General features: G+C 63.3%; 54 protein-coding genes (2 of these 54 only partly in view). 24 read left to right on the forward strand and 30 right to left on the reverse strand.

Going from position 1 to position 55363, the window contains the following annotated elements:
• Positions 1–615 carry the end of a fumarylacetoacetase gene (gene fahA / locus PVV54_RS03935; protein WP_274908690.1) on the forward strand. 678 nt of this gene lie to the left of the window's left edge, so the window shows 615 of its 1293 coding nt (coding positions 679–1293); the start codon falls outside the window, past its left edge; it ends in the stop codon at positions 613–615.
• A 10-nt stretch (positions 616–625) separates the two neighbouring features.
• Complete coding sequence (gene maiA / locus PVV54_RS03940; protein WP_274908691.1) at positions 626–1258, forward strand: maleylacetoacetate isomerase; 633 nt, start codon at positions 626–628, stop codon at positions 1256–1258.
• On the opposite strand, the gene PVV54_RS03945 is transcribed toward maiA, so the two are convergent.
• Positions 1252–2058, reverse strand: a complete 807-nt coding sequence (locus PVV54_RS03945) for a SirB1 family protein (protein ID WP_274908692.1) — start codon at positions 2056–2058, stop codon at positions 1252–1254. The two genes, maiA and PVV54_RS03945, sit on opposite strands and share 7 nt — an antisense overlap.
• A 124-nt stretch (positions 2059–2182) precedes the next feature.
• On the opposite strand from PVV54_RS03945, the gene PVV54_RS03950 reads away from it, so the two are divergent.
• A complete protein-coding gene (locus tag PVV54_RS03950; RefSeq protein WP_274908693.1) occupies positions 2183–3205 on the forward strand; it encodes a Leu/Phe/Val dehydrogenase in 1023 nt (340 codons plus the stop codon).
• Positions 3206–3220: 15 nt separating this feature from the next.
• On the opposite strand, the gene PVV54_RS03955 is transcribed toward PVV54_RS03950, so the two are convergent.
• A complete protein-coding gene (locus tag PVV54_RS03955; protein WP_274908694.1) occupies positions 3221–3484 on the reverse strand; it encodes a YebG family protein in 264 nt (87 codons plus the stop codon).
• 229 nt (positions 3485–3713) lie between these two features.
• Here PVV54_RS03955 and PVV54_RS03960 point away from each other — a divergent pair, with 229 nt between their 5' ends.
• Positions 3714–4184, forward strand: coding sequence for a phosphate-starvation-inducible protein PsiE (locus tag PVV54_RS03960; protein ID WP_274908695.1), 471 nt, complete (start codon positions 3714–3716; stop codon positions 4182–4184).
• Between the two features lie 3 nt (positions 4185–4187).
• Here PVV54_RS03960 and PVV54_RS03965 read toward each other — a convergent pair whose 3' ends face one another.
• The gene (locus PVV54_RS03965; protein ID WP_274908696.1) at positions 4188–4478 is read right to left on the reverse strand and encodes a DUF3509 domain-containing protein; all 291 of its coding nucleotides are present in this window, start codon (positions 4476–4478) and stop codon (positions 4188–4190) included.
• A gap of 142 nt (positions 4479–4620) precedes the next feature.
• On the opposite strand from PVV54_RS03965, the gene PVV54_RS03970 reads away from it, so the two are divergent.
• Positions 4621–6579 carry a pilus assembly protein TadG-related protein gene (locus PVV54_RS03970; protein WP_274908697.1) on the forward strand — a complete coding sequence of 653 codons (1959 nt, stop codon included), beginning with the start codon at positions 4621–4623 and terminating at the stop codon, positions 6577–6579.
• On the opposite strand, the gene PVV54_RS03975 is transcribed toward PVV54_RS03970, so the two are convergent.
• Both PVV54_RS03975 and PVV54_RS03980 read right to left on the reverse strand, forming a co-directional pair.
• Positions 6564–9209, reverse strand: a complete 2646-nt coding sequence (locus PVV54_RS03975; RefSeq protein ID WP_274908698.1) for an ATP-binding protein — start codon at positions 9207–9209, stop codon at positions 6564–6566. The two genes, PVV54_RS03970 and PVV54_RS03975, sit on opposite strands and share 16 nt — an antisense overlap.
• Positions 9206–9649: a TadE/TadG family type IV pilus assembly protein gene (locus tag PVV54_RS03980; protein ID WP_274908699.1), complete on the reverse strand. Its 444-nt coding sequence runs from the start codon at positions 9647–9649 to the stop codon at positions 9206–9208. The genes PVV54_RS03975 and PVV54_RS03980 overlap by 4 nt, the downstream gene beginning before the upstream one ends.
• A 75-nt stretch (positions 9650–9724) precedes the next feature.
• Here PVV54_RS03980 and PVV54_RS03985 point away from each other — a divergent pair, with 75 nt between their 5' ends.
• A complete protein-coding gene (locus PVV54_RS03985; RefSeq protein WP_274908700.1) occupies positions 9725–10165 on the forward strand; it encodes a prepilin peptidase in 441 nt (146 codons plus the stop codon).
• On the opposite strand, the gene PVV54_RS03990 is transcribed toward PVV54_RS03985, so the two are convergent.
• Genes PVV54_RS03990 through cpaB form a run of 8 tightly spaced genes read right to left on the reverse strand, consistent with a single transcriptional unit; the run spans position 10162 to position 17570 of the window.
• Positions 10162–10425, reverse strand: a complete 264-nt coding sequence (locus PVV54_RS03990; protein ID WP_274908701.1) for a DUF3613 domain-containing protein — start codon at positions 10423–10425, stop codon at positions 10162–10164. The genes PVV54_RS03985 and PVV54_RS03990 overlap by 4 nt on opposite strands.
• Positions 10426–10442: 17 nt before the next feature.
• Positions 10443–11144 (reverse strand): tetratricopeptide repeat protein, encoded by a 702-nt coding sequence (locus PVV54_RS03995; RefSeq protein WP_274908702.1) that lies wholly within the window; start codon positions 11142–11144, stop codon positions 10443–10445.
• Between the two features lie 10 nt (positions 11145–11154).
• Entirely contained in the window at positions 11155–12042 is an 888-nt protein-coding gene (locus PVV54_RS04000; protein WP_274908703.1) for a type II secretion system F family protein, read from the reverse strand.
• A 2-nt stretch (positions 12043–12044) separates the two neighbouring features.
• Positions 12045–12926, reverse strand: a complete 882-nt coding sequence (locus tag PVV54_RS04005) for a type II secretion system F family protein (RefSeq protein WP_274908704.1) — start codon at positions 12924–12926, stop codon at positions 12045–12047.
• Entirely contained in the window at positions 12923–14179 is a 1257-nt protein-coding gene (locus tag PVV54_RS04010) for a CpaF family protein (protein WP_274908705.1), read from the reverse strand. Before PVV54_RS04010 ends, PVV54_RS04005 begins: the two co-directional genes overlap by 4 nt.
• Positions 14176–15366 carry a pilus assembly protein gene (locus PVV54_RS04015; protein ID WP_274908706.1) on the reverse strand — a complete coding sequence of 397 codons (1191 nt, stop codon included), beginning with the start codon at positions 15364–15366 and terminating at the stop codon, positions 14176–14178. Before PVV54_RS04015 ends, PVV54_RS04010 begins: the two co-directional genes overlap by 4 nt.
• Positions 15363–16601 (reverse strand): type II and III secretion system protein family protein, encoded by a 1239-nt coding sequence (locus tag PVV54_RS04020; protein WP_446731438.1) that lies wholly within the window; start codon positions 16599–16601, stop codon positions 15363–15365. The genes PVV54_RS04015 and PVV54_RS04020 overlap by 4 nt, the downstream gene beginning before the upstream one ends.
• Positions 16602–16619: 18 nt before the next feature.
• Positions 16620–17570, reverse strand: coding sequence for a Flp pilus assembly protein CpaB (gene cpaB / locus PVV54_RS04025; protein ID WP_274908707.1), 951 nt, complete (start codon positions 17568–17570; stop codon positions 16620–16622).
• Between the two features lie 292 nt (positions 17571–17862).
• On the opposite strand from cpaB, the gene PVV54_RS04030 reads away from it, so the two are divergent.
• Complete coding sequence (locus PVV54_RS04030; protein WP_016497973.1) at positions 17863–18033, forward strand: Flp family type IVb pilin; 171 nt, start codon at positions 17863–17865, stop codon at positions 18031–18033.
• 21 nt (positions 18034–18054) lie between these two features.
• Positions 18055–18462, forward strand: coding sequence for a response regulator (locus tag PVV54_RS04035; RefSeq protein WP_274908708.1), 408 nt, complete (start codon positions 18055–18057; stop codon positions 18460–18462).
• A gap of 58 nt (positions 18463–18520) precedes the next feature.
• On the opposite strand, the gene PVV54_RS04040 is transcribed toward PVV54_RS04035, so the two are convergent.
• From PVV54_RS04040 to PVV54_RS04055, 4 genes are all read right to left on the reverse strand, one after another.
• Complete coding sequence (locus tag PVV54_RS04040; RefSeq protein WP_274908709.1) at positions 18521–18868, reverse strand: HPF/RaiA family ribosome-associated protein; 348 nt, start codon at positions 18866–18868, stop codon at positions 18521–18523.
• Between the two features lie 245 nt (positions 18869–19113).
• Positions 19114–21441 carry a TonB-dependent Fe(3+) dicitrate receptor FecA gene (gene fecA / locus PVV54_RS04045; protein ID WP_274908710.1) on the reverse strand — a complete coding sequence of 776 codons (2328 nt, stop codon included), beginning with the start codon at positions 21439–21441 and terminating at the stop codon, positions 19114–19116.
• 88 nt (positions 21442–21529) lie between these two features.
• Positions 21530–22459 carry a FecR domain-containing protein gene (locus PVV54_RS04050; RefSeq protein WP_274908711.1) on the reverse strand — a complete coding sequence of 310 codons (930 nt, stop codon included), beginning with the start codon at positions 22457–22459 and terminating at the stop codon, positions 21530–21532.
• A complete protein-coding gene (locus tag PVV54_RS04055) occupies positions 22456–22950 on the reverse strand; it encodes a sigma-70 family RNA polymerase sigma factor (protein WP_274908712.1) in 495 nt (164 codons plus the stop codon). The genes PVV54_RS04050 and PVV54_RS04055 overlap by 4 nt, the downstream gene beginning before the upstream one ends.
• A 299-nt stretch (positions 22951–23249) precedes the next feature.
• Between PVV54_RS04055 and PVV54_RS04060 the strand changes: the two genes are divergently transcribed.
• The 6 genes from PVV54_RS04060 (at position 23250) to PVV54_RS04085 (ending at position 29559) form a co-directional block, all read left to right on the forward strand.
• Positions 23250–23555: a DUF3649 domain-containing protein gene (locus tag PVV54_RS04060; RefSeq protein ID WP_274908713.1), complete on the forward strand. Its 306-nt coding sequence runs from the start codon at positions 23250–23252 to the stop codon at positions 23553–23555.
• Entirely contained in the window at positions 23552–25126 is a 1575-nt protein-coding gene (locus PVV54_RS04065; RefSeq protein WP_274908714.1) for a PepSY-associated TM helix domain-containing protein, read from the forward strand. Before PVV54_RS04060 ends, PVV54_RS04065 begins: the two co-directional genes overlap by 4 nt.
• Positions 25126–25452 carry a DUF3325 domain-containing protein gene (locus tag PVV54_RS04070; protein WP_274908715.1) on the forward strand — a complete coding sequence of 109 codons (327 nt, stop codon included), beginning with the start codon at positions 25126–25128 and terminating at the stop codon, positions 25450–25452. Before PVV54_RS04065 ends, PVV54_RS04070 begins: the two co-directional genes overlap by 1 nt.
• 1 nt (position 25453) lies before the next feature.
• Entirely contained in the window at positions 25454–26008 is a 555-nt protein-coding gene (locus PVV54_RS04075; protein ID WP_274910383.1) for an RNA polymerase sigma factor, read from the forward strand.
• A complete protein-coding gene (locus tag PVV54_RS04080) occupies positions 26005–26979 on the forward strand; it encodes a FecR family protein (protein ID WP_274908716.1) in 975 nt (324 codons plus the stop codon). Before PVV54_RS04075 ends, PVV54_RS04080 begins: the two co-directional genes overlap by 4 nt.
• Positions 26980–27168: 189 nt before the next feature.
• Positions 27169–29559: a TonB-dependent siderophore receptor gene (locus PVV54_RS04085; RefSeq protein WP_274908717.1), complete on the forward strand. Its 2391-nt coding sequence runs from the start codon at positions 27169–27171 to the stop codon at positions 29557–29559.
• Positions 29560–29637: 78 nt separating this feature from the next.
• On the opposite strand, the gene PVV54_RS04090 is transcribed toward PVV54_RS04085, so the two are convergent.
• Positions 29638–30513, reverse strand: coding sequence for a helix-turn-helix domain-containing protein (locus PVV54_RS04090; protein WP_274908718.1), 876 nt, complete (start codon positions 30511–30513; stop codon positions 29638–29640).
• 146 nt (positions 30514–30659) lie between these two features.
• On the opposite strand from PVV54_RS04090, the gene PVV54_RS04095 reads away from it, so the two are divergent.
• Complete coding sequence (locus PVV54_RS04095) at positions 30660–31562, forward strand: DMT family transporter (protein WP_274908719.1); 903 nt, start codon at positions 30660–30662, stop codon at positions 31560–31562.
• Between the two features lie 106 nt (positions 31563–31668).
• Here PVV54_RS04095 and PVV54_RS04100 read toward each other — a convergent pair whose 3' ends face one another.
• Together PVV54_RS04100 and PVV54_RS04105 are read right to left on the reverse strand one after the other, a co-directional pair.
• A complete protein-coding gene (locus tag PVV54_RS04100) occupies positions 31669–32643 on the reverse strand; it encodes a 2-hydroxyacid dehydrogenase (RefSeq protein ID WP_274908720.1) in 975 nt (324 codons plus the stop codon).
• Positions 32644–32713: 70 nt separating this feature from the next.
• On the reverse strand, positions 32714–33661 hold the full coding sequence (locus tag PVV54_RS04105; RefSeq protein ID WP_274908721.1) for a LysR family transcriptional regulator: 948 nt from the start codon (positions 33659–33661) through the stop codon (positions 32714–32716).
• Between the two features lie 191 nt (positions 33662–33852).
• Here PVV54_RS04105 and PVV54_RS04110 point away from each other — a divergent pair, with 191 nt between their 5' ends.
• From PVV54_RS04110 to PVV54_RS04125, 4 genes are read left to right on the forward strand one after another with little or no spacing between them, the layout of a single operon-like run.
• Positions 33853–35382: an efflux transporter outer membrane subunit gene (locus PVV54_RS04110; RefSeq protein ID WP_274908722.1), complete on the forward strand. Its 1530-nt coding sequence runs from the start codon at positions 33853–33855 to the stop codon at positions 35380–35382.
• Positions 35379–37556, forward strand: coding sequence for an FUSC family protein (locus PVV54_RS04115; RefSeq protein ID WP_274908723.1), 2178 nt, complete (start codon positions 35379–35381; stop codon positions 37554–37556). Before PVV54_RS04110 ends, PVV54_RS04115 begins: the two co-directional genes overlap by 4 nt.
• Positions 37546–37746 (forward strand): DUF1656 domain-containing protein, encoded by a 201-nt coding sequence (locus tag PVV54_RS04120; RefSeq protein ID WP_008097766.1) that lies wholly within the window; start codon positions 37546–37548, stop codon positions 37744–37746. The genes PVV54_RS04115 and PVV54_RS04120 overlap by 11 nt, the downstream gene beginning before the upstream one ends.
• A 10-nt stretch (positions 37747–37756) precedes the next feature.
• Positions 37757–38617, forward strand: a complete 861-nt coding sequence (locus tag PVV54_RS04125; protein WP_274908724.1) for an efflux RND transporter periplasmic adaptor subunit — start codon at positions 37757–37759, stop codon at positions 38615–38617.
• Positions 38618–38672: 55 nt separating this feature from the next.
• Here the strand turns inward: PVV54_RS04125 and PVV54_RS04130 are convergent, their stop codons facing one another.
• Positions 38673–39119: a universal stress protein gene (locus PVV54_RS04130; RefSeq protein WP_274908725.1), complete on the reverse strand. Its 447-nt coding sequence runs from the start codon at positions 39117–39119 to the stop codon at positions 38673–38675.
• A 252-nt stretch (positions 39120–39371) separates the two neighbouring features.
• On the opposite strand from PVV54_RS04130, the gene PVV54_RS04135 reads away from it, so the two are divergent.
• The 5 genes from PVV54_RS04135 (at position 39372) to PVV54_RS04155 (ending at position 45296) form a co-directional block, all read left to right on the forward strand.
• Positions 39372–40280, forward strand: a complete 909-nt coding sequence (locus PVV54_RS04135) for a LysR family transcriptional regulator (protein WP_274908726.1) — start codon at positions 39372–39374, stop codon at positions 40278–40280.
• A 108-nt stretch (positions 40281–40388) separates the two neighbouring features.
• The gene (locus PVV54_RS04140; RefSeq protein WP_274908727.1) at positions 40389–41909 is read left to right on the forward strand and encodes an MFS transporter; all 1521 of its coding nucleotides are present in this window, start codon (positions 40389–40391) and stop codon (positions 41907–41909) included.
• Between the two features lie 27 nt (positions 41910–41936).
• Positions 41937–42998 carry an HlyD family secretion protein gene (locus tag PVV54_RS04145; RefSeq protein WP_274908728.1) on the forward strand — a complete coding sequence of 354 codons (1062 nt, stop codon included), beginning with the start codon at positions 41937–41939 and terminating at the stop codon, positions 42996–42998.
• Positions 42995–44446: an efflux transporter outer membrane subunit gene (locus PVV54_RS04150; RefSeq protein WP_274908729.1), complete on the forward strand. Its 1452-nt coding sequence runs from the start codon at positions 42995–42997 to the stop codon at positions 44444–44446. Before PVV54_RS04145 ends, PVV54_RS04150 begins: the two co-directional genes overlap by 4 nt.
• A 55-nt stretch (positions 44447–44501) precedes the next feature.
• Positions 44502–45296: an SDR family NAD(P)-dependent oxidoreductase gene (locus PVV54_RS04155; protein ID WP_274908730.1), complete on the forward strand. Its 795-nt coding sequence runs from the start codon at positions 44502–44504 to the stop codon at positions 45294–45296.
• 56 nt (positions 45297–45352) lie between these two features.
• Here the strand turns inward: PVV54_RS04155 and PVV54_RS04160 are convergent, their stop codons facing one another.
• The 9 genes from PVV54_RS04160 to algG form a co-directional block, all read right to left on the reverse strand.
• On the reverse strand, positions 45353–46177 hold the full coding sequence (locus PVV54_RS04160) for an SDR family oxidoreductase (RefSeq protein WP_274908731.1): 825 nt from the start codon (positions 46175–46177) through the stop codon (positions 45353–45355).
• A gap of 132 nt (positions 46178–46309) precedes the next feature.
• On the reverse strand, positions 46310–46774 hold the full coding sequence (locus PVV54_RS04165) for a multidrug transporter (RefSeq protein ID WP_274908732.1): 465 nt from the start codon (positions 46772–46774) through the stop codon (positions 46310–46312).
• Positions 46775–46870: 96 nt separating this feature from the next.
• A complete protein-coding gene (locus PVV54_RS04170) occupies positions 46871–48325 on the reverse strand; it encodes a mannose-1-phosphate guanylyltransferase/mannose-6-phosphate isomerase (protein WP_274908733.1) in 1455 nt (484 codons plus the stop codon).
• 36 nt (positions 48326–48361) lie between these two features.
• The gene (locus PVV54_RS04175) at positions 48362–49009 is read right to left on the reverse strand and encodes an alginate O-acetyltransferase AlgF (protein ID WP_274908734.1); all 648 of its coding nucleotides are present in this window, start codon (positions 49007–49009) and stop codon (positions 48362–48364) included.
• 17 nt (positions 49010–49026) lie between these two features.
• Positions 49027–50184 carry an alginate O-acetyltransferase gene (locus PVV54_RS04180; protein ID WP_274908735.1) on the reverse strand — a complete coding sequence of 386 codons (1158 nt, stop codon included), beginning with the start codon at positions 50182–50184 and terminating at the stop codon, positions 49027–49029.
• A gap of 10 nt (positions 50185–50194) precedes the next feature.
• Positions 50195–51652 carry an MBOAT family O-acyltransferase gene (locus PVV54_RS04185; protein ID WP_274908736.1) on the reverse strand — a complete coding sequence of 486 codons (1458 nt, stop codon included), beginning with the start codon at positions 51650–51652 and terminating at the stop codon, positions 50195–50197.
• 186 nt (positions 51653–51838) lie between these two features.
• Positions 51839–52942 carry a mannuronate-specific alginate lyase gene (locus tag PVV54_RS04190; protein ID WP_274908737.1) on the reverse strand — a complete coding sequence of 368 codons (1104 nt, stop codon included), beginning with the start codon at positions 52940–52942 and terminating at the stop codon, positions 51839–51841.
• 8 nt (positions 52943–52950) lie between these two features.
• Positions 52951–54384, reverse strand: a complete 1434-nt coding sequence (locus PVV54_RS04195; protein WP_274908738.1) for an alginate O-acetyltransferase — start codon at positions 54382–54384, stop codon at positions 52951–52953.
• A gap of 13 nt (positions 54385–54397) precedes the next feature.
• Positions 54398–55363 carry the 3' portion of a mannuronan 5-epimerase AlgG gene (gene algG / locus PVV54_RS04200; protein WP_274908739.1) on the reverse strand. The gene runs 594 nt beyond the window's last position, so only the last 966 of its 1560 coding nucleotides appear in the window; its start codon lies off the right edge, out of view; its stop codon occupies positions 54398–54400.

The following is a 55363-nucleotide window of genomic DNA, read 5'->3' on the forward strand; positions in this document are numbered from 1 at the left end:
CACCTGGCTGGCCTGTGCCTGCTCAACGACTGGTCGGCGCGGGACATCCAGGCCTGGGAATACCAGCCGCTGGGGCCGTTCCTGTCCAAAAGCTTCATCACCAGCCTGTCGCCGTGGGTGGTTACCGCTGAAGCGCTGGAGCCGTTCCGCTGCGCCCAGCCAGCGCGCCCTGAGGGCGACCCGCAGCCGTTGCCGTACCTGCTGGATCCGCGTGACCAAGCCCGCGGGGCTTTCGACATTGAGCTGGAAGTGCTGCTGCTGACCGAGCGCATGCGCGAGCAAGGGCTGCCGGCCCAACGCCTGGCGTTGAGCAATACCCTGAACATGTACTGGACCGTGGCCCAACTGATTGCCCATCACAGCGTCAACGGTTGCCAGCTGCAACCCGGCGACCTGTTCGGCTCGGGCACCTTGTCCGGTGCCACGCCGGATTCGTTCGGCAGCCTGCTGGAAACCACCGTGGGCGGCAAGCACCCGGTCGAACTGGCCAGCGGCGAAGTGCGCAAGTTCCTGGAGGACGGTGACGAAATCATCCTGCGCGCCCGTTGCAAACGCGAGGGTGTGGCGAGCATCGGCTTCGGCGAATGCCGAGGCAAGATCATCGCAGCCAACTGAGGGGCGGGCCATGGAGCTGTATACCTACTACCGTTCCACATCGTCGTACCGGGTGCGGATCGCACTGGCGCTCAAGGGGCTGGCCTACCAGTCGCTGCCGGTGAACCTGCTCAAGGGCGAACAGCGCGGCGAAGCGTATGCACGGGTGAACCCGCAGGGCCGGGTTCCCGCGTTGCGTACCGAGGGCGGTGACCTGCTGGTGCAATCGCCCGCCATCATCGAGTTTCTCGAAGAGGCTTATCCACAGCCGGCCTTGTTGCCGGCCGAGCCGATAGCGCGGGCCAAGGTACGTGGTGTGGCGGCCATCATCGGTTGTGATGTGCACCCGCTACACAATGTCAGTGTGCTCAACCAGCTGCGCCAGCTTGGCCATGACGACCAGCAGGTCAATCAATGGATAGGCCACTGGATCGAACAGGGCCTGGCGGCGGTCGAGCAACTGATCGGCAACCACGGTTTTTGTTTCGGCAATGAACCGGGGTTGGCGGATGTATACCTGATCCCACAGCTATATGCCGCAGAGCGCTTCAACATCGACCTCAGCGGCTACCCGCGCATTCGCCGGGTGGCAGCGCTGGCGGCTGAGCAACCGGCGTTTGCCCTGGCTCACCCGGCCAACCAGCCGGATACGCCTGCTCAATGAAGCGAACGGTTGGCCGCCGGTAGCTTGCCGATTCGCTCAGACAGCTTCAGGCGTTGCGCCGGGTCATCGGTCAGTAGCAGGGCGTGCTCCAAGTCGAAGCGTTCGGCCTGGGGGCAGTCGAGGTGTTGATAAAGTGATGCGCGGGTCATGTAATCGCTGACCTGCACTGGCCCCAGTTGCATCACCCGCTCGGCGTCGATCAATGCGGCCAGGTGGTTGTCATTGCTGATGTGCAACTGGCGCAGGTTGCGAGACAGCCGCTGGAGCATCTGTGTGGGCGTGGCCGTGCGCAGGTGGTCGGCGGTAAGCGCTACGTGCGGCCCAAACCGGCGAGCGAGCAGCTCACGGCAATCATTGGGGTACAACCGCCGGCCGCCGCACGGGTCCAGCAAATGGTCAGCACCCGGCACCCGCAACAGAAAATGCCCGGGGAAACACACGCCTTGCAGCGGAATGGACAACCGCCGGGCCAGTTCCAGCGCGATGATTGCCAGTGTCAGCGGTTGGCCACGGCGGCGTTGCAGCACCTTGTCCATCAATGCCGCCTGAGGGCGCAGCGGGTGGTATTCGTCTTGTTGAAAGCCCAGCGCGTTCATCTGGCGCAGCAGTGGCTGGGCCAGTTCGTTCAATGGCAGCATCGGCAGGCTGGTGCTGACGTCCCTTTGCAGGTCATGCAGCAGCGCAAGGCTGATTGCGGGCTCGACCTTTCGATCATGCTCCACAGCCATCCACAATGCGGCTTCCAGCAGGGCGACCGGCTCGCGCTCCAGGCAGGCCAGGCAAGCTTGACGTGGGTTCATCGGGATTCTCCGCACACGCTTGAGTAATAGCTGCAGCGCCGGTATTCGTCCAGTGGTCTGCCCGTGCGGCGGTGTTCAGGCGCGTGCCTATACTGGTGGGAGCACCTCGTAGGGGAGCCCGCCGATGTTCGCGCTGATGCAAAGCACCCGTACCCAGTCGCTGCACCTTTTCATCGACCCGCCCACCGGCCTCAAGGCTGTGGTGGCGATTCACAGCGAACAGCTCGGCCCGGCGATGGGCGGTTGTCGCTACCTGCCCTATGCCGATGACGAAAGCGCCATGACCGATGCCATTCGCCTGGCCCAAGGCATGAGCTACAAGGCGGCACTGGCGGGTTTGAGCTTTGGAGGGGGCAAGGCGGTGGTCATGCGCAACCCGCATGTGGAAAACCGCGCCGCCCTGTTTGAAGCCTTTGGCCGGTTCATCGATACCCTGCAAGGGCGCTTCATCATTGCGGTGGACAGCGGTACGTCGACCCTCGACATGGACTGCATCGCCCAGGCCACGCCTCATGTGACCAGTACGACGGCGTCGGGCGACCCTTCGCCACACGCGGCAATGGGTGTTTTTGCGGGCATCCGCGCTACCTCTTCCGCCCGTTTGGGCAGCTCAAATCTGGAAGGCTTGCGGGTAGCGGTGCAGGGGTTGGGCAACGTCGGCTATACGCTGGCCGAGCAGTTGCATTCTGCCGGCGCGGAGCTGTTGGTAAGTGACCTGGACCCAGGCAGGGTTCGGCTCGCGGTGGAGCAGTTCAATGCCCACCCGGTCACTAACGATGCCTTGATCAGCACACCGTGCGACATTTTCGCCCCCTGCGGCGTAGGGCCGGTGCTCAACGGGCAAACCGTAATGCAGTTACGCTGCGCGGCAGTTGCGGGGGCGGCCAACAATCAATTGACCACGTTGCAGGTAGCTGACCAGCTGGAAACCCGCGGGATTCTGTATGCGCCGGATTTCGTGATAAATGCCGGCGGTTTGATCTATGTGGCGTTGAAGCACAGGGGCGAAGACCTGGGGACCATTACGGCGCATCTGGCGCGCATTCCAGAGCGCCTTACCGAGGTTTTTGCCCATGCCCAGGCCGAGAAACGCTCACCTGCGCGCGTGGCACAGATGTTGGCGGAGCGATTGCTGTACGGCCCGTAGGCACGGGCCCTGCGGTTACTCGGCGGTGCCACCTTCCAGCAACTCGGCCAGTGCATCCGGCTGGCTCTTGAACGCCCGCGCGAACACATCGCGGTTCTTGGCCATGTAAATACCCGCTTCCTCAACCTGCTGCTCGGTCAACGAAGGCACTGCTTTATGCAGCACTTCGGCCAGGCGTTCGGCCAGTTCGAGCATCTTGTCGTGACGGTCTGCTTCGGCCTTATCCATGAACAAGCGCTCCGGGTCGCGGCTGCTGCGGTACACCACTTCGACGGCCATTCATCACCTCTATGCCTTTTTGCTGGTTGCGTTGGTCGATAACTGTATGCGCATACAGTAATGGCAATTGCGCCAAGAGCGCAACCCTTCCCGCAAAAAAGCGTAGCGCACAGGTGCCTTGCGGCAATTCGCCGCCTTCCAAGTCTGGGGCCTGGCCCTTTAACTGCATGCCACAAGCGTCACAGGCGTGATGCATCATCCTTCATGTCGTATCGGGGAGTAGGACATCGTGAACATCAAATGGGCTGACAAGGTGCGCAAGGGGCTGCATGGCTCAGCCGACTCGCTGGGCAACCTGTGCGTCGAGGCGTTTCATTACCTGGCGCTGTTCGGCATCGGCGCGATCACGGCCTATGCGGCGGTGATGACCTTCCTGGACATGCTGGGCAAGGGCGGGATCAGTGTCGATGACATCCTGCTGTTGTTCATCTACCTGGAGTTGGGGGCGATGGTCGGGATCTACTTCAAGACCAACCACATGCCCATCCGCTTCTTGCTGTACGTGGCCATCACCGCGTTGACCCGCCTGCTGATAGGCGATGTGTCGCACCACAAGGCACCGGACGAAGGCTTGCTGTACCTGTGCGGTGGCATCCTGCTGCTGGCGTTCTCGATCCTGGTGGTGCGCTACGCCTCGTACCGCTACCCGTCGACCAAGGTGCTGGACGCCAACGGCAAGGAAGTGGACGAGGGCAAGTGACCTTCAGTTGGCCATGAACCGTTGGGGTTCGTGGCGTGGGTCGCGGGTGAGGGCGGCCAGGACCTGCAATGGGTTCTGGCCCAGCTCGATGGCCAGGCCCAGGCGGATGCTGTCGATCACCCGCTGCATGCGCATCGGGTCGTTGCGCTGGGCCTGGCTGATGCGGCGTTTGGCGACCACGCCGGCATCGTCCGACAGGGTCAGCATGATGCTGCCGTCGAGGCTTTCGATGCTCAGGTTGACCCGGTAATCGGGGGCAAAGGCGTCGCTGATCTGTTCAAACGGGTTGTGCATGGTCGGGGGCCTGCAAGCAATGATTGCAGGATTGACCGGGCAAGCGCCGGTTTGGTTCCTGATGGGCACATAGCCAGTATCGCAACTACACTCTTGTAATCGCAGCCGCGACGCATGGCCAGTGGCCGGCAAAGGAGTGCCCGTGGTTCCCTCATCAGCTGCCCGTCAGCGTGGCGCAATCGGCCTCATGGCGGTGACTACCCTGGGCCTGGCGCTGTTGTTCATGCTGGTGGTGATCGACAGTGGCCGGCTTTACCTCGAACAGCGCAAGCTGCAGCGTATTGCCGACATGTCGGCGCTGGAGGCTGCAGGCCAGTTTGCCGTGTGCACGGGCAGCGGGCCACAGGCCACGGCGATTGCCCGCGCCGCCGCAACCCGCAACGGCCACGCGCCCAGCAACCCGCTCACGGCAAGTTGCGGGTTTTTGCAGACCGGCGCCAACAGCCTGCGCACGTTCACCAGCAACAATGACCGCAATGAAGCCATCAGGGTGGATGTGAGCAATGCGGTGCAGACCAGTTTTGCGGCGGGGGTGTACAGCCTGGCGCAGGGCAATGGCGTGCCGTTGACCACCACCTTGCAGGCCCATGCGGTGGCGTCCACACCAACACCGCCCCAGGCGATGCTGACTATTCGCACCACGCTGGCGACGGTTGATTCGCGCCAGTCGGTGTTACTCAATGCCCTGCTCGGCGCCCTGGGCGGTGCCGTTCAGCTGGATGTGGCCGGCTGGCAGGGCATTGCCACTACCCAGCTCAACCTGCTCAAGTACCTTGACCAGCTGGCCGTCGACCTCAACCTCAAGGCCGGCGATTACCAGCAATTGCTCACCGCTGACGCCACTGCCACCCAATTGCTGCAAGCGGCGGTCAAGGTATTGCAGCAGAGCGGTGCGGCGGCCGATGTGGTGACCAATTTGGGCAAGGTGGCGCTGGGTGCCAGCAACAGCACGTTGCTGCAGTTGGGTGATTTGCTCGACATCCAGAATGGCACTGCCCAGGCTGGGCTGGATGCCAGCATCCAGTTGCTGCAGCTGGTGCAGGGGGTGATTCAGCTGGCGGTGAGCGAAAGTGCGGCCACGGCGGATTTGCCCATCAGTGTGCTGGGGCTGGTTAACGGGCGGGTGCGGTTGAAGGTGATCGAGCCGCAGCAGATTTCGGCGGTGGGGGACCCGCGTACGGATGAGTTGCGGGTGCATACGGCGCAGGTGCGGGCGATGATTTCGCTCGAACTGCCGTTGCTCGATACGGTTGCCGGGTTGCTCAATGCGGTGCTGGACCTGGTGGGGCCAATCACCAACGTGCTGAACAACCTGCTCAGCCTCAACCTTGCCAGCACCTTGCAATCGGTTCTCTGCCTGATCGGGGTGCCGTGTACGGTCACCGATATCGTCCTTGTCCCGGACAAACTCTCGCTGGATATCGGGCTGGAGGTTGCCGAGGCCACTACAAGGCTCAACCCGCTATCGCCCGATACGTTCAGTTGCTCCCCAAAACGTCTCACCACTCAGACCCAAAGTTCGGCCGCCAAGATCGCGGTCGGGCGTTTTGAATCCACCAATGCGTTCTTCACCAGCGGCACCACGGTGGTCAAGGCACTGGCGTTGGTGGATATCGGTACCAAGCGCTGTACCCGGCTATTGATACTGCCTGCCGTCTGCGACGCGCGTGTGCCGTTTGCGGGCGGTGGCCTGGGTTTGCGTGTAGACAGCAAGGTCTTGGGCAGTGGCGCCGTCGAACGCCCGCTGGTGTTCCAGGCGCCCAACAGCACGCCACCGAACATTGGCCTTACTCCGGCCTACCTGAACATGCAAACCGCCAATAACAACGTGGTCAACAGCCTCAGCGACACCTTGTTGGGCGTTCAACTGCAAGCCTACAAACCCACCGTCAACAGCGGCCTCGGCGATTTGCTCGTCATCGCTGGCAATGTGCTCAGCGGCGTCAAAGGCATCGTCGACCCCTTGATCAAAAACCTGCTTAGCCCACTGCTCGACCCATTGGTGAACGTGCTGCTCAAAGTGCTGGGCATCGACCTGGTCAACGCCGAAGTCGGCGCCAACCTCAGCTGCTCCGGCGGCCGCGCTCAGCTGGCGCTGTAAAGCGGCAGCCACACACGGAAGCAGGCCCCCTCACGGCTGTTCAGCACTTCCAGCCGGCCGCCCATCGTTTCGACGATGGCATGGCTCACCGACAACCCCAGGCCAGTGCCTGCCCCGGCGGGCTTGGTGGTGAAGAACGGTTCGAAAATACGCGCCACCAGCCTGGGGTCGATGCCGCCGGCATTGTCTTCGACCAGCAGGCACAACTGGCCCTGGCCAATGCGCTGGCTGACGTGAATGCGCGGGCTGGCAACTTGCCGCTCCAGCAAGGCATCGCGGGCATTGACGATCAGGTTGATCAGCACCTGCTCAAGCTGGTCGGGGTGGCCAAGTACTTCAGGCTGCGCCGCGGGTGGCTCCATCTGCACGCTCACCCCTTTGCCGCGCAAACCCTCGGCCAGCATTGCCACGGCGCCTTCAACCGCCGCCCAGCCCGTAAATGGCCGGCCCTCGGCATCGGAGCGCCGCCCGTAGGCGCGCATGTGGTCGACCATGCGCGTGGCGCGGGCTACCTGGGCGCCGATGCGCTGCATTTTGTCCGTCAGGTAGTCGGTATCCACCGCACCGCTTTCCAGGCGTTTGAGCGCATTGCCCGTGGCCAGGCGCATCACGTTAAGTGGCTGGTTGATCTCGTGCAGCAACCCTGTGGTCAGCTCGCCCAACGTCGCCATCTTGGCGCCTTGCAGCAGTTGCCGCTGGCTCTGGCGGACCTCGGTGTTGTCGCGGCCCACTGCCTGCACTTCCTGTAACTGGCCGTGTTCATCGAACAAGCCACGCTCGGCCCACACCCACCAGGCTGTTTTGCGCCCAGGCAGTTGCAGGCAGATTTCGGCGCTGGCCAAGGGCTGCTCGGGGGTCAGCATCGCCAGGCGCTGCAGGAAGGCCGTGCGTTGGCTGTCGGACAGCCACTGGCCGAGGTTCATGCCGGCCAGCTGCGGCGGCGGGCACTCCAGTTGCTCGGCAAGCGGCTTGTTGCCGAACAGCAGTTCAAGGTTGGGGCGGTAGCGGCAGATCATGGCCGGCGAATCCTCTACCAGCACCCGGTAGCGCTCTTCGCTTTGGCGCACCCGTTCGGCCGCTTCAGTCGCTTCGGTGACGTCCAGCCACAGGCCCACCGCTTCTACCGGTTGGCCCAGGTCGTCACGCAACAGGCGGGCTTCGTCCAGTATCCAGTGGTAGCCGCCAAGGTGATCACGCAGGCGGTAGCGGCTGCGGGCCTGGCCGTCGCGCAGTAACGTGCGGGTGCGTTCCAGCCATAGCCAGCGATCGTCGGGGTGCACCGCCTGGCCTGGCTGGCGTGCCTGTTCGCTGTCCGGCGCCCAGCCCAGCAGTGGTGTGAGGCTGGCGCTGAAGAATTCACTGTGCAACGCACCCTCGGTATAGCGCTGCACATAGATTACCGCGGGCGAGCTGGCGATCAGGTTTTCCAGCCGGGCACGCGCGGCCCCGGCCTGCAGCTCTTGAGCCTTAAGTGCGCTGATATCGAGCAGATAGCCCTGAACATGGCGGCCTTGCAACTGGCCGACCCATTGTAGCCAGCGTGGGCTTGCCAGGCTGTTTGCCGGCAGCAGGCGCAGGTTCAGGCTCAGCGCAACACCTTCGCGCAGTTGCTCCAGCGCCATGTGTGCGGCTTCACGGTCAGCCGGGTGTACGCGGGCCAGCCATTGCTCGGCACTGGCTTCGGCCGGCACGCCCAGGCGCAAGGCCAGGGCCGGGTCGAACTGCAACGGCCCTTGCAGGGGCCATGCCCACCAGCCCGCTCCCAACTGCTGTTGCAGCTCATCCAGGTGCCGTGAACGTTGTTGCAGCTGGTGCTGGCGCAAGCGGCTGAGCAAAGGCTCGATCAGCGCTTGCAGCAACGCTGCGACGGTTTCGCTTGCCGGCCGCTTTTGCGCTCCGGCACACAGCAACCAGGCCTGTACCGCGTGGCCGTGCAGGTAGGGCAGGGCCAACAAGGGCAAGCCAGCGCAGGACGACTGCAACAACGGGTTGTCGCCCGCCACCTCCCGGGCGCGCGGCGGCAAGGATTGCAGCCAGGGGCTCAAACGGTCGTCGTCCGCCCAAGGCCAGTCGTGCTCGCTGCTGGCATAGGTGTGCCAGCCGGTACCGCCTGGCAGCATCAGGCGCACAGACCCTGCATGCCAGTACTCGGCCAGGTGCTGCAACTGTGCGGCGGCCGTCTGCATCAGGCGGTCTTCGTCGCAGTCGCGCAGGGCACGGCCAACGTCCGCTGCCAGGTGTTGTTCGGTCAGGTGATGGCCCTGGCGTTCGCGTTCACCCAGTAAGTCGCCGATGTCGAACAACTGCAGCAACCAACCATCGGCCTGGCGCTGCAGCCAGCCCCGCGTGTGCAGAGCAGGGCCGTGCACGGTGGCGAAATCCAGATCAAGCGGTTGCCCTTGCCAGTCGACGGGGTCGCCTTCAAGCACCAGCCAGCTGTGCCGTTGCAGGTAGTCATGCACCCGAGGGGCGCTGTTTGAAGGCGCCGCAAGCACCGTGCGCAATGGCCCGGACAAACGCTGCACGTGCCCCTGCTCATCCAGCCAGAGTTGCAAGCCCACCGCTTGTGGGGCCGGGTCTGCCTGTGCGATGGCCTGGCCGCCCAGCCAGCGATCGAACATGCCGCTCATAGCTGCAGGCTCGCTTCGGCGCGCAGCCGATCCGGCAGGCGCGGCACCTCACCAATCAGGGGCAGCACCAGCATGGGCAACACGTTGGTCAACTTGGTTTTGGGGTAGTTGATGGCCACGGTCAGCAGTTTGTCGGCGCCCAGGGTCACCTGCGCGTCGCTGGCAGCCTGAAAGTTGAAGGCGGAAGGCATCCACTGCAATTGCTGGCTGATCACCTGGCGGGCCAGGTTTTGTACATCGGTGGTGTAGCTGGCGCTGTCCGGGTCCAGCGCGACGCAGCGGCGCACCGCTTCGGCGCTGGCCTGGTTGAATGATTGCAGCATCAGCATGGGCAGGGTGTAGCTGACCAGGCCGTAGAACACGGCGAAGAAGATCATGAACACTGCCGCGAACTCGATGGCCGCTGCGCCTTTTTGCCGTTTTGCCGGGCCTGCTTTCATGATTGCGTCTACCCTGACCATGAATCCTGAGTAACAGCATAGAACCGTTCGACGAACAGGGATGGCCATTTGCCTATGCATAGCCTCGCAGTGCTGGTCTGGCTTGCTCTGTGCGCCGGGCAAGATGCCCGGGAGCGGCAGATTTCCAATGTGTTGACGCTGGGCGCGGCAGCCTGTGCATTGGTTTGGCTGCTGACGACCGGTCATAGTTGGCTCGGTGCTCAGGGCAGCGAAGCTGCGCTGGGTTTCGTTATCGTCCTGTTGCTGACATTGCCCGGCTACATGCTGGGCCAGTTCGGGGCAGGCGATGTCAAATTGCTCGGGGCCCTGGCCCTGGCCAGCAGCCTGGACCACGTGCTCGGCACTTTCATCGGCGCCGGCGTTGTGCTGGTCTTGTGGCTGCTGGTGCGACGCAAAACACGCCAGCCGGGCGAGAAAAGGCCATTCGCGCCGTTCTTGCTGGCGGGCTTTGCCCTCTCGCTCGCCTGGGGCTGGTTGAGCCCGCAGGCTGCTTAATTGTTGCGTTCCGTCATTTTGGTCCAGCGGTAGAAATCCGGGATTTCGTACTTGTAGGTGTCCAGCCAGCGCTGCATGGACTGGTCGCGTTCGCGCGCCGTCTGCACCTGCAACCGTTTGGACGCCTGCTCGCCGCTGGACTGCACGCGCAGCAGGGCTTCGGTGGCCGTTTCGTCCCTGGGTGGTTGGCGCGAATACTCTTCGGCCAGCGCAGCCATGCTGGCCACGCAGCAGGCCAGCACCATCATGTGCTTGATCATGATCACCTCCGCGATAATCAGTTGACCATCATGTCCGGGGCTCTGGCGGAGGCTATCGGGCCTCTGCCGCCCGCCTTGATCTGGCTGGCCCGTGCCTGGGCTTCGGCAAACTGGCCGGGTTTGAGCTGCAGCCGGCCGACCAGGTCGGTGGCCTGCTGCCAGTTGTCCTGTACCAGCGCCAGGGTCACCAGGTTGACCGCAGGCAGCGGGCTGTCGTCTTTCAGCTCGATGGCTGTCAGCAGCTCGAAGCGTGCTTGCTCATAGCGGCCGAGGTTCATTAACACCACGCCCAGGTCATTGCGCACGCGCTCGTCGGTGGGCGCCAGGCGCACCGCCCGCTGCAGGTTCTGCAGGGCCTGCACGTCGTCGCCCCGGGCCGAGGCCAATTGGCCCAGGCCGTGTTCGCCTTCGGCGGCCAGGCAACCGCCGAGCAAGCTGCGGTACAAGGGTTCGGCCTCACTCAGGCCAAGTAGGCGCGACACTTTGGCCTTGCGCAGGCGCACCTGGTCAAAGGTGTTTGGCAGTTGCTGCAAATGGGCGAGGCTGGCGTGCGGGCGCCCGTCGTTGAGCATTTCGTCCGCCAGGTTCAGGGCCAGTTGCTGGTCGGCGTCCGGCTTGCTGCAGCTTGAAGGCGCGAACAACTGGCGCAGCCCCTCGGGCTGCTGCCCGGCGCAACCGGTCAACAACACCAGGCTTGCGCACAACAGGATGGTTCTCATGCCTTACTCCTCATGGGGCCAACGCCCGCGCCAACGCCGAAAAACCCGGCCCGGCGAGGACAATCAGCAACGCCGGGAACAAAAACACCATCATTACTGCCGACATCTTGGCCGACATCATCGACACCCGTTCTTGCAGGCGGGTCAGGCGCCGGTCGTCGAGCAGGGTTTTCAGCGCCAGCAATGACTTCATCGCGCCGCTGCCCTGAGCCAGCAACTGGCGCAGGATCACGCAGGTATCGGTGAACTCGTCCACGGCCAGCAGCTGGGCGACTTTCTCAAGTTCCGGGCCAAGCGCCAGGCCCGAATCCACCCGCTGCAGTACCTGGCGCAGCTCTTCGCTGATGTGCGGGATCAGCGTTCTGCCCTCCTGGCTCAACACGCGCAGCGCCTGTTCAACGGCAAGCCCGGTTTCGAAGAGGATGCGCAGCATGGGGATCATCAGGCTCACTTCTTCGGCGATACGCTGCTGACGACGGGCCGCAGCCACCGCCAACAGGCGCTTGGGCAGCAGGTAGCCGGCACCCAGCGCGCACAGCGGCCAGATCACCCAGTTGGCCGCAGCGCTGCCCTTGAAGCCTTGTTGCAACAGCAGCGTCACCGCCACGGCCAGCAGCGGCAAGCCCAATTGAACTGCTGCAAACAGTGCGCGCTGGCGGCTGCGGCGCCAGCCGATACGTTCGAGCAGGGCCTGGCTTTCGCCATCGAGCTTTTGCAGCCGCTGCCCCCATGGGCTGCTGCCCAGCCAGTGCAACCAGTCGCCCAGGCGTTCCTCGCGGGCTAGCCGCCCTTGCAGCCGCCGGGCCACCAGCACGCGGGCACGCCACTGGCGGATAGCCTGCATGCCGAACAGGCTGGCAGCGATGAATAGGCACAGGGCGCAAATCAGCAGGGCCATGGTCACAAGCTCCTCATCATGCGCCATAGCACCAGGCAGCCGAGCACCTGCAGGGCAAAGGCCAGCAACAGCATCATCTGGCCGCTGCTGTCGCGCCACATGGCCAGCAGGTAATGGGGGTTGGCCATCATGAAGTAGCCGACCATCGCCAGTGGCAACGAGCCAAGAATGATCGCGGTAATGCGCGTTTCACCGGTCATTGCCTTCAGTTGGCGCGCGCCCTGTTCGCGCTCGCGGATCAGCTTGATCAGGTTTTCCATCAGCTCGCTGGCGTTGCCGCCGTAGCGCTGGTTGATCCGCAGGCCGAGGGCGAACAACCGCAGCTCGGCCTGTTTGTGCAGCTCGGCCAGTTCGCTTACAGCGTCGTCCAGTGCCACACCCAGCTGCACGTTGCGCCGCACGCGTGACATGGCCGAGCGCAGTGGTTCACGGCTGCTGTCGATACCGCCCAGCACGGCGTCATTGAGGGTTCGCCCGGCCTTCAGGCTGCGTACGCTGTAGTCCAGCAAACCGGGCAGTTGGTCGACGATTTGCCGCACATGCCGGCGGCTTTGCCAGCTCAGGAACAAGTAAACGAGGGTTGGCAGGCCGATCAGCAGCATCAGCGCGGCCACCCAACCAGCAAGGATCAAGGCCAGCATTACCGGGGCGAGCCATGCCAGTAGCCAGCGCTGTGGCTGGACGTTGACGTTGCCCAGCCCGGCACGCTCCAGCAACGGGTCGAGCCAATCACGCCTGGCCGTGCCATTGCGCACGATGCTGAAGGCCCGCCCCAGGCGTTGCAGAATGCGTTCTTCATGGCGCTTGTACAGGCCGCGGCGCAACAGCAGCAGGGCGACACCCAGCAACAAAGGCGCCAAGGCCAACAACAGAGGGCCGGTCACAGCACGCCCTCTATGCGCAGTTTGCTGCCCGCCGGGTTGGGCGCTTCGCGCAGGAAACTGTCGCCACCCCGGCGATCGAGGCGGAACAGGGTGTTGGTTACGTACACTTCATCGCGCACCCCGACCACTTCCAGCACTTCGCTCACGCAGCGCCGGCCGTCGGGCAGGCGGGTCAGCTGGATCACCACATCCAGCGCCGCACACACCATCTGGCGCAAGGTCTTCTCGGCAATCTGCCGGCCACTGAGGCCGACCAAAGTTTCCAGGCGCAGCAGTGCATCCTGGGCAGTGTTGGCGTGCACCGTGCTCATCGACCCGTCGTGGCCGGTGTTCATCGCGGTGAGCACATCCAGCACTTCGCTGCCGCGGATTTCGCCCAGGATGATGCGGTCGGGGCGCATGCGCAGGGCGTTGCGGATCAGCTCGCTGGCCTTGATTTCGCCATGGCCCTCGGCGTTCGGAGGGCGGGTTTCCAGGCGCACCACGTGGGGGTGGTGCAGTTGCAGTTCGGCAACGTCTTCGATGGTCACCAGGCGTTCGCGGGGGGCAATCATCTGGCTGAGGATGTTCAGCAGGGTGGTCTTGCCGGTGCCGGTGCCGCCGCTGACCAGGATGTTGCAGCGTTTGCCCACGGCGCGCTCGAAGAAGTCGAAAATTGGCTGGTCGATGGCGCGGGTGGCCAGCAGGTCGGCACTCTTGAGCATGTCCTGGCGGAACTTGCGGATCGACAGGCACGGGCCGTCCAGCGCCACCGGCGGGATGATCGCATTTACCCGGCTGCCGTCAGGCATGCGCGCATCGACCATGGGCGAGGATTCGTCCAGGCGCCGACCCAGTGGTGCAAGGATGCGCTGCATCACCCGCTCCACGTGGTGGGCGTCGATAAAGCGCAGGTCGGTTTGCTGCAACAGGCCGGCCCGCTCCACGAACACACGGTGGGGGCCGTTGACCAGGATTTCAGTGACGGTGGCGTCACGCAGCAGCACTTCCAGCGGGCCGAAGCCGGTCAGCTCGTCCACCAGCTCTTCGGCCAAACGCTCCATTTCATAGCGTGACAACGCCAGGCGCAGGCGGGCGACGTAATCGCCCACCTGCTCCAGCACGAACTGGGTCAGCGCCGGGCGGGCGCCCTCAAGCAGGTTGCGGCCGCTGTCCTCGATGGCGTCGATGGCAAAACGGTGCAGCGCACGCTTGAGTGCGTACGGGTCGCCAGAGGCGTGCTGCTGGCCGCCAAAGGGTTGGTCGCTGTTCATTTGCTGCCCCAAAGCCGGCGCAGCCAGGTGAAGGCCGGCGGTGTGAGGTTTTCAGAACGCCGCGCCAGGCGCTCGCCCAAGGCCCGCAGGGCTTGGGTGAGGCTTTCCCGGGGGGCGAGTTCGAACAGGCTCAGGCCCTGGTTTTTCACGTTCAGGCGCACTTCGGGGCTGTAGGGGATGGCCTTGAGCAAGGGTAAACCGTAGCGTTTGGCCAGGGTGTCGGCGTCGGGGGCAACGTTGCCCAGGTAGCGGTCCACCAGCAGGCTGGCATGTTCCAGTTTGATGCCGTGGTCGCGCCACAGGTCGAGCACTTCGAGGTTGCGCCGGCAATCGAGGATGTTCTGGTCGGTGTAGACGATCAGCTTGTCGCAGTGGCTCACCAGCGTGCGCAGGGCTTCGCTGTCGGCGTGCCCGGTCAGGTTGACGACGATGTGCTGGAAGTGCTGGCGCAGGGCGCTGAGCAGCATGTACAGCTCGGCGGCGCTGGTTTGCTGCAGCGGGTCGTCGGTTTCGGCGTAGGTCAGCAGGCGCAGGCCTTTTTTGTCGCGGGTGAAGGCGCTGTCGATCAGCGTGGTGTCCAGGCGGCGCAGGTGGCGCAGGGCATCGCCGAAGAAGAACGATGCTTCCAGGCCAAGCAGGGCCAGGCTGTCACCACGCGGCAGGCCAAGGTCCAGCAACAGGGTTTGCTGGCCGCTTTCCTGCACCACCCGGGCGAGGTGGGTGGTGAGCAACGCGCCGTCGGCACCGCTCTGTACGCCGAACAGCACCGTGAGGCCGCCGAGGCTGGGGTTGCTGGCCACCGCTGGCATGCGTTTGCCCAGGCGGCGCACCAGGCCTGCCACTTCACTGGCGCGTGAGCCATAGGCGACAAAATCGCGGGCGCCGGCGCGCATGGCGTGCAGCACCAACTGGTTGTCCATGCCGTCACCCAGGGCAACGATGGCCAGCATGGGTTTGGCCTCCAGCACGCCTTCGATCAGGGCGCACTGGCTGATCAGTTGTTCGCGGTCCAGGCCGATGAACATCAAGTTGCTGAAGGTGGCGTTGACCAGTGCCAGCAGCTCATCAAGGCTTCCAGCAGTAGCGCCTATCACTTGGCCCTGCGGCGCCAGCGCGCCTTGCAGCCAATGAAGATCCTCTTCATTGCGAGTGATGGCGAGGAATGTGGGGTTCAGGCTTTCGTTCATTGCGATAACCCCCCGTTACCATCGAAGTTGCCGTTCTCCAGGAAGAACAGGCGGCCCCAACTGGGGTCGTAGTTGCGCAGGTTTTCACCGGGCAATTGTGGCAAGCGTGCGTTGGCGGCCAGCGGCTGAACCAGGTGGGGGGTGACGATCATCAACAGTTCGGTGTCTTCGCGTTGCATGGCCGAGCTGCGGAAGAACGCGCCCAACACCGGCAGGCTGCCCAGGCCGGGCAGCCGGTCCACGGCAGAGCGGGTGGTGTTGCTGACCAGGCCGCTGATGATGAAACTCTCGCCATCGGCCAGGGCAATGCTGGTGTCGGTGCGCCTTACCGTAAGCCCCGGCACCTGGGTGCCGGCGATGGTCACCACGTTGCTGTAGTCGAGTTCGCTCACCTCTGGCGCAACCTTGAGGGTGATCCGGCCCGGGCTGACGATGGTCGGGGTTAGCGCAAGGCGCACGCCAAACTCCTTGTACTCGATCGACACGTTGTCACTGCCCGCGCTCGGCACCGGGATGGGGATTTCGCCGCCCGCCAGGAAGCTGGCCGTCTGGCCGCTGAGCACGGTAAGGCTCGGGCGCGCGAGGGTGTAGGCGAAGCCGCTGTTTTCCAAGGCGTTGATCATGGCCAGGAAGCGGCTGCTGCCACCGCCCCAGACGATGTTGAAGACGGTGTCGTCGAGTGGGATCGAGGGCGTTGTGATCGGTACCGAACCGGGTGTGACGGAGGTACTGGGCACCGTGCCAGGCGAGCCGATCAAGCTGTTGTTCGAGCCTTTGAAGAACAGCCGGGCGCCAGCTTCCTTGTACTTTGTACGGCGTACTTCCACAAAACGGATATCCGCCTGCACCTGGCTGGGCATTTGCGCATCCTGAGATGGCAAGAAGCTGTCCTCTGCCATGTCGGCACTGGCCCGGCCTTTGACGAACACCATGGCCCGGTGAGGCGAGGGGGCACACGCCGTCCACAGCATCAGGGTGGTATTGCCCTGGCCCACGGCGGTAATCACCACGCCGCGATCACCGCTGGCCTGCACATCGGCCACCTTTGGCTCGCCCACGGCCACACGGTTGATGCTCAGCGGCAGGCGCAGTTCCTGCTGCAGGCCCTGATCAATCTCGATCACCGAAGGCAGTTGATTGAAGGCTTCGCAGCCTTTGACCGCCGCCTGGGCCTGGGGCATCAGCGCGGCCAGCAGCCCGGTACAACATGCTTGTCTGAGAAAGGAACGGCGCATCACTGCATCCTTACCGGGTCACGGGGTGTTGTTTTTATCGTCAGCCTGGGCGCCACGGATGATGTGCATGGCGGGTACGGCTTTGCTGGTCGCCAGGCTGGCAACGTTGGCCACCGGCGACTGGGAGAGCTGGCTGAAGCGGTAGAGTTCGCGGTTGGCGGTTTCCACCTGCGGTTTGGCATCGGGCTCGGCCCAGTAGCGCGCCAGGCGCTGCTCGTCGGCGCTGCGCACGGCCAGGCGCAAGGTGCCCGCCTGGGCGGCCAGCATCAGGTGGCTGGCCAGGGCTTCGGGTACCGCCAGCGCCACGGTGCGGGTGCCGCCACCGTTGTTCAGGCTGGCTTGCTCACGGCGGGCCTTTTGCTCTTCGGCGGTTTGCGCCGGGCGGCCATCGTTGGCCAGGCCCGTCTGTTCGCCAACGCTGAGCACGCGCAGGGCGGGCAACACGACCTGGGCAGAGGATTGCGGGTTGTTGGGTTCTTCACGCAGGAACAGCAATACGTCCACGTAGTCGCCCGGGCGCAGTTGGCCGGCGGCGCCGACCACTTCGTCCACGCCAACCGCCACGGCCCGTTCGTGGGCGCGGATCATCCGCGCCAATGGCCCGCCAGCCTGAAAGCTGGACTCATCCAGCCAGGTGCCCGCCGCGAGTGGCCGTGTACTGATGCGCCCGATCACCTGTGCGGTTTGCTGGAAGGCCCCGGCCGGCGCAACCTGCAAGCGCTCGACCAGCACATCGTCTTCACTGACGGGGGTATTCGCTGGCAATGCCTTGCGCAGCACGACCACAGCCGTGCGGGGAGGCTCCGGTGGCACGGGGGGCGGTGCTGCCGTAGCAACCGGCTGTTCGGCAGTGGGAGTAATGGGGGCGGGTGCAGGGGCGGGGCGGCTGAGCACGACGCCCCAATAACCGGCCAATAGCGCTGCCAGCAGGAAGAACGCAGCCAGGAATAGGGTCAAGCGACTGCTCATCTCGGCCTCCCTGCACGCGTCGACTGATGGCAAAAAGTTACTATTTCGCTATAGGACGGTAGCGCAGCCATCGCCGTTTGCCATGAGCCAGAGCGGTTTTTTTCAGGGTTGTGATTAAGTCGAGGCAATACAGAGGGTTAGCAATTTTCGTGCGGTTAATTCTTTTGTATTAATGCCCTGCGACTAATCCTTTAATACATTTGCAGTCCGCTACAGCTTGGCGATGCTGATGGCAAATAGGTGTCACTTTGATACCGCCGTCGCCGGCATGTTCGCCGCAAGGAGTTGAGCCATGAAACTGTTCATTCTGCACTGCATGAACTTCCTGCATCGCAAAGACGGTGCGTCCGGTATCGAGTACGCGGTCATCGCGACGATGGTAGCGGTGGTGCTGGCTGCCTTTGTCGGCGACATTTCCACGGCCGTCAACGCCACGTTCACCACGATCAAAAACGCCCTCTGACCGTAAACAGGAGCCAGCGCCATGCAGAACGCTCCCGCGCGCCAACAGATCCTCTTGGTGGATGACGAGCAGGACGTTCTGCTTGAACTGGCCGAGCTCCTCGAGAACGAAGGCTTTGCCTGCCTGACTGCAACGTCGGTGCAGTTCGCCCTGCAACAGCTTACCCGTCACCCGGACATTGCCCTGGTGATCACCGACCTGCGCATGCCGGACGAAAGCGGTATCGGCCTGATCAAACGCATGCGCGACCACACGGCCCGCCTGCATTTGCCGGTAATTGTCATCTCCGGGCAGACCACTCTGGATGATGTGAGCGAACTGCTGCAGTTGCAGGTGGTGGACTTCTTCCGCAAGCCGCTGTACCAGGCGCGCTTGCTGGAAACACTGGAAAACCTGTTCCCCGTGCCCAGGTTGAGGGCCGTCAATTGAGGGTTAATGGCTTTGAATGAAAACGCCCGGCACTTGGCCGGGCGTTTTCGTTGTTGGGTCAGGCTTCCGGGTCACTCAACTCCAGCGCCCCACGCTTGCTGCGTAGCTTCCCGTAGAAGTGCTCCAGCGCGTTGTTCAGTTTGCTGGCGGCACCGTCGACGGCCTGGTCGAGCGAGGTGGCGGTGTGGGTCACGGAAATCGGTTGATGGCCTTTGGGGCGAGCCTCCATCTGGCAGCGTTTGTCATGCGGGCCGGGCTTGGCGCCATTTTCGTCGCGCAGGTGCACCTCGATGCGGGTGAGGTCTTCCTCGTAACGTTCGAGCGTGGCTTCCAGCGTACTGCGGACCCACTCGTTGAGACGGATGTTGCCTTCGATATGGTTGCTGCTGTTGACCTGGATTTGCATGATTCAATCCTTATTCAGCTTGCTCGCATGGAGGCGTGCCTCAGGCCGTTGAGGCCCTGGGTAATGCTTCGCCTCTTGACTCTAAGGTCAGGCAACGGCGCGACGATTTCAACCCCCTGATTGAAAAAAAATGTGTACGGATAAAGGCGCCGCTGCGCGCCGCATCGCGGATGAATCCGCTCCTACAGGCCCTTGTAGGAGCGGATTCATCCGCGATGCGGCGCAAAGCGGCGCCCTATATGCGATCAGAACTCCACGGAAGTCTGCACATACAAGGTCCGCGGCTCACCCACATACTTACCCTTGTTGTTGTCATCGTAAGAACGTGTGTAGTACTCACGGTTGAACACGTTCTTCACCCCCACCGCCACGTTCAGGTTCGACAGCTGCGGGCCAAAGTCGTACCCGGCACGGGTGCTCACCAGCATGTACCCCGGAATGCGACCGGTGCTGCCATCGGCACTCTCGGCGCTGGTGTTGGCGTTGTCTGCGTACTGGCTGCTCTGGAAGCTCGAATCCAGGTCGAGTTTCCATGGCCCTTCGGTGTAACCCACCCCCAGCGTGCCTTTGTGGCGCGACGAGAACGGCACCTGGTTGCCCTTGTTGGGGCCGTCTTCACGAATGGTTGCGTCAACAAAGGCGTAGCTGGCGTGCACATCGAAGCCGGCCAGTGCCGGGGTCAGGCCGTCCAGCGCATAGCGCACGCTGGTCTCGATACCCTGGTGGCGGGTTTCGCCGCGGGCGATCACCGAGTCGTTGGTCTGGTTGCTTTCGTACTGGTTGTCGAAGTTGATCAGGAACACGCCCAGCTCGGCCTGCAGGTCGCCGTTGTCGTAGCGGGTGCCGACTTCCCAGGTGCGCGCCTTCTCCGGTTTGACTTCACCGCTGGTTACGCGGTTGGGCATCTGGCTGTACTGCACGCTGCCGAACGAGCCTTCGGTGTTGGCGTAGAGGTTCCAGGTGTCGGTCAGGTGGTACATCACGTTCAGCGCCGGCAGGGCAGTGTTGTAATCGCCCTGGTAACGCTGGCCGCTGAGCTTGTTGCTTTGCTCGGAGTCGATCATCTCGTAGCGAATGCCCGGGGTGATGGTCCAGCGGCCGATGTCGATGCGGTCGTCCAGGTAAATGGCATGCGCCTCGGTGCTGCCACGGGTGTCACGGTCATTGCGGCTGGCGGTAGTGGGCAAGTCGCCGTTCACCGGTTCGCGGTAACGCAGTTCGTGGCCGGCTTCGTTGATGTAGCGGTAGCCGATGCCCAGCTCGTGCCAGCTGTCACCCAGGGCCACGCCCTGCGAAAAGCGGGTTTCGATACCGCGTACCCAGTACTCGCGTGGCGACAGCGAAACAAAGCTGCCTTGGTCCAGGTAGCCGCTGCGCAGGGTCTTGGTGAAGAAGCTGTTGACGCTGAACTGGCGGTCGTCCTGCTTGTAGTCGTAGCCGAAGTTGAACAGTGTGCGGCGGCCCCAGAACTTGTCTTTCAGGCGCGTGGACTGGTACGGGTCGGCATCGAAGTCGGCGGTGCTCAGGCCGCCGGGCATCTGGGCTTCACCCTCGTAGTACTGGGCCATGGCGTGCAGGCTGTTGGCTTCGTCCAGCTGCAGCTTGCCTTTGAGGATCAAGTCGTCGATCTGGGTGTCGCTGTGTTCGCGCCAATCGCTGCCGCGCACGCCGGAGTACAGCAGGGCGCCACCCAGGCCGTTATCGTTGGTGCCACCGATCAGCAGGTTGGCGCTGTTCTTGAGGCCGTCCTGGCTGGAGGACGGGCTGATCTGGTTTTGCATGGCGGCCTTGAAGGTCGCCTCCTCAGGGATGGCGCGGGTGACGAAGTTGACGATGCCACCAACGTTTTGCGGGCCGTAGCGCACCGCGCCACCGCCGCGTACCACGTCCACCGCGTCCATGTTGCCCATGCTGATGGGGGCCAGCGACAGCTGCGGTTGGCCATAGGGGGCAAACGGCACGGGGATGCCGTCCATCAGCACGGTCGAGCGCGAGGCCAGGCGTGGGTTGAGGCCGCGGATGCCGAAGTTCAGCGCCAGGTCGTGGCTGCCGGTGCCGTTGTTGTCCGGGGCGTTGACGCCGGGGATGCGGTTGAGCACTTCGCGGGCGGTGCTGGCACCGGCGCGCTCGAATTCTTCACGGCGGACTACGTCGCGTGCGCCGGGGTGCTCGAACACGTTGTCCTGGCGGGCTTCGGCCAGCCAGTCGCCGACCACGGTCGAGGCGCCCAGCTCGATCGGCGCGCCAGCCGCAGTGGCCGCCACAGGTTGCAGGCTGAAGGCATTGTCACCCTCCTGTCGCGCTTGCAAGCCGCTGCCGCGCAGCAGGGCGTCGAGGCCCTGGGCCACGTCGTACTGGCCGTCCAGGCCCAGGGTGTTGAGGCCTTGGGTGAGTTGCGAGCCAAACGAGATCAGCGCGCCGCTCTCGCGGCCGAACTGGTTCAGGGCCTCTTCCAGCGAGCCTGCGCCGATGTGGTAAGTGCGGGCTTCTGCAGCGTGCAGGGCGGGGGTGGCAAGGCCGAGGCTGGTGGCCAGCAGCAGGGCCTGAACGAGCGGGGTAGGGCGCAAACGCATGGGGCTGATCCTGTGAGAAGGGGGTTCTGCCTTCTCTGTCACGCGAGGTTCTGGAAATGGCTCAGGTGCAGCCAAAAAAATGTTGGCTTCAGCTGATGCGGGGTTCGACCGTTACCCAATACCGCGTGAAACGTCGTACGCGTACCGGCAATGCGACTTCAAGCATCTGCAGAATCCGGTCGCTGTCATCCAAGGGATACGAGCCGGAAACCCGCAAGTCGGCAACCCGCTCACTACAGCCCAGTTGCCCTTGACGGTAGCGAGCTAGCTCTGCAAGGAAATCGGTCAGGCGCATTTGCGTAGCCACCAGCATGCCGTCGACCCAGGCGCCGCTGTTGCGATCAACGGGCGCAATGGCCTGCCAACCCTGCGCGGTAAAGCGCGCCCGTTGCCCGGCCAGCAGCGACTGGCCGGCGAAAGTCGCTTGGCCACTGAATACCGACACAAGGCTGAAGCCATCGGACTCGCGTACGTTGAAATGGCCGTTATCCAGTTGCAGGGCGCCTTGGCCGGTGCGCAGCATCAAGGGGCGCGGGTCGCTCACCACGTCCAGCGCCAACTCCCCTTCCAGCAATCGCACCAGGCGCTGCTGGCTGTCGAAGCGCACATCGGCGGCGCTGCGGGTGTTGAGTTGCAGCAGGCTGCCATCGTCCAGGTGCATGCGCCGGCGTTGGCCCACCGAGCTGCGGTAATCGGCCATCAATCCCGGCAGCGGGTTGTGCGATTTCAGGCCCAGGCCGGTGGCGCTGGCCACGCCCACCAGCAACAGCGCCTTCAGTGCACGCCGACGCGCCGGTGAAGGTGGCGCCTGCAAGGTGGCATGCACCACCGGCGAGCCGGCCCCGCGCAGGCGCTGGTTGACCTGCTGGATGTGCGCCCAGGCGCGTTGGTGTTCGTGGTCGGCTTGCAGCCAGTGTTGCAGTGCCTGCTGTTGCGCCTGGTCGAAATCGTCGCCTTGGGACTCGATCAGCCAGTGCACGGCCTGCTCGGCCACCTGCGGGGAGAACGACGTATTCACAGGGCGAAGTAGCAGCGCAGGGCGGCTTTATTCAGGTAGCGCTTGACCGTGGCCAGCGAAATGCCCAGCTCGCGGGCGATTTCGGTTTGCCCCAAACCATCCACCTGGGCCAGCAGGAAAACGCGCTTCACCAGTGGCGGCAAACCGTCGAGCAGGCGATCGAGCTCGATCAGGGTTTCGAAGATGATGGCTTTTTCTTCTTCGCTCGGTGCCACGTGTTCCGGCACCAGGGCCAGGGCTTCCAGGTAGGCGCGTTCCAGCTCCTGGCGGCGGAAGTGGTTGCACAGTACGCGCTTGGCCACGGTGGTGAGGAAGGCACGGGGCTCTACGAGTTGCGGGGCTTCACGGGCCTGGAGCAGGCGCACGTAGGTGTCCTGGGCCAGGTCGGCGGCGCTCTGCGGGCAGCCCAGGCGACGGCGCAGCCAGCCGGTCAGCCAGTTGTGGTGGGCATGGTAGAGGCCTTCGACCGTGGAAGAGAGGGCGCTGGACACCGAGGATACTCCGGCGCCTGAATAGCGCAACTGGTAGTAAGAATTGTTCGCATTGTAAATGGGGCTGATTGGATCGGCAATGTGTAAGGGTTGAGATTCTTGTTGGGTCGACGATCGAGCGCCGCCCGCGCGGCGCATCGCGGATAAATCCGCTCCTACGTCTGTTGCAACGTGCCAAACCTGTTGCGCCATGTTTGCCTGCTTTGCGCATGCCTGTAGGAGCGGATTCATCCGCGATGCTTTGCTTATGAGAATTCAAATCATTACTATTGCAGCCCCAAATGCTCCCGGACCCCGCCATGAAGCGCACCGCCGCCGGACTCCACATCAGCTATCGCCTGGCCGTGACCTCACGCAGCCTGGCTGCGCTGCTGGGTGGGTACTTGCTGGCGTCGATGGCCAGTGCCTGCATTACCCTGCTGGCACCGCTGCCCACGGTGGATGCGACCATGGCCGGCATGATGCTGTCGTTCGTGTTCTACCTGTTGGCCTTCATCTGGTGCTTCGCTTGCCGCACAGCGTGGCGTGCCTGGGGCGGGGTGCTGCTGCCGAGCCTGGTACTGGGGCTGGTCAATGGGTACGTCTACTGGATGAAAATGCCATGAAGGAAGGCTTCCGCCAGGCCATGGCCTGGCTGCACACCTGGACAGGCCTGATCTTCGGCTGGTTGCTGTTTGCCATTTTCCTGACCGGCACCCTGTCGTACTTCAAGGAAGAGATCAGCCACTGGACCCAGCCGGAAGTGCGCCGCCATGCGCTCGACCCGGCTGCCAGCCTGGGCATGGCCCAGCGCTACCTGGAAGCCAATGCTGCACACGCGGGCAACTGGCTGATTCGCCTGCCGAGCGAGCGCGAGGCCGCCCTGACCGTGGGCTGGCGTGAGCCAGGCGAGGGCCGCCGTGGCTTTACCAGCAAGAAGCTCGACACCGAAAGCGGCCAGCCGGTAGCGGCTCGCGACAGCCGGGGTGGCGAGTTTTTCTACCGGTTCCATTTCCAGTTGCAGATGCCTCACCCATGGGGCCGCTACCTGGCAACGTTCTGCGCCTTCATCATGTTCCTCGGGCTGATCACCGGGATCATCACCCACAAGAAGATCTTCAAAGAATTCTTCACCTTCCGCCCGGGCAAGGGGCAGCGCTCCTGGCTGGATGGCCACAACGCCATCGGCGTGCTGGTGCTGCCGTTCCACCTGATGATCAGTTACAGCAGCCTGGTGATATTCATGTACATGGTCATGCCGGCCAGCATCATGGCCAGCTACGGCGGTAACACCAATGGCTACTTCAACGAACTGTTCGGCCGCGACGAGGTGCCCAAGGCGGCCAATGTAGCCACACCACTGGTGCCGCTGACCACCCTGTACGCCAAGGTTCAGGAGCAGGTGCCAGGTGCGCGCATGGGCTATATCCAGGTGCACAACCCAGGCGACAGCAACGCCCGGGTGAGTTTTGCCCAGGCCTCCGCCGACAACATTGCGTACAAACGCAGCGCAAACTGGATGTTCGACGGCGCCACCGGCGAGCTGCTGACCCAGGGCAAGCCGGAAACCGCCACGATGATGACCTCGTTCACCTTCGTTGGCCTGCACATGGGCAACTTCGCTGGGCCTTGGTTGCGCTGGCTGTACTTTGTGTTCGGAGTGGCCGGCACGGCGGTGATCGGCACGGGCCTTGTGATGTGGCTGGGCAAGCGTCAGCTCAAACATGCCAAAAGCGAGCGCATGCCCGGCGAGTTGCGGCTGGTGGAAGTGCTGAACATTGCCAGCATGAGCGGCCTGCTGCTGGCCGTGGCCGGGTTCTTCTGGGCCAACCGCTTGCTGCCGGCGGTAATGCAAGGGCGTGCCGACTGGGAAGTGAACACCTTCTTCACGGTGTGGCTGCTGTCGCTGTTGCATGCCGTACTGCGCCCGGGGCGCAAGGCCTGGGGTGAGCAGTTGGCGTTGGGGGCACTGGCTTTTGCAATGCTGCCGTTGCTCAACGGGCTGACCACCGGGCAGGGCCTTGATCATTCACTCGTTAGCGGTGACTGGGCCATGGCCGGGTTTGACATGACAGCGCTGGGCACCGGGCTGTTCCTGGCCTGGACGGCCGGCAAGATGTTGCGCGCACCCAAGCCCGCAGCCAAGCGCACGCCCAAAGCGCCCAAGGCCACGGCCGAAGCGGTCGAGGTGCGCTGATGCTGAGTGTCGCGCTTATCGGTTTTGCCGGTTTCGTTGGGCTTTGCCTGGCGATGGAAAAACACTTCCATGAACTGCTTGGGCGCAAAGCACGCCCTGCTCAGTTGCGTGCTTTGCGCGTCGGCGGCTGGCTGCTGCTGGCGCTCTCGCTTTTCCAGGCGGTTCACCTGCGTGGCTGGGCCCATGGCTTGGTCGAATGGAGTGCAGTGCTGATGGCCGGTGTCACCCTGTGGGTGTTCGGTTTGCCTTACCAGCCGCGGCTGTTGCTGGGGTTGGCTGCGGTCAGCCTGGTGCTTGGCCCGCTCTTCGCCATTTTTGCCGGGTGATATCGTGAGCGAACTGGATAGCGACGGTACGCGCGCGCGGTTTCTGCAGGTGTTTCTGGCCCAGCGTGCGCGTATGGAAGCGCTGGTCAGCCGCCGAGTGGGTTGCCGCGCCACGGCGTCGGACTTGGTGCAGGAACTGTTCCTGCGCTTTTGGCGCCGCCCCGAAGTCAAGGTCGAGGCGCTCGATACCTACCTGATGCGCTGCGCCAGCAACCTGGCCATCGACCACCTGCGCAGCGAAGGCAGCCGCGAACGCACTGCCGAAGCCGCCGTGCCGTTGGACGGTGAAGCCATGGCGCAGGCACCGGAGCAGGCGTTGGAAATCGACCACGACCTGCAACGCATCGAAGCCGCGCTACGTGCCTTGCCTGAGCGCACACGGCAGATCTTCCTGCTCAACCGCATCCACGGCTGCAAGTACGGCGAAATCGCCAAAGCCATGCAACTGTCCCAGAGCGCCGTGGAAAAGCATATGATGCGCGCCCTTGAAGCGTGCAAGGCGAGTGTCGCCGAACCCGCGACGTCACCGCGCAGGCCAGGGAGCGCCCGTCGATGAGCCATCCAGACCTGATCACCACCGACCCGTCCGAAGCAGCTTTGAGCTGGCTGAGCCGGATCAACGAACAGCCCGATGTGGCGCACAGCGCTGCGTTCAAGCGCTGGCTGATGGCCGACCTGCAGCACCGCGAGGCGTATGCCAAAGCGCAGGCACTGTGGCAGCTCAGCGCGTTGCCTGCTGCGAAACTGGCTGAAGAAGAGCGCGAAGGTTTGCAGCAGTACCTTGATGCCATGGCCAGGCCGCAGCGCAAAAGGCGCTGGCCGCACAGGCTGGCGGCAGCGGCCTGCCTGGTGCTGGCGGTGGGTGTGGCGGGCGGCTGGCACCCCATCAATTGGCTGCAAGACCTGCAAGCCGACTTCAGCAGCGGCGGCTCGATTCGCCAAGTGACCCTGGCGGACCAATCGGAGGTGACGCTGGATGCCGACAGCGCCATCGCGGTCGACTTCCAGCACGGTGAACGTCGCGTGCGCTTGCTGCATGGGGCGGCGTTCTTCCATGTCACGCACACCGGCAAACCGTTCATCGTGGAGGCTGCCGGTGGCGAAGTGCGCGTGCTGGGCACCCAGTTTGAAGTGCGTGACCAGGGCGATGGCGCGCGGGTGACGGTGCGTGACGGGCGGGTGGCGGTCAGCCCCGTGCGAGGGCAGGCGGCCTGGGAACTGACGGCCAACCAGCAACTGGCCTACGCCGAAGGGCATGCGGGCGAGTTGATGAGCGTTGACAGTGACAACCGCCTGGCCTGGCGCCAGGGCTGGCTGAATTACTACCAGGTGCCGCTGGCCCAGGTGATTGAAGACCTGGGGCGCTATTACCCTGGGCGGATCGTGATGCTCGATGGCGAACTGGGGCAGCGCAAGGTCAGTGGCAGTTTCCCGGTGCAGGAGCCTTTGGCCGCGCTGGATTCGCTGGGCAAGGTGATGGGCTTTTCGCGGCAGACCATATTGGGGCGATTGACGGTTGTCCGGTAACGGCCTGTGAGGGCCTCATCGCGGATAAATCCGCTCCTACACGGCCCCTGTAGGAGCGGATTTATCCGCGATAAGGCCCCCACAGGCAAAAAATTTCAAAAACCCGATGAGGTAAACGAACGCGCCATCCGTGTAATGAGTGGAAGTGCGATTCATTCGCAGTAATAACCCTCTCACAGGTCAGCGTCCATGAAGTTCACCCCGCGTTGTGTCCCCCTCTGGCTCAGCCTTTCTGCGCTCTCGGGCCTTACCGCTGCCCCTGCCATCATGGCCGCCGAGCAGGTTCAGCTGCACACCTTCGCCCAGCCCAGCCAACCGCTGGCCCAGGCACTCAACGCTTTCAGCCGCGCCTCGGGCCAGAGCGTGCTCTACACCCTCGAACTACCCGCCGTACAGGCGCCGGCCCTCAATGGCTCGTTCAGCGCCGAGCAGGCCCTGCAGCAACTGCTGGGCAACTCGGGCCTGAGCTGGCGCCGAGTGGACGCCCGCACCCTGACCCTCGAAGCCGCAGACACCTCTGGCGCACTCAACCTGCAGGCCACCACTGTGACCTCGCAAATGGACACCTACAGCTATCAGCCGCCGGCCACCGCCTCGATCATGCGCGGCCAAGGCCCGTCGCAGGACATTCCCCAGGCCATCAACGTGGTCCCTGCACAGGTGATCCGCGACCAGGCCCCGCGCAACCTCGATGATGCCCTGACCAATGTCAGCGGCATCACCCAAGGCAACAACTTCGGCGGCACCTCCGACACCGTGATGAAGCGCGGTTTTGGCGACAACCGCGACGGTTCGATCATGCGGGACGGCATGCCGATCGTGCAGGGCCGCAGCCTTAACGCCAGCACCGAGCGCGTGGAAGTGCTCAAGGGCCCTGCATCGCTGCTGTACGGCATTCAGGACCCGGGTGGGGTGATCAACGTGGTCAGCAAGCGCCCGCAACTGCAGCAATACAACGCCATCAACGTGCGTGGCTCAACCTATGGCAGCGGCAAGAATGGCAGTGGCGGCGGCCTGGACAGCACCGGCGCGCTGGGTGACAGCAATTTTGCCTACCGCCTGATCGTCGACCACGAAGACGAAGACTACTGGCGCAACTTCGGCGTGCACCGCGAGTCGCTGGTGGCGCCGTCGTTTGCATGGCTTGGCGAGGACACTCAGGTGGTGCTGGCCTACGAGCACCGCGAGTTTCTCTATCCGTTCGACCGCGGCACGGCATTCGGCAGTAATGGCCACCCGCTGGACATCCCCGCCACCCGCCGCCTGGACGAAAAATTCAACGACATGGAAGGGCGCTCCGACCTGTATCGCCTGGAAGTGGATCACCAGTTGGCCGACGACTGGAAGCTGCACTTCGGCTACAGCTTCAACCGCGAAACCTACGACGCCAGCCAGGTACGCGTAACCGGCGTGAACGAAGCCAAGGGCACACTCACCCGCAGCATCGACGGCACCCACGGCGCCATGAGCCGTGACCAGTTCGCCACCCTGAGTTTGGCCGGCAACGTGCAGTGGGGCGGCATGCAGCACGACCTGCTGTTCGGCGTGGACCATGAAGACCGCAAGGTTTACCGCGCCGACCTGATCCGCCAGACCGCCTCGTCCACCTTCAGCTACGTGAACCCGGTGTACGGCCAGGAAGTGGAAGGCACCACGGTGCGCGCCAGCGACAGTGACCAGACCGACAAGCTACGCACCGACGCATTGTTCCTGCAGGACGCACTGCACCTGGACGATCACTGGATTCTGGTGGCCGGTGCCCGCTTCCAGCAGTTTGACCAGTACGCAGGCCGTGGCAGGCCGTTCACGGCCAACACCGACAACAGCGGCCAGACCTGGGTGCCCCATGCCGGTATCGTTTACAAGGTCGATGACCAGCTGTCGTTCTACGGCAGCTATAGCGAGTCGTTCAAACCCAACTCCAGCATCGCCCCGCTGACGGGTGGCCTGGTGCTGGACTCGTCGATCGAGCCGGAAGAAGGCAAGTCGTGGGAACTGGGCGCCAAGCTCGATATACCGGGCCGCCTGACCGGTACCCTGGCGCTGTTCGACATCACCAAGCGCAACGTGCTGGTGGCCAACTTCGACAGCACTACCGGTGACACGCTTTACAGCAACGCGGGTGAAGTGAGCTCTCGAGGCGTTGAGCTTGACCTGACCGGGCAGCTCAGTGAGCGCTGGAGCCTGATCGGTACCTATGCCTATACCGATGCTGAAGTGACCAAAGACCCGGACCTCAAAGGCAACCGCCTGCAAAACGTGGCCAAGCACAGTGGTTCGCTGTCGGCGGTGTATGATTTTGGCAACCTGTTCGGCGGCGATCGCCTGCGCGTTGGAGCCGGGGCGCGGTATGTGGGCGAGCGGGCGGGCAACTCCACCAATACGTTCGACCTGCCGAGCTACACGGTGGCCGACGCGTTTGCCAGTTACGACACCAAGCTGGATGACCACAACGTGCGCCTGCAACTGAACGTGAAGAACCTGTTCGACAAGGTTTACTACAGCTCGGCGGTGAACCAGTACTTTGTGGCCATTGGGGATGCGCGGCAGGTGAGTTTGTCCAGTACGTTTGAGTTCTGAACCTTCTGTTGTTTGTGCGGGCCCCATCGCGGCTAAAGCCGCTCCTACAGCTTACATCGCTCTCCTGTAGGAGCGGCTTTAGCCGCGATAGGCCGAACGGTAATCGCCGGGCGTTGCGCCGAATGCCTGGCGGAAGCGGTTGCTGAAATGGCTGGCGCTGGCAAAGCCGCACATCAGCGCAACCTGGCCCAATGGCAAGTCGCCAACGCGCAGCAGGTGGCAGGCCTGGCGCAGCCTGCGGGCCAGCAGGTATTGGTGGGGAGGCACGCCAAAGCTGGTGCGGAACATCCGCGCGAAATGGTACTCGGACAAGTTGCAGCGCGCTGCCAGTTCACCCAGGGTGATCGGTTGGTCCAGGTGGGCTTCGATATAGTCCACCAGTTGGCGGCGTGCTGACGGCGCCAAACCGCCTTTCAGGCGCAACCCCTGGCGTAACCCCACCTGGCTGAGTACCGCATGGTCGACGATGTCGTGGGCCAAGGTGCTGGCCAGCAAACGCTCTGCGGGTTCAGCCCAGTCCATCGTGATCAACTGCCGAAAGCGCACGGCCTGTTGCGGGTCGTCGAGAAAGGTTGCTTCCTGCAACTGCAACTCCCGTGGCTCGCGGTCCAGCAGGCGTACGCAGCCCAGGGCGAACTGCGTCTCGCTGACGTACAGGTGCGCCAGGCGAATCGAACCATTCACTACCCAGTTCGACTCATGGCCCGCCGGCATCACGCACAGTTTGTCCGGCGCGCCCTTGTCTGCGGGCTTCTGGCGGCGGTGAGTGCCGGTGCCGTCGGCGATGTAGCACGACAAGGTATGGTGGCTCGGTGCCTGGTAGTCGCGGGCATCGTCGCGATTGCTCCACAACGCTGCCGCCAGGCCATCCCCCAGGTGCGCGCTCAGCTCCAGCCGGGCATTGGGGGAGGCGTGCATGGCGTTGAACACTTGCAGGTCGGAAAGTGGGGTCATGGGCGTGTCCTCTGATGGCCATCGTACTGCGCCGGTGCTTTGGTGGCAGCCACCTGTGGATGAAAAGCGCAAGTTTGTGCAAGCGCATGGCTGTGGGCGGGTAGAAAACTGGAGGGGTTCAAAGAAAGGCCCAAGGAACCGCCGCCATGAATCTTTTTCTGTACCTGCTAACCGTCCTGATCTGGGGCACCACATGGATCGCCCTGAAAATGCAACTGGGCGTGGTCGCCATCCCCGTTTCCATCGTGTACCGATTTGCCTTGGCCGGCCTGATCCTGTTCGCCATCCTGCTGCTCACTCGCCGCTTGCAGCCGATGAACCGGCGGGGCCACCTGATCTGCCTGGCCCAGGGCTTCTGCCTGTTTTGCGTCAACTTCATGTGCTTTCTCACCGCCAGCCAATGGATCGCCAGCGGCCTGATCGCCGTGGTGTTCTCGACCGCAACTTTGTGGAATGCCTTGAACGCCAGAGTTTTCTTCGGCCAAAAGATCGCCAGCAATGTGCTTGGCGGTGGCGCGCTGGGGCTGTTGGGCCTGGGCCTGTTGTTCTGGCCCGAGCTTTCGCACCATGCAGCCAGCCGTGAAACGCTTTACGGCCTGGGCCTGGCGCTGCTGGGCACCTTGTGTTTTTCGGCGGGCAACATGTTGTCCAGTGTGCAGCAGAAGGCCGGCCTCAAGCCGATGACCACCAACGCCTGGGGCATGGTTTACGGCGCAACGATGCTGGGGGTGTACTGCCTGGTGAACGGTGTGCCGTTCGCCATGGAGTGGAATGCGCGGTATATCGGCTCGCTGATGTACCTGGTGATTCCAGGCTCGGTGATCGGCTTTACCGCCTACCTGACGCTGGTGGGGCGCATGGGGCCGGAACGGGCGGCTTATTGCACGGTCCTGTTCCCGCTGGTGGCGTTGAATGTATCGGCATTCGCCGAAGGGTATCAGTGGACGGCACCGGCGTTGTTGGGGCTGGTGGCGGTGATGGCGGGGAATGTGCTGGTGTTTCGTAAGCCAAGGGCCAAGGTGGGTGGGGGCTTGGTTATGGCCAAGTAGGTTGATGCTGCCTGTGCGGGCCTCTCGCGGATGAATCCGCTCCTACAGGGGCGCGTGTGTAGGAGCGGATTCATCCGCGAGACGCCGGCACAGGCTCACACCGTAATCAGCCTTTCCAAACCTGCGGATTCACCAAATCCCGCGGCCGCTCACCCAGCAGCGCCGCACGCAGGTTTTCCATCGCCCGGTTGGCCATGGCCTCACGGGTTTCAGCGGTGGCCGAGCCAATGTGCGGCACGGTCAGCGCATTGGGCAGCTTGAACAGCGGCGAGTCGCTCAGCGGTTCTTTCTCGTACACATCCAGCCCGGCACCGCGAATGGTGCCGTTCTGCAGCGCGTCGATCAGCGCCGCTTCGTCAACCACCGGCCCACGGGCGATGTTGATCAGGTAAGCGCTCGGTTTCATCAGTTTCAGTTCACGTGCGCTGATCAGTTTGCGCGTGGCGTCCGACAACGGCACCACGATGCACACGAAATCGGCCTCGGCCAGCAACTGCTCCAGGCTACGGAACTGCGCGCCCAATTCCTGCTCCAGCGCAGGCTTGCGGCTGTTGCCGGCATACAGGATCGGCATGTTGAAACCGAAGCGGCCGCGGCGGGCCACGGCGGCGCCGATGTTGCCCATGCCGACGATGCCCAGCGTCTTGCCATGCACATCGCTGCCGAATTGCGCCGGGCTGACGGTGGCCTGCCATTGGCCGGCCTTGGTCCAGGCGTCCAGTTCGGCAATGCGGCGGGCGCAGCCCATGATCAGCGAAAAGCCTAGGTCGGCGGTGCTTTCGGTGAGTACGTCGGGGGTGTTGGTCAGGGCGATGCCGCGTTCGTTGAAGTAGTCCACATCGTAGTTGTCGTAGCCCACCGACACGCTGGACACCACTTCAAGCCTGGCCGCGCCTTCAAGCTGCGCGCGGCCAAGCTTGCGGCCCACCCCGATCAGGCCGTGGGCCTCGGGCAAGGCTTCGTTGAACTGGGCATTGATGTCGCCGAGCTTGGGGTTCGGCAGGATCACGTTGAAGTCTTGCTGCAGGCGTTCGGCCATGGCCGGGGTGATGCGGCTGAAGGCCAGGACGGTCTTTTTCATCGGGCTTCTCTGCAAGGCGGGTGATGGTTAGCAACCTACCATTGTCCGCCACCGCCTTGCAGCAGCTTTTTCAGTTCGCGATCAGCAGTTCGTGAGTTTTCAGGTCTGCCTCATGGGCCGCAAGAATCTCTGGCAGCGAATTGCGCAGGTACTCGACCCAGGTCTTGATCTTGGCATCCAGGTACTGCCGGGACGGGTAGATCGCGTACAGGTTCAGCTCCTGCAGGCGGTATTCAGGCAATACCCGCACCAGGCTGCCGTCGCGCAACCCGTCGATGGCCGAATAGATCGGCAACACGCCCATGCCCATGCCGCTGCGAATCGCGGTTTTCATGGCATCCGCCGAGTTCACCTGGAAAGGCGAGGTGGTGATGTTCACCAGCTCCTGGCCTTCCGGGCCGTCGAACAGCCATTTCTCCAGCGGGATCACCGGGCTGACCATGCGCAGGCACGAATGCTGAAGCAGGTCGATCGGCTTGTGGGCAAAGCCATGTTTGGCCACGTAGTCCGGGGATGCGCAGACGATGCTGTAGGTGATGCCCAGGCGTTGGGACACGAAGCCCGAATCCGGCAGCTCGGTGGCCAGCACGATGGACACGTCGTAACCCTCGTCCAGCAGGTCGGGCACGCGGTTGGCCATGGTCAGGTCGAATGTCACGTCCGGGTGCGACTCGCGGTAGCGGGCGATGGCGTCCACCACGAAGTGCTGGCCCACGCCGGTCATCGAGTGCACCTTCAGTTGCCCGGCGGGGCGGGCGTGGGCATCGCTGGCTTCGGCTTCGGCCTCTTCCACGTAAGTGAGGATCTGCTCGCAGCGCATCAGGTAACGCTTGCCCGCTTCGGTCAGGGCGATGCGCCGGGTGGTGCGGTTGAGCAGCCGGGTTTGCAGATGGGCTTCCAGGTTGGAGACTGCCCGCGATACGTTCGCGGTGGTCGTATCCAGTTGCACAGCGGCAGCCGTGAAGCTGCCAAGTTGGGCAACGCAACTGAAAGCACGCATGTTTTGCAGGGTGTCCATGGGTCACTCTCGATCTAGAGGACAAAATTGTGTCACGAAGTAACGGCGAAGGTGTATGAATTCGCCTTCGACCAAAGGCGGATTATCGCTGTTTCGGTAACAAAGATTCGCAGGAATGTGTGCTTATCGCCAGTGCGGCAGCCCCCTAGAATTGCCCGGCCCCTCCACCTCTTCCTCGGGAAATCGCAGCTGTGCCGCGTCGCATTATCAGAGCGCTCCATGCGTTCAGTGCCTGTGCCCTTAGTCTTACCTTGAGCGGCTGTATCGGAACCTGGGGCATTGCCCCGCAAAGCAAGACGCTGCCAGCCAATGATCTGACCCCTGACGCGGCCATTCGCGAGGCTGCCAGTGACGCCCATTGGCCCGAACAGCAGTGGTGGCATGCCTATGGCGACCCGCAGCTGGACCGCTGGCTTGCCCTGGCTGTGGCCGGTAGCCCAAGCCTGGCCATGGCGGCAGCGCGCGTGCGCGAGGCCAAGGCCATGGCCGGTGTGGTTGAATCGGCCGAAAAGCTGCAGGCTAACGGTGACGCAACGCTTAAACGCCACAATTGGCCAGAGGACCAATTTTACGGCCCTGGCGCGCTGTCGGGCGCCAACACTTGGGACAACAACGCCGCCATTGGCTTCAGTTACGCCCTGGACCTGTGGGGCCGTGAGCGCAACGCCAGCGAACAGGCAGTGGACCAAGCGCATATGAGCGTGGCCGAGGCTCGCCAGGCACAGCTCGAACTGCAAAGCAACGTGGTGCGTGCCTACATCCAGTTGAGCCTGCATTTTGCCCAGCGCGATATCGTCAAGGCCGAGCTTGAGCAGCAGGAGCAGATCGTGGCTTTGGCCAAGCGCCGCCTGCAGGGTGGCATTGGCACTCACTTCGAGGTCAGCCAGGCCGAGGCGCCGCTGCCCGAAACCCATCGCCAGCTCGACAGCCTGAATGAAGAGATCGCCCTGGCCCGCAACCAGTTGGCAGCGTTGGCGGGCAAAGGGCCGGGGGAGGGCGCCCAGCTGCAGCGGCCAAGCCTGGCGTTGGCGGCTCCGCTGAAATTGCCTTCGAACCTGCCCGCCGAACTGGTTGGCCAGCGGCCTGATGTGGTTGCCAGCCGCTGGCAGGTTGCGGCACAGGCCCGTGGCATCGATGTGGCCCACGCCGGCTTCTTCCCCAATGTCGACCTGGTTGGCAGTCTTGGCTTCATGGCCACTGGCGGCGGCCCGCTGGAGTTCCTCACCGGGCGCAAGTTCAATTACAACGTAGGCCCGGCCATCAGCCTGCCTATCTTCGACGGTGGCCGCCTGCGCTCGCAACTGGGCGCGGCTTCGGCCAGCTACGACGTGGCCGTGGCGCGTTACAACCAGACGGTGGTCGGTGCGCTGAAGAACATTTCCGACCAGTTGATTCGCCGTGAGTCGATGAAGGAGCAGGCGCATTTCGCCGCCGAATCCGTGGCTGCCGCGCAAAAAACCTACGACATCGCCACGGTCGCCTTCCAGCGTGGCCTGACCGACTACCTCAACGTGCTCAACGCGCAGACTTTGCTGTTTCGCCAGCAGCAGATCCAGCAACAGGTGCAGGCTGCGCGGCTGATTGCCCATGCCGAGCTGATAACTGCCCTTGGCGGCGGTTTGCAGGCTGGCAAGGATGTACCGGGCGAAGAGCGCCAGGCCGCACCGAAAACCCCGGCGGCCCTGGCCGTGTTCGACCGTAAGCCGGACCACGCCGAATGAGTACATCAAGCCTGCCCCTGCGCTGGCTGCAAAGCCTGGAATGGCGCCGGGGCTTTTTTGCCTGGGCACGCACCGACGGCGTGACCTGGGTGTACATCTTCAAGGTGCTGGCCGCCGCGTTCATCACCCTGTGGCTGGCCATGCGCCTGGAACTGCCGCAACCGCGCACGGCGATGATCACCGTGTTCATCGTCATGCAGCCGCAAAGCGGCCATGTGTTCGCCAAAAGTTTCTATCGGGTGCTTGGCACGTTGGCCGGCTCGGCAATGATGGTGGCGCTGATTGCCATCTTCCCGCAGAACACGGAGCTGTTCCTGCCCAGCCTGGCGCTGTGGGTGGGCCTGTGCTCGGCCGGGGCCATGCGCTACCGCACTTTCCGCGCCTACGGCTTCGTGCTGGCGGGCTACACGGCGGCGATGATCGGCCTGCCGGTGCTGGAACATCCGGACCAAGCCTTCATGGCCGCGGTATGGCGGGTGCTGGAGATTGCCTTGGGCATTCTCGTCTCGACCTTCGTCAGCGCCGCGATCCTGCCGCAATCCGCGAGTGCAGCCATGCGCAACGCCTTGTACCAGCGCTTTGGCGTGTTCGCCGGTGTGGTGGTGGAGGCCTTGCGCGGCGACAGCCAGCGCGATCGTTTCGAAAGCAGCAACGTGCGTTTCGTGGCCGAAGCCGTCGGCCTGGAAAGCTTGCGCAACGTCACCGCCTTCGAAGACCCGCACATGCGCCGGCGCTCTGGCCGGCTGGTGCGCATGAACAGCGAGTTCATGGCCATCACTACCCGCTTCAACGCCTTGCACCGCTTGCTTGAGCGCCTGCGCGCACGTGGCCCGTTGCAGATCGTCGGGGCCATCGAGCCGGGCATCAACACGTTGATCGAGCTGCTCGAACCCTATGTTGGTCGGGCATTGACCGATGCCGACGCCTTGCGCCTTACCCTGGAACTGGGTGCGTACAAAGAGGGCCTGCAAACCCTGGTGCGCAGCCTGCGTGCCGACTACATGGCGACTGACCCCAGCGAGGCCGACCTGCTGGACTTCCACACGGCATTCGAACTGCTGTACCGCTTCGTCGACGAGATGTACAGCTATGCCGAAACCCACGCTTCACTGGCCGTACACAGGCATGAGCGTGAGCAGTGGGACGAGCCTTATGTGGCGCAAACCAGTTGGCTGGTATCGCTTGCCGCAGGCGTACGCGCCTCGGCGGTGCTGTTGCTGTTGGGCAGCTACTGGCTGATCAGCGACTGGCCAAGCGGGGCCATGATGACTCTGATCGCCACCGTTACCGTAGGCTTGTCGGCGGCCTCGCCAAACCCCAAGCGCATGTCGTTCCAGATGGCTTGCGGCACTGCTGCCGGTGCCTTTGTCGGGTTCTTCGAAACCTTCTTCGTGTTCCCGTGGATCGACGGCTTCCCGCTGTTGTGCATGGTGCTGGCACCGGTGTTCGTGCTCGGCGCATTCCTGGCCTCGCGCCCGGCTTACGCCGGTTACGGCCTGGGTTTGCTGGTGTTCTTTGCCATTGGTTCGGTGCCCAATAACCTCACGGTGTACAACCCTTACACCTTCATCAATGACTACATCGGCATGGTCATCGGCATGTTCGTGTGCGCCGCCGCCGGGGCGATCATCCTGCCGCCCAACAGCCGTTGGCTGTGGAGCCGCCTGGAGCAGGAGCTGCGCGAGCAGGTGCTGTTTGCCATCAGCGGGCGGCTGCGGGGCCTGGGTTCGGCCTTTGAAAGCCGTACCCGCGACCTGCTGCACCAGGCGTATGGCCTGGCGGCGGGCAAGCCGCAGGTGCAGAGCCAGTTGATGGGCTGGATGTTCACGGTGCTGGAAATCGGCCACGCGGTCATCGAGTTGCGCAAGGAGCAGGCCCGTGCGCCGATCCACCCTGCCTACGCCGAGTCGCAGCCATGGCGCCAGGCCATCCGGGTCATGGGCCGCGCGCTGGCGCGGCTGTTCCTGCAGCCCAGTGCCAGCAACCACGAGCGTGCATTGGTGGCGGTAGACCATGCCATCGCCCGCGTGCAGGCCACCGACGAACCTTTCGCCCGGCATTTCGACACCTCCGTGCTGCGCCGCGCCCAGAGTTACCTGCACTTCATTCGTTCTTCCCTGCTCGACCCACAGTCGCCACTGGCCCCGGCGAAAGGATTGCAACATGCCCCGTGAAATCGCCTTCCATGGCGTGTACATGCCCACCATGACTTTGATGTTCCTGTTCGCCCTGGGCCTGGCCTGGGGCCTGGACCGGTTCATTGCCAGCCATGATGGCTACCGCTTCTTCTGGCACCCGGCGCTGCTGCGCCTTTCCTTGTTCGTCTGCCTGTTCGGCGCCCTGGCGCTGTCGCTCTACTGGTGAGAATCCCTCGATGAAAAAGTTCTTCAGCCTGATCGCCACCTTGCTGGTGCTGGCCGCTGCCGTGGTGATCGGCCACCAGTTGTGGAAGCACTACATGACCACACCCTGGACCCGCGATGGCCGCGTGCGTGCCGACATTATCAACGTCGCCGCCGATGTGCCGGGCTATGTGGTGGATGTGCCGGTCAAGGACAACCAGCGGGTGAAGAAGGGCGATTTGCTGATCCAGATCGACCCCGAGCACTATCAACTGGCCGTCGACCAGGCCAAGGCGCTGGTCGCTTCGCGCAAGGCCACCTGGGAGATGCGCAAGGTCAACGCCAGGCGCCGTGCCGACCTGGACAACCTGGTCATTTCGAAAGAAAACCGCGACGACGCCAGCAACATCGCCAACTCGGCCCTGGCTGATTACCAGCAGGCCCAGGCGCAGTTGGCAGCCGCCGAGCTCAACCTCAAACGCACCCACATCGTCGCCACGGTGGACGGCTACGTGACCAACCTGAACATCCACAAGGGCGATTACGCGCGCACGGGTGAGGCGGTGATGGCGGTGGTCGATGAAAACTCGTTCTGGGTGTATGGCTTCTTCGAGGAGACCAAACTGCCCCACGTGAAAGTGGGTGACCGGGCCGAACTCGAAATGATGAGCGGCGAGCGCATCAAGGGGCATGTCGAGAGCATTGCCCGGGGCATTTACGACCGCGACAACCCGCAGAGCCGGGAGCTGATTGCCGATGTGAACCCGACCTTCAACTGGGTGCGGCTGGCGCAGCGGGTGCCAGTGCGGATTCACATCGATGAAGTGCCGGAAGGGTTTTTGCTGGCGGCGGGGACGACGTGCACGGTGGTGGTGAAGCCGAGCGAGGGTTGATCGGCGCTGACCCCTGCTTCGCGGCGTCGCTCAGCACTACACGGCAGACAGGCGGTCAAGCAGCCCCTACCAACACCGGCACTTTAACTCGATCAATCACTTTTGCGCTGATCGAAGGGTCTAGCAACCGCCCTAACCGCGACAGGTGGCGGTGGCCCATGATGATCAGTTCGCAGTTCAGGGCCTGTGCTTTGCTCACAATTGCCTCTACGGGCTGGCCGGCCAGCATGCAGCCCTGGCTGTTGAACCCGGCCTGTTGCAGCGCTTGTACGGCATCGGCCACGGCTTGTTCACCCAGGCGCTGTTCTTCGCAGGCAGCGGGGTATTGCTCAAGTTCTTCGGCAGTGTAGGGGGCGGGTTGTTCGTGCACGGCGAAGGTGGCGTCGATGGCCAGCAATACGTGCAGTTGGTGTTCATCGGGGTTGCAGTAGCGACGGGCCAAGGCGAGCAGGGCGGTGGTAGCAGGGGAGGCGTCGATGGCGATCAGGACGGGGGTGGGCATGAGAGATCCTTGCATGGCGCTGGAGATGATGTTCCAGGGCCGGCCCTTTCGCAGGTAAACCCGCTCCAACAGATACAGCGCAGAAACCTGTGGGAGCGGGTTTACCCGCGAAAGGGCCAGACCTGCAATCGCCTCATTCTTGGCTGAACCCATCCCCCGGATAAATGCCCCACCACGCACGGGCGCATTGCGCCAGACGCAATCGTCCAACCTGCTACCATCGCGTTTCCTACAACCGCACGGAAACCGGCCATGCAACTTCCGGATATGAACCTGCTCGTCGCCCTCGATGCCCTGCTCGATGAAGGCAGCGTGGTGGGCGCCGCACAGCGCATGAACCTCAGCCCGGCCGCCATGAGCCGTACCTTGGGGCGTATCCGCGATGCCTTGGGCGACCCGATCCTGGTGCGTGCCGGCCGTGGTTTGGTGCCGACACCCAGGGCCTTGGCCCTGCGCGAGCAAGTGGCCGCGCTGGTGGAGCAGGCCGGCGAAGTGTTCCGCAGTGCCGATGAAGTCGACCTGCCGAAACTCGACCGGGCTTTCAACATCCGCACCAACGATTTGTTCATCGCCTTGTACGGCGCGCTGTTGCTACGCCGGATGCACGAGCAGGCGCCGCGCACGGTACTGCGCTTCGTCCCCGAAAGCCCCGGGGGTGACGACGACAGTGTGCTGCGTGACGGGCGCACTGACCTGATCATCAGTTCCACCGTCGACCTTGGCCCTGAAATCAAGGTGCAGAGCTTGTTCCAGACCTATTACGTGGGCCTGGCGCGAAGGGACCACCCCATCTTCGACCAGCCGATCACCCCGGGCAGCTTTGCCAGTTATCCACAGATCAGCGTCTCCCGCCGTGGACGGGCCAATGGGCCAATCGATGTGGAACTGGCCAATTTCAAAGTGCAGCGGCGGGTGGCATTGATTACACCGAGCTTTCACTCGGCGTTGTTCTCGTTGCCGGATTCGGACCTGATCCTGCCGATGCCTGCCAATATTCTGAATAGCGTGCACAAACTGGGCTTGCCGTTGCGGTCATTCGAGATCCCGGTGCCGCTGGAACGGGTGAACGTGATGCAGGCCTGGCACCCACGCTTTCACAACGACCCGGCACATCGGTGGTTGCGGCAGACCTTGAAGGCCTGTTGCAGCGCCGATCCTTGATGGATTGCGTCCAGCGCAACATAAACCTGCCGATAAGTCAGTTTTCGTAAGCATTCGACCTTCTTAGACTTGCTCCAGTCGCAAATTTGTTGCTGGAGATGTCTGTCCATGAGTTCCCTGTCTACCCCGCCCCCCGTCACTGCCCCGGTGCAAACGGCGTTCGGCCTGCGCGTGGTGGTCGGGCTGTTCGGCGTGCTGCTGGCCGTACTGTGTGCAGGCTTGAATGAATCGGTGACCAAGATCTCCCTCGCTGATGTCCGCGGTGCCATGGGCATTGGCGCCGACGAAGGTGCCTGGCTGCTGGCGGCGTACAGCGCCGCCTCGGTGTCGGCCATGGCCTTCGCTCCCTGGCTGGCCACTACCTTTTCCTTGCGTCGCTTCACCATGAGTGCAATTGCTGTGTTTGCCGTGCTGGGGCTGCTGCAGCCCTTTGCCCCCAACCTGCACAGCCTGATGCTGCTTCGTGTTCTGCAGGGCTTTGCCTCCGGCGCCTTGCCGCCGATGCTGATGAGCGTGGCACTGCGTTTCCTGCCTCCCGGCATCAAGGTGTACGGCCTGGCCTGCTACGCCCTGACGGCCACCTTCGGCCCCAACCTCGGCACGCCGCTGGCCGGCCTGTGGACCGAATACGTAGGCTGGCAGTGGGCGTTCTGGCAGATCATCCTGCCATCGGCACTGGCCATGTTCTGCGTCGGCTGGGGCCTGCCACAAGATCCGCTGCGCCTGGAACGCTTCAAGCAGTTCGACTGGCGCGGCGTGGTTCTTGGCCTGCCGGCCATCAGTAGCATCGTCCTGGGCTTGTCGTTGGGCGACCGCTGGGGCTGGTTCGACTCGACGCTGATCTGCTGGCTGCTGGGCGGTGGTGTGCTGTTGCTGGTGCTGTTCATGTACAACGAATGGTCGGAGCCACTGCCATTCTTCCAGTTGCGCATGCTGCAGCGGCGCAACCTTAGCTTCGCCCTGGTGACCTTGGCTGGCGTGCTGATCGTGCTGTCCGGCGTGGGCAGCATTCCCTCGGCGTACCTGGCGCAAATCCAGGGGTATCGGCCGGCGCAGACCAGCCCGCTGATGATGCTGGTGGCCATGCCGCAATTGGTTGCCCTACCGCTGACGGCTGCGCTGTGCAATATCCGCGCAGTGGACTGCCGTTGGGTACTGGCCGCGGGGCTTGCGATGCTGGCGGTGTCCTGCGTGGGCAGCAGCCTGATGACCTCCGAGTGGATTCGCGGTGACTTCTACCCGTTCTACTTGCTGCAGGTATTTGGTCAGCCAATGGCGGTGCTGCCACTGCTGATGCTTTCCACCAACGGCATGACCCCACAGGAAGGCCCGTTCGCGTCGAGCTGGTTCAACACTGTGAAAGGCCTGGCGGCGGTGATCGCCGGTGGCTTGCTGGACGCTCTGGGTACCCTGCGCCGGCACTTTCATTCCAACCACCTGGTGGACAGCCTGGGCAATGCCCCGCTGATTGACGACAACACCGCTGGCCTTGCCAAACGCATTCACGACCAGGCGCTGGTGCTGACATCGGCCGACCTCTATCTGGTCATGGCCTGCATCGCCGTGGCGCTGATCTGCCTGATTCCTTTCGTGCCTACCCGGGTCTATCCGCCGCGTGCGGTGGCCTGAACCCTGGATGAATTCGAGACACTGAACATGACCAACAACCGTAAAACCCTTTTCATCGGCTCGGTGCTCGCCGTGGCCGTGCTGGCCGGTATCGTCGGCCCGTGGATGTTTGGCAGTGACCAGCGCCAGCGTACAAACGATGCCTACGTGATTGCCGATTACACGGTGGTCGCGCCCAAGGTTGCCGGCTTCATCAAAGAGGTACGGGTGGAAGACAACCAGCAGGTGCAAGCCGGCCAGTTGCTGGCAACTATCGATGACCGCGACTACCAAGCCGCGCTGGATGCAGCCCAGGCCCAGTTGCTGGTAGCCAAGGCCCAGAGCGCCGATGCCCGCGCCACCCTGGAGCGCCAGGCCGCGCTGATTGCCCAGGCCGAAGCGGCAGTGAAAGCGGCGCAGGCTGAAGCGGCGTTCGCCGACCATGAGGTCAACCGGTACAGCCGCTTGGCCGAACAAGGCGCCGGTACGGTGCAGAATGCCCAGCAGGCGCGCAGCCGTGTTGACCAGGCGCGTGCGCGGCTGGCCAATGCCCAGGCGGCGCTGGTGGCCACACGCAAGCAAGTGGACATTCTCACGGCGCAGGTCGCCAGTGCCGATGGTCAACTGAAGCGGGCCGAGGCAGGCCTGGAAAAGGCTCAGCTGGACTTGTCCTACACCCGTATCACTGCACCGGTCGATGGCATGGTCGGTGAGCGTGCAGTGCGCGTTGGCGCCTTCGTCAACCCGGGTGCCCGGCTGCTTTCGGTGGTGCCGTTGCAGCACGCGTATGTGGTTGGCAATTTCCAGGAAACCCAGCTGACCCATGTGCAGCCGGGCCAGCCGGTCAGCATCAGTGTGGACACGTTTGCCGGTGAAACACTCAAGGGCCATGTCGAAAGCATCGCGCCAGCCACGGGCGTCACCTTCGCCGCAGTGAAACCGGACAACGCCACCGGCAACTTCACCAAGGTGGTGCAGCGCATTCCTGTGAAGATCGTTTTCGATGATGGCCAGCCTTTGCTTGAGCGCCTGCGCGTGGGCATGTCGGTGGAAGCAACCATCGACACCCGTGGCGACAAGCTTGCTGGCAAAGAGGTGAGTGCCCGATGAAACCGGCAGTGCGTTTGAGCCCCTTGCTGCTGACCATACTCATGGCTGGTTGTACCCTGGGGCCTGATTTCCAGCGCCCGGACAGCCGGGCCCCTGCACAGTGGGCGCCGTTGCAAGGTGAAGCCGCGCCAAGCCAGCCCCAGGCCGAACCGCTGGAGTTGCGCTGGTGGGAAACCTTTCACGATGCCCGGTTGAGTGCGTTGATCCAGCGTGTTGCCGAGCGCAATCTCGACCTTCAGATGGCCAGCGCACGCCTGCTGCAGAGCCGTGCCTTGCGCAGCACCGTGGCGGCAGATCAGGCGCCGTCCGTGGATGCGAACGTCGGCTACAGCCGCGCGCGCAACAGTGCGGAGGGCCTCAATGACCCGTCCGGCAACGCGGGCAAGTCGGCCTACAACTTGTGGCAGGGTGACTTGGTCGCAGGCTGGGAACTGGACCTCTGGGGCCGCGTCCGGCGCCAGGTGGAAGCCGCTGATGCCACCGTCGACGTGGCCGAGAACGACCGCCGCGGCGTGCTGTTGGCGCTGTTGTCGGAAACCGCCGGCAACTATATCCAGCTGCGAGCCGTGCAGCACACGCTGGACGTGACCCATGACAACCTGAAGGTGGCGCAGCACAGCCTCAAACTGTCCGAAGACCGCCAGGCCGAAGGCGTCGCCACCCGGCTCGACGTTGCCCAGGCCAGTGCCCAGGTTGCGTCAATTGAAGCTCGGCTGCCTACACTGGAAGCCCGCCGCGATGACCTGATCAACGCCCTCAGCCTGCTGGCTGCAGAGCCGCCGCGCAGCCTGGAGGCCGAGCTGTCCAAGGCCGGAAACTTGCCTGCGCCGCAGCAGAAGTTTGCCATTGGGTTGCCGTCCGAACTGGCCGAGCGTCGCCCGGACATCCGCCAGGCCGAGGCTCGGCTGCACGCGGCTACAGCCAGTATCGGCGTAGCGAAAGCGGACTTCTATCCGAGCATCCGTTTGTCGGGCAGCGCCGGTTTTCAGTCCATGCAACTCTCCGATTTCGGCGCCTGGGACTCACGCCGTTTTGCCTTTGGCCCGCAGCTGTCACTGCCGATTTTCGAGGGCGGGCGCCTGACCGGCACGCTGCAATTGCGCGAGGCGCAGCAGCAGGAGGCGGCGTTGAACTACCGCAAGGTGGTGCTCGGCGCCTGGCATGAAATCGACGATGTGCTACGCCTGTACAACGCCAGCCAACTGCGGCGTGACCACCTGGCTGAGGCCGTGCGGCAAAACCGTATCGCCCTGGAAACCGCCCAGCGCCAGTATGTGGAAGGGGCGGTGGACTTTCTCAACGTGCTGACCGTGCAGAGTGCCCTGCTGGCCAGCGAAGAACAGTGGATCGACAGCTCGGCGGCGGTGTCGCAGGCGCTGGTGGGGCTGTACAAGGCCCTGGGCGGCGGCTGGCAAGCGTTCGACGAAGCGCATGTGAAAACGACGTGATCTTTTGGGGCCGCAAAGCGGCCCCAACAATCTCCCGACAGATGAGGAGCCACAGATGCAGATTTCCTTGAACGGTAAACGCGCCATTGTCAGCGGTTCGACAGCAGGTATCGGCCTAGCCATCGCCATTGGCCTGGCCGACGCCGGCGCCGAAGTGGTACTCAACGGCCGTACCCAAGCGCGGGTGGACGAGGCGTTGAAGGCCGTGCGCGAGCGCCTGCCGCAGGCTCGGATCATTGGCATCGCTGCCGACCTGAGTACGCGTGAAGGTGCGCAGCAACTGTTCGAACAGGTGCCGCATACCGACATTCTGGTCAACAACCTTGGCATTTTTGAGCCCAAGCCGTTCTTCGAGATCGAGGACGAAGACTGGCAGCGGTTCTTCGATGTGAACGTACTCAGTGCAGTGCGTCTGTCTCGGCACTACGCCCAGGGTATGGCCGAGCGCAAGTGGGGGCGGGTGATTTTCCTGTCCAGCGAGTCGGCGTTGCAGATTCCGACCGAAATGGTGCATTACGGCATGACCAAGACCGCGTTGCTTTCGGTATCCCGTGGCCTGGCGGAAACGCTGGCGGGCACCGGGGTGACGGTGAATGCCGTGTTGCCGGGGCCGACCCGTTCGGAAGGTGTGGGTGACTTCTTCGCCAAGCTGGCGCAGGAGCAAGGGGTTTCCACCGATGAGCTGGAGGCCAATTTCCTGGCAGAGCACCGGCCGACTTCGCTGATCAAGCGTTTGGCGACGGTGGACGAGGTGGCGAACATGGTGGTGTATCTGGCATCCATGCAGGCCAGTGCAACGACCGGGGCGGCGTTGCGGGTGGATGGTGGGGTGTTGCGCTCCATTGCCTGATTTTGGGGTTGCCTGTGCGGGCCCTATCGCGGCGGCCCGCACAGGCAACCAAAAACTCAAAGCGGTCGCAATAACCCGAACCGCTTGCGCAACGCCCAATCCAGCAGCCGCTGCGGCAGCACTCTGGCCATCAACGGCAATGCCGTGCTGCCATTCCCCAACCGTACCACCGCCGGCACTCGCGCCTTGCGCGTAGCCGCCAGTACCCCCTGAGCAAACACAGCCGCCGACGTCGGCTTGTCCTGCGAAGCCCGCGCCCGCGCCTGCACAAACTCGCGCAACGGCCACCACGCGGAATCCGCTGCCAGCACTTGGTCCGCCTGACGCTGGGCATTGCTGGCAAACTGCGAGGCAATCGCCCCTGGCTGCACTTCCATTACCTGAATGCCGAACGGCGCCAACTCAAGGCGCAGGGCATCGCTCAACGCATGCACCGCCGCCTTCGATGCGCAGTAGGCCCCGGCAAACGGCGTGACCAAAACGCCTGACACGCTACCGATGTTCACCACCCGCCCACGTGCCCGGCGCAGCAACGGGAACAACGCACGGGTAACGCCTACGACCGCAAACACGTTGGTTTCGAACTGTTGGCGCATGGCGTCCACACCACCATCAAGCAGCGGCCCCATGGCGCCGTAGCCAGCGTTATTGATGAGAATATCGAGGCTGCCGTGGCGGTCTTGCAGTTCGGCCACCAGGCGGTTGAGGTCTTCCGTGTCATTGACATCGAGTTGCCGCGCGGCAAAGCCAGCGGCAAGCAGTTGCTCGACATCTTCGGGCTTGCGGGCGGTGGCCCAGACTTCGTGGCCGGCATCGCGAAAGGCGTCGGCCAAAGCGCGGCCGATGCCGCTGGAACAACCGGTGATCAGGACGGTGGGCATGGTGGGGCCTGTTTGGAGGGTGGGATTTGTACAAGCTGTACCGGCCTCTTCGCGGGTAAACCCGCTCCTACAGGCAAGTGTTTTCCCTGTGGGAGCGAGTTTACCCGCGAAGGGGCCGGCACAGGCGCTAAATCAGTTAGCAAACGAACCTTGCAGATGTTCCGCCCGAAACTCCAGCGTCTGCGCCCGATACCCCGAACGCAATGGCGGTAACGGCAGGCAATCCGTCCATTCTGCCCCTGCTTGCAACTCACCTGGCCCACGATAGCGCGGCGCGTTGTAGGTGTTTTCCGCCAAGTTCACCGTGTCCCCCGGCGCATAGGCGGCCACGCGCCAGCGCAGTTCGGTGAGCGGGACTTTGTTGCCGTTCTTCATGCGCACCTGCAAGGCGCGGTCGGCAGGGCACTGATCGGGGGTGTAACTCAGGCGCAGGTCAAGCCGGGCCAGCTGCGAAGCTTCGCGGTTGTCTTGCCAGATGACGAACAGGGCAACGATGCCCAGGCCGCAGATGGCGGCCATCGAGATAGGCAGGGCCTTGGACGGGTAGCGCAACAGCAGTACCAGCCAGGTGAGAATCAGAAAGGCACCGATGATCATGGGGCGGGCAGACCTTGGTTGCACGGGTCTGACCATCCTAGCGCCAAATCGAAGTTGCCTCAAAAGAAGGGGCCGCATTGCGGCCCCTGATTTCGTTCACTGCGCGATGGTTTTCACCGAAACCCCACGCTCAACCGGCGTGGAAGTACGCCCATACACATCCTCAAAGCGCTCGATGTCATCCTCGCCCAGGTAGCTCCCGGACTGCACTTCGATGATCTCCAGCGGAATCTTGCCAGGATTGCGCAGTCGGTGGATCGAGGCGATCGGGATGTAGGTGGACTGGTTTTCGGTCAACAGGAACACGTTCTCGTCACAGGTGACCTCGGCGGTGCCGGATACCACGATCCAGTGCTCGGCGCGGTGGTGGTGCATCTGCAGCGACAGACTGGCGCCCGGCTTGACGGTGATGTGCTTGACCTGGAAGCGCCCGCCCATGTCCACCGAATCGTACGAGCCCCACGGGCGGTACACTTCCAGGTGGTTCTGGGTTTCGCTGCGGCCCTGTTCGTCGAGGGTCTTGACCATCTGCTTGACGCCCTGGACCTTGTCCTTGTGGGCGATCATCATCGCGTCCTTGGTTTCGACCACGACGATGTTCTCAAGGCCGATGACCGACACCAGCTTGCCGTTGCCGTGGATCATGCAGTTGCGGCTGTCCTGCACCACCACGTCGCCTTTGGTGACGTTGCCGTCGGCGTCCTTCTCGTGCACGTCCCACAGCGACGACCAGCAACCCACGTCGCTCCAGCCTGCCGACATTGGCACCACGCAGGCGCGCTGGGTCTTTTCCATCACCGCGTAGTCAATGGAGTTGTCCGGGCAGCAGGCGAAGGTGGCTTCGTCGATGCTCAGCACATCACCGTCTTCCTGGCTGCGCTCCAGTGCCAGCAGGCAGGTGTCGTAGATATCGGGCTCGTGCTTTTTCAGCTCTTCGAGGAAGCGGCTGGCACGGAACAGGAACATGCCGCTGTTCCAGAAGTAACCGCCAGCAGAGACGAACTCGGCAGCGCGTTTTTCGTCTGGCTTCTCGACGAATTGCGCCACACGCGCAACACCTTCCGGCAGCAGAGCGTCCTGGCTGGAGCGGATGTAGCCGTAGCCGGTTTCCGGCTTGGTGGCCGGTACGCCGAACAGCACCATTTCACCACGCTCGGCGGCAACGGTGGCCAGGGCCAAGGCGCGTTGCAGGGCCTTCTGGTCGTCGATCACGTGGTCGGCGGGCAATACGAGCATCAACTCGTCACAGCCTTCGTTCACCAGTTTCATGGCGGTCATGGCCACCGCTGGTGCAGTGTTGCGGCCGAACGGCTCCATCAGGATGGCCTGGGTTTCCAGTTTCAGTGCTGCGAGCTGCTCCTGAACGATGAACTTGTGGTCCTTGTTGCAGACCACGATGGGTGCATCCATACCCTCGAACACAAGGCGCTCGATGGTTTGCTGGAACAGCGTGTGCTCACCGGTCAGGGCCAGGAACTGCTTGGGGAACTGCTTGCGCGACAGAGGCCACAGACGGGAACCGCTACCACCAGAAAGAATTACCGGGATCATGTTGTTTCTCCAATAAGGTCTAGAAAGAGGCAGGGATCAGTTGGTGGACACGGGGCGAGTTACCCACACCGGCGACAAGCTGTTGCCGGAACCTGTTACGTACAGCACGGCCGCTTCGCCGCGTTCCAGGGCGACCGGTTTCAGGTCGCTGACTTTCTTGTTGCCTTCGAACAGGGCCAGGTTGACCTTGACCGGGTTGATTTCACGCTCGCCACGGCCTTTGGCGGCTACCGATTGCACCACTTCGGTCTTGCCGTCGGCGGTTTTCAGGGTCAGGGCCTGGTCGCTCAGGTTCTGCACGCGTACCAAGGCTTTCTGCTTGTTCTTGAACGGCGGCTCTTCGATCAGTTGCGGGTTGCCGCCTGCGTTGTTGACCAGGGTGTAGTACTTGTCTGCTGCCAGCTTCACCGGAACGCTCTTGCCGCCGACCTGAGCGGTGTAGTCACCGCCTGGCAGGAAGCTGAAGTCGCTGCTGGCCTGGGCACCCACCTGCTTGATCTGGGTGTTGCCAACCGATGCTGCGGCCGGCGCAGGGGCCGCGTTGTACAGGCGCACGAAGGTCGAGCCTTTTGGTGCGGTGGGGCCGTACAGGGCGGCGTCGGCGCCGGCGAAGGCCTGCATCGAAGCTAGCGAAAGGCCTGCCGCGAGGGTGAGGGCTTTGGCAATGGAAGTTTTGGTAGTCATGTGCGTGTTCCTCTCTATCAGTGGTTCGTCCGGGTGGACGACAAGGCCAGGTTTTCTTCGGATTTACGGGGCTTTTTCAGCTGTGCGATCCACTGCGGATCGAAGCTGCTGAGGTCGTTCTTCATTGGCAGATAACGTTCGGGGAATTCCCACACCACCACCTGTGGTGCGGCGTTTTTGAAAGCATCGCTTTGCAGGTACTTGAGCATTGGCAGCAGCGGGCCATGGCCGTCTTCGGCGTAGTTGGCCACGTCGCTGCGCAGGGCCTGCTGCAGGGCGCCGAGGAAGTTCCAGTGCGGGTTGGCGCTGTAGCTGGTACCCACCAGGGCGACCGGGATTTCGTTGTTGGCAAACAGTGCATCGTCGCCTTCTGCCGCCGCGTCGGCCGGGCGGGTACTGCGTTGCTGCAGGTTGTCCGGGGTAGGCAGCAGGTTGCTGAACAGCGGGTCGAGCGGCAGGAAGTTGGTCAGGTCGCCTTTGTAGGGGGCGGTGCTGCCGGCTTCGGTGACGAAGGTTTGCGGGTCGCCGTTGAGCATGTTCTGCCGGCTCACGGCTTCGGCCAGAGCCTGCGCTGCGACTTCGGCGCCCATCGGCGTCCAATGGGTGTCGGTGCGCAGGAATACCTGGCCACGGGCCTTGGCCTGCTCCATGGCGGCTTGCAGGTCCGGGGCAAACACGTTGGCCTGGCGAACCTGAGCGTGGAACTGGTTGTACAGGTCGTCGTGCAGGCTGGCCGGTTGCTCCTTGCCCAGGTATTCCGAATAGATGCGCGCCTTGGCCGGCACGATCGCCAGCACCAGCTGGCTGCCGTGCTGTTGCAGGGTGTCGCGCACGCCGCGGATCAGCGCCAGGTTTTCCTGCATCAACTGCTCGGCACCGGCGGTGGGCTTGAACTCTTCGTCACTGAACAGCCACTGGTCGCGGCCCAGTACCACGCCGGGGCGGCCTTCGTTGAACAGCTTGAAGTCCAGCGCGGCCCAGAGGTTGGTGCCCAGCCGCTTGATCGGGAACTCGGCGTCGTAATGGGTCTCGGCGGCCTTGGCCAGCTTGCCGTTGAGCAGGGTCATTTGCTCGGTGCGCTGGAAGCTCTGCAGGCCACCGGTGGACCATGCGCCCATGCCTACCAGCAGGCCCAGGAACGACAGCGAGTAAGTGATGCGTAATGTGCGGTTCATGTCATCGGCCTCAGAACTGGAAGTACAGGAACGGCGAGTAGCTCTGCGCCGAAAGCTTGAGGATCGAGGCCACGAACAGCAGCAGGATCAGGGTGCGGCTGACCACGCGCGCCCAGTCCAGGCCCAGCGAACCGTCGGCATTGACCTGCACTGGGGTGGCGACTGGCGCGGGTTTGGCATTGCGGTAGAAGTCGCGCAGGCCGAAGTACGCCAGCGTGATGTAGGCAATGATCAGGGTGGCCACTTGCAGGCCGGTGAGGTTGGCGCGGTTCAGCTCCGACAGCTGCCATTCACCGAAGCTGAACATGGCGCCGTACATGCGGCCGGCCACGTGCAGGTTCTCGGCACGGAAGATCACCCAGCCAACCACCACCAACAGGAAGGTGAATGCCCATTTCACCGGGTTGAAGCGTTGTGGGTTGGTGTCCAGCCCCAGCGCCCGCTCGATGGCCAGCCACATGCCGTGCCACGCGCCCCAGATGATGTAGGTGAAGTTGGCACCGTGCCACAAACCGCCCAGCAGCATGGTCAGGAACAGGTTGCGGTAAGTGTTGAAGGTGCCTTTGCGGTTGCCGCCCAGGGTGATGTACAGGTAATCACGCAGCCAAGTGGACAGGCTGATATGCCAGCGGCGCCAGAACTCGGTGATCGACTGGCTGATGTAGGGCTGCTTGAAGTTCTCCATGAAGCGGAAGCCCATCATCAGGCCAAGGCCGATGGCCATGTCGCTGTAGCCGGAAAAGTCGAAATACAGCTGCGCGGTGTAGGCCAGCGCACCCAGCCAGGCGTCGCCAGTGGTGGGGTTTTCCAGGGCAAAGCAATGGTCGGCGACCACCGCCAGGGTGTCGGCGATGAACACTTTCTTGATGAAGCCCTGCATGAAGCGGGTGCAGCCTTCGGAGAACTTGTCCAGAGTGTGGGTGCGGTTGTTGAACTGGTCGACCAGGTCCTTGAAGCGCAGCACGGGGCCTGCGATCAGGTGCGGGAAGATCGCCACGAATGCCGCGAAGTCAATCAGGTTGCGGGTGGCCGGGGTATCGCCGCGGTACACGTCGATGATGTAGCTGATGGACTCGAAAATGTAGAACGAGATACCGATCGGCAACAGCACGTGGGTGAGGATGAATGGCTCCAGGCCGAACGAGGCGATGATCGCGTTCAGGCTGTCGACACCGAAGTTGGCGTACTTGAAGTAGCCGAGGATCGCCAGGTCCACGCCCACGCCCAGCAGCAGCCAGCGTTGGGCCGGCTTGGTGCGCACACCTGCGGCACCGACTTTGAGGCCGATCCAGTAGTTCCACAGGGTTACCCCGGCGAACAGCGCCAGGAAGTCCACTCGCCACCAGGCGTAGAAGATGTAGCTGGCAACCAGCAGCAGCAGGTTGCGATAGCGTTGCCCGCTCAGGTAGTACAAGCCGAGGAAGATCGGCAAGAACAGGAACAGGAACACGTTGGACGAGAAGACCATCCCGGTTCTCCTAAGTTGTTCACAGCATCCAGGGCAAAACGCCCCCCAAACCCCCCACATTCGTGACGGGTCACCATGGTCCCTGTAGGAGCGGATTTATCCGCGATGGCGATCGGCAAAACAGCTGGGTTGAGCCTGCTGACGCCATCGCGGCGGTCCGACGCTTCGGTAAATCCGCTCCTACAGTTATTTCTTCGAACTTGCGCCGGGGTCGTAGACCCGGGTCAGGTTGCCGCCGAGGCGGAAGCTGTCGAACGGTTGCATGTCGCGCTTGCGTTCGAGGGTGTCGGCGTTGCATTGGTACAGCTGGCACCACGGCTCAAGCCAGGCGTACTTGTTGTCGACCTTGAGGTCGTCCATGTCCTGTTTTTGGCCGTTGCGGGTTTTGAACGCGCTGGGGTCGCGGGCGCCATCCAGCACTTTCTGGCCCAGACGCTGCAGGGCATTGTTGTTTTCGCCGCGCAGGTCCACCCCGTTGGCCTTGGCAAAACTGGCGATCATCGCCAGCGGCGGCAGGGCGTAGTTGTGGTAGGCCAGGGCGCGTTGGCGGCGCTTGAGCTCGTTGGGCAAAAAGCCTTGGGAGTCGACCTGGTTGGCGCCGACCCTGTATTCCTTCACCGCCCAGTCGAACAGGTCGCGCCGGTCGGTGGCCACGGCAGTGGCCATTACCGACCAGGCTGCCCAGTAGCTGTGGTTGTTGATCTTCTGCAGCGGCAGGTTGCTCCAGTCGCGCACGGTCTGCTCGGCCAGGCGGGCGAACCACTTTTCGATCAGCTCGGCCTGGGCCTGGTGCGCTGCCAGCGGCTGCGAATTGGAGAACTTCAGGCGCAGCCACGACCCGCTCATGCTGCCCAGTGCCCATTTGCGCATGGACTTGCCGGTGTGGTTGTAGTTGGTCGACATCATCGCGTCGGCCCGTGCCCAGCTGCCCAGCCAGCTCAGGGTGCAGTCGAGCTGCGCCGGGCGGCCGTCGCGCATGTACTGGTTGACCATCTTGGCCACGCCCCGCTCAAGGGTGGTGATGTCCTTGGTGGAGTCGCGGAAGGCCTGTTCCGAGTCAAGGTTCAGGGTTGCCCGGGCACGGTCCGAACCTTCGTACTTGCTGCGGAACTGCAGCGCGCCGGTGTACGGCGTGGGCGGCGCTGCGCAACGGAAGTTACCGTCGCTGGTCTTGAGCTTTTCGATGCCCTCGTAATAACCCTGTGGTGGCACCAGCGCGGCGTGCGCGGTGCCTCCGAACAATGCCAGGGCGAGAAGGGCGGGTGCGGTGGTGGTGCTGAGCTTGGTCATTGTTCGCCTCACTGGCCAGCGTGCGCGGTGCTGGCAAAGTTGTTGCGTTTACAAAGCTTGGCTTCGACTTTGCGTGTACCGTCCTCAGGGCCCTGAACTTCCAGTGCGAGCACGTTCTGGTTGGCCCAGTCTTCGTCTTCGCGCAGCTGGAAGACAAAGCGCCCGTCGGTTTCGGAGGTGGTGGGTTTGTCGATCTTGATGTCCTCGTGGCGGCCGTTCAGGTACCACAGGGTGGCCTGCAGGGTCTTCACCGAGGTGTCTTCGAACTTGATGTCCATCTGCAGGTTGCGGTTGATCAGGTCTTTGATCACGCCGCCCTTGCCATTGACCATCAGCTCGTTCTTGCCGGGCTTGAGTTCGGCGCTGGCGCTCATCAATGCCGGGCGTGCATCGCAGCCGTCGTCGAGCAGGCCGAGGATCTGCCGCCAGATGGTCTCCTGATCCAGGCGGTACAGTGGGGAGAATTCCCAGACGAGAATCTTTGGCGGGTTCTTCTGGAATTCTTCACTGCCCAGGTACTGGATCATCGAGCCTTCCAGGCCACCGCCGGGGAAGGCCACGTTGAGCACGTCAGCGCCGATGTACTGCTCAAGGAAGCCGGAGAAGTTGTAGTTTTTGCCACTGTGGCTGGTGCCGACCAGGGTGATCTGCGCGTTGCCGCCGTCACCGAACAAGTCGTCGCCGCCGCCGCTGGAACCCTTCGGCTCGGTGGCGAACTGGTCCATGTACTGCACCGCGTAGCTGGTGTTGCACAGCTGGCCGGCAACGTTGTGCAGGGTGCCGGTCTTGCCCATGCGCCCGGATTTGTGGGTTTCGAACTCCTTGCGCGGGATGCCTTCGAAGGCCGGCATCTTGTGCACGGTGTCGGCCACGATTTTTGCCGCGCGCTCGGCGCCGTACGGCGTCCAGTGCTGGTCACCGCGGAAGTAGAAATCCTTGCCCTGGTCGGCTGCGGCCAACTGCTCGTTGGTCAGCGGCGACAGGTCGGGCACGTTGTAACCCATGCTGGCGAAGCGCTTGAGCATGGCCTGGTAGTTGCCCAACGCCTTCTGGTAATCGAAGGCAGCCTTCTCGGCCGGCTTGAGCATGTTGCGGTTCACCAGGCCACGGGTCGGCTGGTAGACCACCACAAGCTCAACGCCGCGCTTCTTGAACGCGTCGTGCACCTGCTGCAGGCGCTTGTAGCCGGCCGGTGTGGTGTTGAACTCGGTGCGCAGGTCTTCGCGGGTACGGAACAGCCAGTCGCCCTGGGCCTGCACCAGCGTGGTGAAGTTCTGCTGGTAGCGGGTGGTGTAGCGGCTGGCATCGTGCGCTTCGGGGCACAGCTGGCAGCAAGGCTCGGCGGTGAAGGACGGGGCTTGCACCTCATCGGCGCGCACGCCCTGGCTGATGGCCAGGAGGGCGGCGGACAAGCCCAGCAGTTTGATCAGGTGTGGGGTCATGGTCTGGGCTTCCTTAGTCGATCATTTCGGTCTGGCGCTCGACCGGGTCGATCAGCACAGCCTTTTGCTGGCGCACCAGCAGGTCGAGGATTTCGTCCTGGCGCTCGCCCAGCACGCCGTTCAGGCTGATGCCGTTGGCCTTGCGCGGAGCGAGCATGGAGACCTTGTACAGCTCGACCGACAGCGGCGAGTCGATCGACAAGGGGCCGGAGCCATTGGCCGCCAGTTCGCCGCCAACCACGATCAGCGACACCTTGGTGTCGAACGGGTCCAGGGCGATGTCGCGGTCGGTGTCGGACAGGTCCTTGATGTGCCCGTACACACCCACCAGGCCGTTGGCCATGGCGATGTTTTCGTACAGGCGGATGTTCACGCTGTTGCGCACGCGGATGCCGTGGCGGCGGTTGTTGATCAGCTTGTTGCCCCAGATCAGGTTGTCGCCGCTTTCGTACAGGGTGATGCCGTCGGTGTGGTTGCGGTAGATCTCGTTGTAGGCGATCAGGTTGTTGACGCTGTTACGGTCGATCACCACGCCGGAGAGCTTGTTGTCGTAGCTCTTGTTGTTGATGATCCAGCTGTCGTTGACCTCACGCGAAACGATGATGCCGTGCTTCTTCTTGGTGCCGTACACGGTGTTGCCGGCAATGATCAGGCGGTGCGAGCGGTCGTGCGGGTCGATGCCATACACGATGTTGTCGCGGTAGGTGCTGTCCTTGACCACGAAGTCCTGGGTTTCGTAGCAGTAGAAGCCGTACCACATGTCACTGAATTCCGAGCCGAGGATCCAGCCGGTAGGTTCCGGGCGGCCCATGCGCTTGGCCATGTTCGGCGTGTACTGCGAAATGCTCACGCCGTACGACTTGGACTTGGCATAGCCAAAGCTGGCCATCTTGCTGTTGACGATGTAGGTCTCGGTGCCGCCCCACGACAGCAGGAAGGGGCGGAATTCCTTGGGCGAGCGGAAGGTGGCCGGGCCGTT

The sequence above is a fragment of the Pseudomonas sp. PSKL.D1 genome, assembly GCF_028898945.1.
Lineage (GTDB): Bacteria > Pseudomonadota > Gammaproteobacteria > Pseudomonadales > Pseudomonadaceae > Aquipseudomonas.

What these genes read in the sequence shown, in the direction of transcription:
- maiA (WP_274908691.1), top strand. Translation starts at nt 626, where the DNA reads ATGGAGCTGTATACCTACTACCGTTCCACATCGTCGTACCGGGTGCGG.
- PVV54_RS03945 (WP_274908692.1), bottom strand. Translation starts at nt 2,058, where the DNA reads ATGAACCCACGTCAAGCTTGCCTGGCCTGCCTGGAGCGCGAGCCGGTC.
- PVV54_RS03950 (WP_274908693.1), top strand. Translation starts at nt 2,183, where the DNA reads ATGTTCGCGCTGATGCAAAGCACCCGTACCCAGTCGCTGCACCTTTTC.
- PVV54_RS03955 (WP_274908694.1), bottom strand. Translation starts at nt 3,484, where the DNA reads ATGGCCGTCGAAGTGGTGTACCGCAGCAGCCGCGACCCGGAGCGCTTG.
- PVV54_RS03965 (WP_274908696.1), bottom strand. Translation starts at nt 4,478, where the DNA reads ATGCACAACCCGTTTGAACAGATCAGCGACGCCTTTGCCCCCGATTAC.
- PVV54_RS03975 (WP_274908698.1), bottom strand. Translation starts at nt 9,209, where the DNA reads ATGAGCGGCATGTTCGATCGCTGGCTGGGCGGCCAGGCCATCGCACAG.
- PVV54_RS03980 (WP_274908699.1), bottom strand. Translation starts at nt 9,649, where the DNA reads ATGAAAGCAGGCCCGGCAAAACGGCAAAAAGGCGCAGCGGCCATCGAG.
- PVV54_RS03985 (WP_274908700.1), top strand. Translation starts at nt 9,725, where the DNA reads ATGCATAGCCTCGCAGTGCTGGTCTGGCTTGCTCTGTGCGCCGGGCAA.
- PVV54_RS03990 (WP_274908701.1), bottom strand. Translation starts at nt 10,425, where the DNA reads ATGATCAAGCACATGATGGTGCTGGCCTGCTGCGTGGCCAGCATGGCT.
- PVV54_RS03995 (WP_274908702.1), bottom strand. Translation starts at nt 11,144, where the DNA reads ATGAGAACCATCCTGTTGTGCGCAAGCCTGGTGTTGTTGACCGGTTGC.
- PVV54_RS04000 (WP_274908703.1), bottom strand. Translation starts at nt 12,042, where the DNA reads ATGGCCCTGCTGATTTGCGCCCTGTGCCTATTCATCGCTGCCAGCCTG.
- PVV54_RS04010 (WP_274908705.1), bottom strand. Translation starts at nt 14,179, where the DNA reads ATGAACAGCGACCAACCCTTTGGCGGCCAGCAGCACGCCTCTGGCGAC.
- PVV54_RS04015 (WP_274908706.1), bottom strand. Translation starts at nt 15,366, where the DNA reads ATGAACGAAAGCCTGAACCCCACATTCCTCGCCATCACTCGCAATGAA.
- PVV54_RS04020 (WP_446731438.1), bottom strand. Translation starts at nt 16,601, where the DNA reads ATGCGCCGTTCCTTTCTCAGACAAGCATGTTGTACCGGGCTGCTGGCC.
- cpaB (WP_274908707.1), bottom strand. Translation starts at nt 17,570, where the DNA reads ATGAGCAGTCGCTTGACCCTATTCCTGGCTGCGTTCTTCCTGCTGGCA.
- PVV54_RS04030 (WP_016497973.1), top strand. Translation starts at nt 17,863, where the DNA reads ATGAAACTGTTCATTCTGCACTGCATGAACTTCCTGCATCGCAAAGAC.
- PVV54_RS04035 (WP_274908708.1), top strand. Translation starts at nt 18,055, where the DNA reads ATGCAGAACGCTCCCGCGCGCCAACAGATCCTCTTGGTGGATGACGAG.
- PVV54_RS04040 (WP_274908709.1), bottom strand. Translation starts at nt 18,868, where the DNA reads ATGCAAATCCAGGTCAACAGCAGCAACCATATCGAAGGCAACATCCGT.
- fecA (WP_274908710.1), bottom strand. Translation starts at nt 21,441, where the DNA reads ATGCGTTTGCGCCCTACCCCGCTCGTTCAGGCCCTGCTGCTGGCCACC.
- PVV54_RS04060 (WP_274908713.1), top strand. Translation starts at nt 23,250, where the DNA reads ATGAAGCGCACCGCCGCCGGACTCCACATCAGCTATCGCCTGGCCGTG.
- PVV54_RS04065 (WP_274908714.1), top strand. Translation starts at nt 23,552, where the DNA reads ATGAAGGAAGGCTTCCGCCAGGCCATGGCCTGGCTGCACACCTGGACA.
- PVV54_RS04070 (WP_274908715.1), top strand. Translation starts at nt 25,126, where the DNA reads ATGCTGAGTGTCGCGCTTATCGGTTTTGCCGGTTTCGTTGGGCTTTGC.
- PVV54_RS04080 (WP_274908716.1), top strand. Translation starts at nt 26,005, where the DNA reads ATGAGCCATCCAGACCTGATCACCACCGACCCGTCCGAAGCAGCTTTG.
- PVV54_RS04085 (WP_274908717.1), top strand. Translation starts at nt 27,169, where the DNA reads ATGAAGTTCACCCCGCGTTGTGTCCCCCTCTGGCTCAGCCTTTCTGCG.
- PVV54_RS04090 (WP_274908718.1), bottom strand. Translation starts at nt 30,513, where the DNA reads ATGACCCCACTTTCCGACCTGCAAGTGTTCAACGCCATGCACGCCTCC.
- PVV54_RS04095 (WP_274908719.1), top strand. Translation starts at nt 30,660, where the DNA reads ATGAATCTTTTTCTGTACCTGCTAACCGTCCTGATCTGGGGCACCACA.
- PVV54_RS04100 (WP_274908720.1), bottom strand. Translation starts at nt 32,643, where the DNA reads ATGAAAAAGACCGTCCTGGCCTTCAGCCGCATCACCCCGGCCATGGCC.
- PVV54_RS04105 (WP_274908721.1), bottom strand. Translation starts at nt 33,661, where the DNA reads ATGGACACCCTGCAAAACATGCGTGCTTTCAGTTGCGTTGCCCAACTT.
- PVV54_RS04115 (WP_274908723.1), top strand. Translation starts at nt 35,379, where the DNA reads ATGAGTACATCAAGCCTGCCCCTGCGCTGGCTGCAAAGCCTGGAATGG.
- PVV54_RS04120 (WP_008097766.1), top strand. Translation starts at nt 37,546, where the DNA reads ATGCCCCGTGAAATCGCCTTCCATGGCGTGTACATGCCCACCATGACT.
- PVV54_RS04125 (WP_274908724.1), top strand. Translation starts at nt 37,757, where the DNA reads ATGAAAAAGTTCTTCAGCCTGATCGCCACCTTGCTGGTGCTGGCCGCT.
- PVV54_RS04130 (WP_274908725.1), bottom strand. Translation starts at nt 39,119, where the DNA reads ATGCCCACCCCCGTCCTGATCGCCATCGACGCCTCCCCTGCTACCACC.
- PVV54_RS04135 (WP_274908726.1), top strand. Translation starts at nt 39,372, where the DNA reads ATGCAACTTCCGGATATGAACCTGCTCGTCGCCCTCGATGCCCTGCTC.
- PVV54_RS04140 (WP_274908727.1), top strand. Translation starts at nt 40,389, where the DNA reads ATGAGTTCCCTGTCTACCCCGCCCCCCGTCACTGCCCCGGTGCAAACG.
- PVV54_RS04145 (WP_274908728.1), top strand. Translation starts at nt 41,937, where the DNA reads ATGACCAACAACCGTAAAACCCTTTTCATCGGCTCGGTGCTCGCCGTG.
- PVV54_RS04150 (WP_274908729.1), top strand. Translation starts at nt 42,995, where the DNA reads ATGAAACCGGCAGTGCGTTTGAGCCCCTTGCTGCTGACCATACTCATG.
- PVV54_RS04155 (WP_274908730.1), top strand. Translation starts at nt 44,502, where the DNA reads ATGCAGATTTCCTTGAACGGTAAACGCGCCATTGTCAGCGGTTCGACA.
- PVV54_RS04160 (WP_274908731.1), bottom strand. Translation starts at nt 46,177, where the DNA reads ATGCCCACCGTCCTGATCACCGGTTGTTCCAGCGGCATCGGCCGCGCT.
- PVV54_RS04165 (WP_274908732.1), bottom strand. Translation starts at nt 46,774, where the DNA reads ATGATCATCGGTGCCTTTCTGATTCTCACCTGGCTGGTACTGCTGTTG.
- PVV54_RS04170 (WP_274908733.1), bottom strand. Translation starts at nt 48,325, where the DNA reads ATGATCCCGGTAATTCTTTCTGGTGGTAGCGGTTCCCGTCTGTGGCCT.
- PVV54_RS04175 (WP_274908734.1), bottom strand. Translation starts at nt 49,009, where the DNA reads ATGACTACCAAAACTTCCATTGCCAAAGCCCTCACCCTCGCGGCAGGC.
- PVV54_RS04180 (WP_274908735.1), bottom strand. Translation starts at nt 50,184, where the DNA reads ATGAACCGCACATTACGCATCACTTACTCGCTGTCGTTCCTGGGCCTG.
- PVV54_RS04185 (WP_274908736.1), bottom strand. Translation starts at nt 51,652, where the DNA reads ATGGTCTTCTCGTCCAACGTGTTCCTGTTCCTGTTCTTGCCGATCTTC.
- PVV54_RS04190 (WP_274908737.1), bottom strand. Translation starts at nt 52,942, where the DNA reads ATGACCAAGCTCAGCACCACCACCGCACCCGCCCTTCTCGCCCTGGCA.
- PVV54_RS04195 (WP_274908738.1), bottom strand. Translation starts at nt 54,384, where the DNA reads ATGACCCCACACCTGATCAAACTGCTGGGCTTGTCCGCCGCCCTCCTG.